Annotated in this window: 44 protein-coding genes (2 of these 44 cut by a window edge); 32 read left to right on the top strand and 12 right to left on the bottom strand. The window is 74.5% G+C overall.

Going from position 1 to position 57,671, the window contains the following annotated elements; all coding sequences use genetic code 11:
• Positions 1–2,130: the 3' portion of an ATP-grasp domain-containing protein gene (locus PUR56_RS40435; RefSeq protein ID WP_329952634.1), read on the top strand. 405 nt of this gene lie to the left of the window's left edge; the window shows 2,130 of its 2,535 coding nt (coding positions 406–2,535); its start codon lies beyond the left edge, outside the window; the stop codon is at positions 2,128–2,130.
• A gap of 8 nt (positions 2,131–2,138) precedes the next feature.
• Positions 2,139–3,380, top strand: a complete 1,242-nt coding sequence (locus PUR56_RS40430; RefSeq protein WP_329952633.1) for an ATP-grasp domain-containing protein — start codon at positions 2,139–2,141, stop codon at positions 3,378–3,380.
• A gap of 157 nt (positions 3,381–3,537) precedes the next feature.
• Here PUR56_RS40430 and PUR56_RS40425 read toward each other — a convergent pair whose 3' ends face one another.
• From PUR56_RS40425 to PUR56_RS40400, 6 genes are all read right to left on the bottom strand, one after another.
• Positions 3,538–8,226 (bottom strand): condensation domain-containing protein, encoded by a 4,689-nt coding sequence (locus PUR56_RS40425; protein WP_329952632.1) that lies wholly within the window; start codon positions 8,224–8,226, stop codon positions 3,538–3,540.
• On the bottom strand, positions 8,226–11,711 hold the full coding sequence (locus PUR56_RS40420; RefSeq protein ID WP_329952631.1) for an amino acid adenylation domain-containing protein: 3,486 nt from the start codon (positions 11,709–11,711) through the stop codon (positions 8,226–8,228). The genes PUR56_RS40425 and PUR56_RS40420 overlap by 1 nt, the downstream gene beginning before the upstream one ends.
• Positions 11,712–11,714: 3 nt before the next feature.
• Positions 11,715–11,936 carry an MbtH family protein gene (locus PUR56_RS40415; RefSeq protein ID WP_329884344.1) on the bottom strand — a complete coding sequence of 74 codons (222 nt, stop codon included), beginning with the start codon at positions 11,934–11,936 and terminating at the stop codon, positions 11,715–11,717.
• Positions 11,937–12,016: 80 nt separating this feature from the next.
• On the bottom strand, positions 12,017–14,254 hold the full coding sequence (locus tag PUR56_RS40410; RefSeq protein ID WP_329952630.1) for an amino acid adenylation domain-containing protein: 2,238 nt from the start codon (positions 14,252–14,254) through the stop codon (positions 12,017–12,019).
• Complete coding sequence (locus PUR56_RS40405; RefSeq protein WP_329952629.1) at positions 14,251–15,027, bottom strand: thioesterase II family protein; 777 nt, start codon at positions 15,025–15,027, stop codon at positions 14,251–14,253. Before PUR56_RS40405 ends, PUR56_RS40410 begins: the two co-directional genes overlap by 4 nt.
• The gene (locus tag PUR56_RS40400) at positions 15,024–16,181 is read right to left on the bottom strand and encodes a thioesterase domain-containing protein (RefSeq protein WP_329952628.1); all 1,158 of its coding nucleotides are present in this window, start codon (positions 16,179–16,181) and stop codon (positions 15,024–15,026) included. Before PUR56_RS40400 ends, PUR56_RS40405 begins: the two co-directional genes overlap by 4 nt.
• Positions 16,182–16,425: 244 nt before the next feature.
• On the opposite strand from PUR56_RS40400, the gene PUR56_RS40395 reads away from it, so the two are divergent.
• The 4 genes from PUR56_RS40395 (at position 16,426) to PUR56_RS40380 (ending at position 22,895) form a co-directional block, all read left to right on the top strand.
• Entirely contained in the window at positions 16,426–17,421 is a 996-nt protein-coding gene (locus tag PUR56_RS40395; RefSeq protein ID WP_329952627.1) for a TauD/TfdA family dioxygenase, read from the top strand.
• Positions 17,422–17,828: 407 nt separating this feature from the next.
• Complete coding sequence (locus tag PUR56_RS40390) at positions 17,829–19,748, top strand: ABC transporter ATP-binding protein (protein WP_329952626.1); 1,920 nt, start codon at positions 17,829–17,831, stop codon at positions 19,746–19,748.
• On the top strand, positions 19,741–21,531 hold the full coding sequence (locus PUR56_RS40385) for an ABC transporter ATP-binding protein (protein WP_329884330.1): 1,791 nt from the start codon (positions 19,741–19,743) through the stop codon (positions 21,529–21,531). Before PUR56_RS40390 ends, PUR56_RS40385 begins: the two co-directional genes overlap by 8 nt.
• Positions 21,528–22,895: a helix-turn-helix domain-containing protein gene (locus tag PUR56_RS40380; protein ID WP_329952625.1), complete on the top strand. Its 1,368-nt coding sequence runs from the start codon at positions 21,528–21,530 to the stop codon at positions 22,893–22,895. The genes PUR56_RS40385 and PUR56_RS40380 overlap by 4 nt, the downstream gene beginning before the upstream one ends.
• Positions 22,896–23,013: 118 nt before the next feature.
• Here the strand turns inward: PUR56_RS40380 and PUR56_RS40375 are convergent, their stop codons facing one another.
• Positions 23,014–23,937 (bottom strand): aminoacyl--tRNA ligase-related protein, encoded by a 924-nt coding sequence (locus tag PUR56_RS40375; RefSeq protein ID WP_329952624.1) that lies wholly within the window; start codon positions 23,935–23,937, stop codon positions 23,014–23,016.
• Between the two features lie 155 nt (positions 23,938–24,092).
• Entirely contained in the window at positions 24,093–25,781 is a 1,689-nt protein-coding gene (locus PUR56_RS40370; protein ID WP_329952623.1) for a condensation domain-containing protein, read from the bottom strand.
• Positions 25,782–26,028: 247 nt separating this feature from the next.
• On the opposite strand from PUR56_RS40370, the gene sbnA reads away from it, so the two are divergent.
• From sbnA to PUR56_RS40310, 12 genes are all read left to right on the top strand, one after another.
• Positions 26,029–27,000 (top strand): 2,3-diaminopropionate biosynthesis protein SbnA, encoded by a 972-nt coding sequence (sbnA, locus tag PUR56_RS40365; RefSeq protein WP_329884325.1) that lies wholly within the window; start codon positions 26,029–26,031, stop codon positions 26,998–27,000.
• Between the two features lie 3 nt (positions 27,001–27,003).
• Positions 27,004–28,053 (top strand): 2,3-diaminopropionate biosynthesis protein SbnB, encoded by a 1,050-nt coding sequence (gene sbnB, locus PUR56_RS40360; protein WP_329952622.1) that lies wholly within the window; start codon positions 27,004–27,006, stop codon positions 28,051–28,053.
• Between the two features lie 41 nt (positions 28,054–28,094).
• Positions 28,095–29,042 (top strand): ornithine carbamoyltransferase, encoded by a 948-nt coding sequence (locus PUR56_RS40355; RefSeq protein ID WP_329952621.1) that lies wholly within the window; start codon positions 28,095–28,097, stop codon positions 29,040–29,042.
• A gap of 68 nt (positions 29,043–29,110) precedes the next feature.
• Complete coding sequence (locus tag PUR56_RS40350) at positions 29,111–30,052, top strand: 3-oxoacyl-[acyl-carrier-protein] synthase III C-terminal domain-containing protein (RefSeq protein WP_329884319.1); 942 nt, start codon at positions 29,111–29,113, stop codon at positions 30,050–30,052.
• Position 30,053: 1 nt separating this feature from the next.
• The gene (locus tag PUR56_RS40345) at positions 30,054–31,445 is read left to right on the top strand and encodes an ATP-grasp domain-containing protein (RefSeq protein ID WP_329952620.1); all 1,392 of its coding nucleotides are present in this window, start codon (positions 30,054–30,056) and stop codon (positions 31,443–31,445) included.
• Entirely contained in the window at positions 31,442–32,722 is a 1,281-nt protein-coding gene (locus PUR56_RS40340) for a diaminopimelate decarboxylase (protein ID WP_329952619.1), read from the top strand. The genes PUR56_RS40345 and PUR56_RS40340 overlap by 4 nt, the downstream gene beginning before the upstream one ends.
• Before the next feature lie 148 nt (positions 32,723–32,870).
• The gene (locus PUR56_RS40335) at positions 32,871–33,146 is read left to right on the top strand and encodes an acyl carrier protein (protein WP_329884313.1); all 276 of its coding nucleotides are present in this window, start codon (positions 32,871–32,873) and stop codon (positions 33,144–33,146) included.
• A gap of 3 nt (positions 33,147–33,149) precedes the next feature.
• A complete protein-coding gene (locus tag PUR56_RS40330) occupies positions 33,150–34,058 on the top strand; it encodes a hypothetical protein (protein WP_329952618.1) in 909 nt (302 codons plus the stop codon).
• Entirely contained in the window at positions 34,055–34,711 is a 657-nt protein-coding gene (locus PUR56_RS40325) for an acyl-CoA dehydrogenase family protein (RefSeq protein ID WP_329952617.1), read from the top strand. Before PUR56_RS40330 ends, PUR56_RS40325 begins: the two co-directional genes overlap by 4 nt.
• Complete coding sequence (locus PUR56_RS40320; RefSeq protein ID WP_329952616.1) at positions 34,708–35,865, top strand: acyl-CoA dehydrogenase family protein; 1,158 nt, start codon at positions 34,708–34,710, stop codon at positions 35,863–35,865. Before PUR56_RS40325 ends, PUR56_RS40320 begins: the two co-directional genes overlap by 4 nt.
• Positions 35,862–36,260, top strand: coding sequence for a holo-ACP synthase (acpS, locus tag PUR56_RS40315; RefSeq protein ID WP_329884305.1), 399 nt, complete (start codon positions 35,862–35,864; stop codon positions 36,258–36,260). Before PUR56_RS40320 ends, acpS begins: the two co-directional genes overlap by 4 nt.
• 63 nt (positions 36,261–36,323) lie before the next feature.
• Entirely contained in the window at positions 36,324–37,388 is a 1,065-nt protein-coding gene (locus tag PUR56_RS40310; protein ID WP_329952615.1) for a MupA/Atu3671 family FMN-dependent luciferase-like monooxygenase, read from the top strand.
• Positions 37,389–37,435: 47 nt separating this feature from the next.
• On the opposite strand, the gene PUR56_RS40305 is transcribed toward PUR56_RS40310, so the two are convergent.
• On the bottom strand, positions 37,436–38,437 hold the full coding sequence (locus PUR56_RS40305) for an adenosine deaminase (RefSeq protein WP_329952614.1): 1,002 nt from the start codon (positions 38,435–38,437) through the stop codon (positions 37,436–37,438).
• Between the two features lie 239 nt (positions 38,438–38,676).
• On the opposite strand from PUR56_RS40305, the gene PUR56_RS40300 reads away from it, so the two are divergent.
• From PUR56_RS40300 to PUR56_RS40280, 5 genes are all read left to right on the top strand, one after another.
• A complete protein-coding gene (locus tag PUR56_RS40300) occupies positions 38,677–38,958 on the top strand; it encodes a DUF6158 family protein (protein WP_329884301.1) in 282 nt (93 codons plus the stop codon).
• Positions 38,959–39,103: 145 nt separating this feature from the next.
• Entirely contained in the window at positions 39,104–40,492 is a 1,389-nt protein-coding gene (locus PUR56_RS40295; RefSeq protein ID WP_329884299.1) for an NADP-dependent succinic semialdehyde dehydrogenase, read from the top strand.
• A 352-nt stretch (positions 40,493–40,844) separates the two neighbouring features.
• Positions 40,845–41,303, top strand: a complete 459-nt coding sequence (locus tag PUR56_RS40290) for an RICIN domain-containing protein (protein WP_329884297.1) — start codon at positions 40,845–40,847, stop codon at positions 41,301–41,303.
• Between the two features lie 320 nt (positions 41,304–41,623).
• Entirely contained in the window at positions 41,624–43,012 is a 1,389-nt protein-coding gene (locus tag PUR56_RS40285) for a DUF2079 domain-containing protein (RefSeq protein WP_329952613.1), read from the top strand.
• A gap of 132 nt (positions 43,013–43,144) precedes the next feature.
• Positions 43,145–44,881 (top strand): DUF2079 domain-containing protein, encoded by a 1,737-nt coding sequence (locus PUR56_RS40280; protein WP_329952612.1) that lies wholly within the window; start codon positions 43,145–43,147, stop codon positions 44,879–44,881.
• 130 nt (positions 44,882–45,011) lie between these two features.
• On the opposite strand, the gene PUR56_RS40275 is transcribed toward PUR56_RS40280, so the two are convergent.
• Positions 45,012–45,293 carry a hypothetical protein gene (locus tag PUR56_RS40275; protein WP_329884291.1) on the bottom strand — a complete coding sequence of 94 codons (282 nt, stop codon included), beginning with the start codon at positions 45,291–45,293 and terminating at the stop codon, positions 45,012–45,014.
• A 28-nt stretch (positions 45,294–45,321) separates the two neighbouring features.
• Positions 45,322–46,341 carry a non-homologous end joining protein Ku gene (gene ku / locus PUR56_RS40270; protein ID WP_329952611.1) on the bottom strand — a complete coding sequence of 340 codons (1,020 nt, stop codon included), beginning with the start codon at positions 46,339–46,341 and terminating at the stop codon, positions 45,322–45,324.
• A gap of 231 nt (positions 46,342–46,572) precedes the next feature.
• On the opposite strand from ku, the gene PUR56_RS40265 reads away from it, so the two are divergent.
• On the top strand, positions 46,573–46,785 hold the full coding sequence (locus PUR56_RS40265; RefSeq protein ID WP_329952610.1) for a hypothetical protein: 213 nt from the start codon (positions 46,573–46,575) through the stop codon (positions 46,783–46,785).
• Positions 46,786–46,980: 195 nt separating this feature from the next.
• Positions 46,981–49,215 carry an MMPL family transporter gene (locus PUR56_RS40260; RefSeq protein ID WP_329952609.1) on the top strand — a complete coding sequence of 745 codons (2,235 nt, stop codon included), beginning with the start codon at positions 46,981–46,983 and terminating at the stop codon, positions 49,213–49,215.
• A 51-nt stretch (positions 49,216–49,266) separates the two neighbouring features.
• Here the strand turns inward: PUR56_RS40260 and PUR56_RS40255 are convergent, their stop codons facing one another.
• Positions 49,267–50,580, bottom strand: a complete 1,314-nt coding sequence (locus PUR56_RS40255) for a metallophosphoesterase (RefSeq protein ID WP_329952664.1) — start codon at positions 50,578–50,580, stop codon at positions 49,267–49,269.
• A 287-nt stretch (positions 50,581–50,867) separates the two neighbouring features.
• Here PUR56_RS40255 and PUR56_RS40250 point away from each other — a divergent pair, with 287 nt between their 5' ends.
• From PUR56_RS40250 to PUR56_RS40220, 7 genes are all read left to right on the top strand, one after another.
• Positions 50,868–52,328 carry an amino acid permease gene (locus PUR56_RS40250; protein ID WP_329952608.1) on the top strand — a complete coding sequence of 487 codons (1,461 nt, stop codon included), beginning with the start codon at positions 50,868–50,870 and terminating at the stop codon, positions 52,326–52,328.
• Between the two features lie 247 nt (positions 52,329–52,575).
• Entirely contained in the window at positions 52,576–53,469 is an 894-nt protein-coding gene (locus tag PUR56_RS40245; protein ID WP_329884281.1) for an EI24 domain-containing protein, read from the top strand.
• Positions 53,470–54,151: 682 nt separating this feature from the next.
• Entirely contained in the window at positions 54,152–54,835 is a 684-nt protein-coding gene (locus tag PUR56_RS40240; RefSeq protein WP_329952607.1) for a lytic transglycosylase domain-containing protein, read from the top strand.
• 74 nt (positions 54,836–54,909) lie between these two features.
• Positions 54,910–55,152: a hypothetical protein gene (locus tag PUR56_RS40235; RefSeq protein WP_329952606.1), complete on the top strand. Its 243-nt coding sequence runs from the start codon at positions 54,910–54,912 to the stop codon at positions 55,150–55,152.
• 68 nt (positions 55,153–55,220) lie between these two features.
• Positions 55,221–55,862, top strand: coding sequence for a GNAT family N-acetyltransferase (locus PUR56_RS40230; protein ID WP_329952605.1), 642 nt, complete (start codon positions 55,221–55,223; stop codon positions 55,860–55,862).
• Between the two features lie 61 nt (positions 55,863–55,923).
• A complete protein-coding gene (locus PUR56_RS40225; protein ID WP_329952604.1) occupies positions 55,924–56,967 on the top strand; it encodes a glycosyltransferase family 2 protein in 1,044 nt (347 codons plus the stop codon).
• A gap of 288 nt (positions 56,968–57,255) precedes the next feature.
• Positions 57,256–57,671, top strand: partial view of an FAD-binding and (Fe-S)-binding domain-containing protein gene (locus tag PUR56_RS40220; RefSeq protein ID WP_329952603.1) — the 5' end (the start) only. 2,509 nt of this gene lie beyond the right edge of the window; the window shows 416 of its 2,925 coding nt (coding positions 1–416); the start codon lies at positions 57,256–57,258; the stop codon falls past the right edge of the window.

Here is a 57,671-nt window from a genome sequence, read left to right as displayed (position 1 = left end):
GGCGTCCCGGTCCCGGCCACCGGGCCCGCCCCGGACCGGGCGGCGGTCGCCGGCTTCGCCGACCGGCACGGCTGGCCGGTGATCCTCAAACCGGTCCGCGGGACGGCGAGTTCGCACGTCACGCGGCTCGACGGCCCGGAGGACCTGGCGGCGTACGCCTTCCCGCCGGACGTCGCCGTCCTGGTGCAGTCGTACGTGCCGAACGAGATCCTGCACGTCGACGGGGTCGCCGCCGACGGCGACCTGCGGGTTTGGCGCGCCTCGCGCTACCTCAACACCTGCCTGGACTTCACCCGGGGGGACGCGCTCGGCTCGGCCGAGATCGACGACTCGGCGCTGCTCAAGGCCGTCGGCGAGTTCACCCGGCGCGCCGTGCTGGCGATGTCGGCCGAGCCGTGGGTGTTCCACCTCGAACTGTTCGCCTCCGCGGACGGCTCCGAACCGGAGTTCCACGTCCTGGAGGTGGGCGCGCGGCCCGGCGGGGCGGAGGTCCCGTTCGTCTGGCGCGAGGTGCACGGCGTCGACCTGATGGCCGCCGCCGTCGACATCCAGCTCGGCCGGCCGCTGCCCGCGTTCCCGTTCCCGGCGGACCGGGCCGAGGACGGGCACGAGGGTGACCACGAGGGTGACGACGAGGGCGAGTACGGCGGCTGGCTGCTCGTCCCGACCCCCGCCGCGCGCCCGTGCCGGGTCCTCGCGGCGACGCCGCAGACCGGCCTGGAGGACGGGCCGTACGCCGAGCGGCTCCCGGCCCCGGGCCGCCACCTGGCCGACCTCCCCGGGTACGAGCACTCCGGCGCGCGGTTCCGCTTCCGCGGCCGCACCACCGCCGACGTGGAGCGCGCGATCAGGCGCACGGTCGACCGGCTCGACTACCGCTGCGAGCCGGTCGACCCGGCCCGCCCGCCCCACGTGGTCCTGGTCGGCACCGGTGGCCGCGTCTACCGGGAGTACGCGCTCCGGGACGCGGCGGCGCACGGCCGGGTGTCCACGGTGAACGACGCGCCCGCCGACTGGGAACTGCCGTACCTGGCCGGCCACCTGGTGGCGGACACCGGGGACGCCGACGCGCTCACCCGGGCCGTCGCCGAGGCCCTGGCCGGGGACACCGGACCGGTCGGCCTGCTCACCTGGAGCGAGGTGCAGCTGGAGCGGACCGCCGAGGCGGCCGAGCGGCTCGGGCTGCCCCACATGTCCCCGGAGGCGGTCCGCAACTGCCGCGACAAGCTCCGGACCCGGCGCCTGCTGGAGCAGGCCGGGCTGCCGTCCGCGCGCTACGCGGTCGCGCACGGCCTGGACGAGGCACTCGCGGCGGCGGAGTCGATCGGGTACCCGGTGGTGGTCAAGCCCCGGGCCCTGGCGGGCAGCAGCGGCGTGGTCCTGGCGGCCTCGCCCACCGCGCTCACCGAGCTGCACCGGCACGCCGACCGGGCCGCGTTCACCGGCCTCGACCCGCTCGACGGCCTGCTGATCGAGGAGTACCTGGACGGTCCGGAGATCAGCCTGGACTGCGTGGTGGTCGCGGGCGAGGTGCACGCCGTCAACCTGGCGCGGAAGCGGATCGGCTACCCCCCGTTCTTCGAGGAGGTCGGGCACCTGGTCGCGCCGTGGCACCACGAGCCGTGGGCCGGGGAGACGACCGACCTGGTCGCCCGGATCCACGCGGCGCTCGGGGTGACCACCGGTGTGACCCACGCCGAGCTGCGGCTCACCGCCCGCGGCCCGCGCCTGGTGGAGCTCAACGGGCGGCTCGGCGGCGACTTCATCCCGCTGCTCGGCCGGCTCGCCACCGGCGTGGACCTGACCGCCGCCGCCCTGGACACGGCCCTCGGCCTGGTCCCCGACCTGCGGCCGGTCCGCGACGACTGCGCCGAGGTGCGGTTCCTCTACCCCGCGCAGGACGGCACGGTCGCCCGCCTGGACGTCTCCGGCGCCCGCGAGGTGCCGGGCGTGGAAAGGGTGGTGGCCCTGGCCGAGCCGGGTCAGCGGCTGCTGCTCCCGCCCCGCGGCGTGGTGCCGCGGCTGGCCGCGGTCGTCGCCACCGGGCCCGACGCCGCCACCTGCGACCGTGTCCTGAACGAGGCGTTCAGCCGGATCGAAGCAACCATCACCCCCGCCGAGGAGGCGTGAACACGCACATGGACTCTCCCGAAGTCACCCACGTCGTGGTCGGATTCAGCGTCGGCCTGCTGAACCAGCTGGAGCGGGTCCTGCCCCCCGGCTCGGTCCTGGTCGTCGAGGAGCCGACGATCTGCGAGGCCCGCGACGTCGCCGGGCAGCTCCCGAGGTTCCGCTGCGCGGCCGGGTTCGTCGCGGCCCCCGTCCAGAACGGGACCGTCCGGCTCGCGGACCACGTCGACCGGCCGGACGCCGTCCGCGCCGTGCTGCCCGCCCTGGAGTACACGGTCGTCCCGGCCGCCGAGCTCGCGGAGGCGTGGGGGCTGCCGAACGGCGGGCCCGACGCCGTCCGGCTCTTCCGCGACAAGTCGCTGCTGCGGGAGGCCACGCAGCCGGCCGGCGTCGCCCAGCCGGACTGGCAGCGGATCGACGGCCCGGAGGAGGTCGCCCGCTTCCGCGACGCGCACCGCGGGGAGTGCGTCCTGAAGCCGACCCACCTCCAGGGCAGCCTCGGCGTCCAGCTCCTCGGCCCCGGGGACGACCTCGACGAGGCCTGGAAGCGGACGGCGTCCGCCGACCAGCCGCACCTGCGCACCGCGCACGCGGGCGCGTCCGGCTACGTGGTCGAGGAGTGGCTGCACGGCGGCGAGTTCAGCGTCGAGGCGCTGGTGCTGGACGGCCGCGTGGTCTTCCTCAACACCACCGAGACGGAGCTCTACCCCGGCCCGCACCCGGTCGAGCGCGGTCACGTCGTGCCGGCCCCGGCCGGTGCGGCGGCGGAGCCGGCCATGCGCACGCTGGTCACCGCGACCGGGTTCCGCACCGGCATCCTGCACGCCGAGTGGATCCTCCGGGACGGAGTGCCCCACCTCCTCGAATGCGCCGCCCGCCTCCCGGGGGACTACATCCCGTTCCTGATCGGCCTCGCCTACGGCAGCGACCTGTTCCGCGGCTACCTCGACGTGCTGGAGGGGAAGGAGCCGGAGATGGCCGCGGCCCCGGTCCGCGGGGCGGCGGTCCGGTTCGTGGACGCGGCCCCGGGCGTGGTGCGCGAGGTGCGCGGTCTCGACGCCGCCCAGTCCTCCCCCGGCGTCGAGTACGTCTGGGTGTCCGTCGAGCCGGGCGGGACGGTGCCGCCGCTCACCGCCTCGGGCGCGCGGGTCGGCGAGATCGTCGCCCACGGCGCCGACCGGGAGGAGGCCGTGGCCAACGCCCTGGCCGCCGCGACGGCGATCGAGATCGTCGTCGACCCGCTCCTGTAGGGCCCGCCCCCGACGCGGCCCGGCTCCGGCCGGGCCGCGTCGGCGTTTCCGGAACCGCCCGGCGCGGTGGCCCGGGGACGGCGGGCGGGGACGGGCCGGGGCCGGCACCGACGTGATGCCGGTGCCGGCCCCGCGGCCGTGCCGTCCCCCCGCGGCGTCAGAGATCCGCCGCGCGGAACTCGGTGACCGCCTCCCACAGCATCCGGGGCGTCCGGAACATGTCGACGACCTGGAAGTCGTCGGGGAAGACGATGTCGTAGAGCTGCTCGATGGCGACCATCAGGCCGACGGTGGCCATCGAGTTCAGACCGATGTCGGCGAGCGGCACGTCCGGTTCGAGCGCGCCCTCGTACGACGCGCCGGCCAGTACCTCGCGCAGGAGGTCGGCGAAGCCGTCGTCCCAGGGCAGTTCGTCCGGCCCGTCGGCGGGCGGCGCGGCGGACGGCTCGGGCAGACGGTCCGGGTCGACCGTGCCGGACGCGGTGAGCGGCCACTCGTCGACCACGACCAGCGCGTCCGGGATGAGGTGGCGCGGCAGCCTGCGTTCGGCGAGCGCCCGGCGCACCTCGTCCGGCGCGAACTCCTCGGTCACGGTGCGCACGTACCCGATCAGCCGCGGTCCGGCAGGCCCGGACGCGCCCGCCGGCGCCGGGTCCTGGCGGGCCGGGTCCTGACGGACCACCACCCGGCAGTCCCGCACCGAGGGGTGCAGTCCGAGCAGTTCCGCGGTCCGGTGCGGGCCGCCGACCGGGCCGAGCGGCTCCAGCCGCCCGCTGCGGCCGAGCCGGGCCAGCCGGCCCGTGCGGTGCGGTCGCCCGCCCTCGGTGTCCGCGTCCGGGTCGTCGACGCAGAGCTCCCCCACCACGCCGACCGGCACCCGGCGCTGCCGGTCGTCGGCGACCCGCAGGGCCAGTCCCGGCACCGGCCTGCCGTCGAAGGCCACCGGGCCGAGCAGCCCGTCGGCGTCCAGGACCTCGATCACCCTGGCCCGGGAGCGCAGACCGGCCGCCGGGGCGGGGCCGGCGTGGACGTCGCCGCCGAGGAGGACGGTGACCGGCCGCGGGGCCGGGTCGAGCACGCGTTCCGCGACCAGCGGGGTCGTCCACAGGTGCGTCACCCGCCCGCCCGCGATCAGTTCCCGCATCTCGGGGACGGCGTCGGGCAGCGGGGCGGAGGTGAGGACGGCGCAGGCCCCGGAGGTGAGCGCGGCGAGCACCTCGACCAGCCCGGCGGCGGTCACCGGCGGCGCGGCGCAGAGCCAGGACGAACCCCGGCCGCTGCCCGCCCCGCGCGCGTCGAGTTCGGCGTGGACCCGCTGCAGGGCGCGGGCCAGGGCGCGGTGCGTCACGGCCGTTCCGGGGGCGCCGGGCAGGACGCAGGCGGTGTCCCCGGGGATCACCGAGGGCTGCGCGAGGACGGGCAGGGCGGGCAGGGCGGGGCCGCCGGAGTCGTCCGGGGCGAGGCCGAAGGAGGCGCCCAGACGCCAGACGGCGAGCACCGCGGCGACCGTGTCGGGCCCCCGCTCGGGCGCGACCGCGACCAGCGAGCCCGGACCGACGCCGCGCTCGCGCAGGCCCCGGGCGATCTCCTCGGCCCTGGCGTCGAGCTGCCGGTAGCCGGTCACCCGGTCGCCGTACCGGAGCGCGGGGTCGTCCGGGTGCGCGGCCAGCACCCGGGCGAAGGCCCCGGTGACGCTCGCCGCACGCTCGTCCGTCCGCTCGTCCGTCCGCTTCGCCGTGCGCCCGGTGTGCTCCGTACGGTCCAGGACCCGCAGGCTCTCCCGCTCGCGCGCCGGCAGGCAGTCGGCGCGGGCGTCCCCCTCCGGTCCGAGGGACATCCGCTCCAGCACCGTCCGGTAGAGGGCGGTGAGCCGGACGGCGGGGGCCCGGCTCAACCGGTGGCTGGTCGTGTTGAGCTTGAGGATCCCCGAGATGGTGAAGACGTGCAGCGCGAACTCGTTGTCGTTGTCGTTGTACGTCGCGTCCTCATCGAGCAGGCTCTTGTCGACCTGGCGGAAGTCCAGGTAGTTGAAGAACACGTCCAGCAGCCGGCCGCCGGGGCCGAACTCCTGTTGGATGACCTGCATCGGGAAGACCCGGTGCGGCCAGAGCCCGGTCAGTCCGTCGTAGACCGCCTTGACCAGCCCGCCCCAGGTGAGCGCCCCGGTGGGCATGGCGAACGGCAGCGTGTTGAGGTACATGCCGAGGACCCGGTCGGCGCCCAGGACCTCGGGCCGCGCGTCGCAGACCAGTCCGGTGTAGAAGTCCTCGGTAGCCACGACCGCGCTCATGACCTTCATGTGCGCGGCCAGCAGCACGGCCTTCATCGACGTGCCGGTCTCGCTCGCCAGCCGGCGCAGGTCGTCCTCCAGGTCGCGGAAGTCCAGCATGTGCTGGTACCGCTCGCGGGCGAGCGCCCGGTCGCCCTGCCAGGCGGTCGGCAGGGCGGTGCCGGTCCGGCCCTCGACCACGCCGCGCCAGAAGGCGCGGTGCTCCTCGGACTCGCGCGCCGCCGCCTCGGCGGCGACGTAGTCCGCGTACCGGAAGGCCACCGGCTCGGGCTCGGCGGGGGTGCGGCCCGCGCGCAGCTCGTAGTAGCCGGTGAGGATCTCCATCAGCATCGTGTGGAAGCTGAAGCCCTCCAGGATGGGGTGGCACTCCGTGATGGTGATCCACCACTCCTTGGCGTCCTCGGCGCGGTGGCCGTGGACGCGGATCAGCGGCGCGGCGGCGATGTCCATCGGGTTGCGGCGCTCGCCGGCCGCGTACTCCTCCAGCGCCGGCCGCCAGCCGCCCGGCCCGAGGACGCCGTGGTCGGTGACGCCGACGTCGATCAGGGCGGCGCGGTGCACCAGTTGGAGCGGCACCGAGTACCGGTTCAGGTCGAAGCCGGTCCGCAGGACCTCGTGCCGGTCGACGACCAGCTGGGTGGCCCGCCGGAGCGCGGCGTGGTCCAGCGGCTCCTCGTCGCGGACCAGGTAGGAGGTGGTGTCCTGGTAGGTGTTGACGTCGGGCCGGGCCCGCAGCTCGATGAGCATGCCGAGCTGGGTCGCCGTCAGCGGGTAGGCGTCCACGGCGTCGGGCGGCAGGGCCGCGCGGTCCTCCGGGGACAGCTGGGCGAAGGGGGCGACCCGGACGGGCAGGTCGGGCCCGGTGCCGGAGGTCTGCTCCGCGCACCACTCGGCCAGTTCCTCGATGCTCTGGTAGGCGAAGATGTCGGTGGCCGACACCTCCAGGCCCTCCGCGCGCAGCCGGCCGGACAGGGCCACGGCGCGCAGCGAGTCGCCGCCGACGTCGAAGAAGTTGTCCTGCGGGCCGACGGCGTCCAGTTCCAGGACCTCGGCCCAGATCCGGTGCAGCGTCGCGGCCAGGGCGGCCGTGGCCCTGGTCCCGCCCGGGGCCGGCCCCGGACCGTCCGGTTCCGTGCCCGGCTCGGTGGCGGCGGCGGTGCCCGGTCCGGCGGCCCGGTCCGGGGCGGCCTGCCCGCCGGCGGGGAGCGGCGCGAGGGGCTCGCGCACCAGCGCGTCGAGCAGCGGTTCCCAGGCGGTGGCCCAGCCCTGCACGGTGGCCTCGTCGAGCACCGCCGCGGCGTACTCCAGCCGGACGACGAACTGTCCGTCCTCGGTGGCGGCGACGTGCATGTTGAGGTCGAACTTGGCGTCGGGCGCGACGCCGGAGCCGGTCCGCTCGACCGTCAGGCCGGGCAGCCGGAATCCGCCGTCCTCCCCGGCCGCCTCCATGTCGAAGGCGGCCTGGAACAGCGGGTTCTCGTCGAGGCCGCGGGCCGGGTTCACCTCGTCGACGACCCGCTTGAACGGGACGAACCGGTGGTCGAAGGCGTCCAGGACGCCCGCCCTGATCCGGGCGACCAGGTCGGTGAAGGTCTGCCCGGCGGTGTGCCGCGACCGGACCACGACGGTGTTGACGGTGTAGCCGAGGAGCCCGTCCAGATCGGGCGTCCGGGTCGAGACCGGGAGCCCCACCACCACGTCGTCGCTGCCGGTCAGCCGGGCGAGCATCACGTGGTAGGCCGCCAGCAGCACCATGAAGGGGGTGGCCCGGTTGGCCGCGGCGAGCGCGCGGACGCGGTCGGCGGTCTCCGGGGCGACCGTCAGGTCGACGAGGCCGCCGCGGCGGTCGGCGCGGGCCGGCCGCGGCCGGTCCAGGGGCAGCGGCACGTCCCGGACGTCCCCGAGCGCGTCCCGCCAGTAGTCCAGGTGCCTGCGGAGCGCCGCGTCCGTCGTGCGGCCCTGTTCCCACACCGCGAAGTCGGCGTACTGGACGGGCGGATCGTCGAGGCCCGACGGCGTGCCGGCGCTCTCCTCCCCGTAGAGCGCCGCCAGCTCCGCCACGATCACCTGGTAGGAGTCCTCGTCGGCGGCGATGTGATGGATGCTGACGACCATCAGGTGGAGTTCCGGGCCTGCCTCGATCACGGTGACCCGGACCGGCTGGTGCCTGGCCAGGTCGAAGGGCCGGCGCCGTTCCCACTCGGCGATCTGCCCGGCGCGCTCCTCACGGGTCGCGGCCGGCTCGTCCGCCAGGTCGACCACGCGCAGGGCGAACGGCCCGGGTGGGTCGACGAGTTGGCAGGGCTCGTCGTCGATCTGCTGGTAGCGGGTCCGGAGGATCTCGTGGCGGGTCACCAGCCGCTCCCAGGAGCGGCGCAGCGCCTCGGTGTCCAGCGGCCCGGAGAGCCGGAGCGTCCAGGTCATCAGGTAGGCCCGGCCGGTGGGGGCGAACTGGTGCAGCAGCCACATCTGCTGCTGGCCGGAGGAGAGCGGCAGCGGACGGCTCCGGTCCGCCGGTTCGATGGTCCGCCTTCCCCGGGACGGTGCGGCCGCCATCAGGTGTCCTTCCCTGTCGAGTCGCCCTGCCGGTCGGGGGTGCCGTCGGACTCCCGGAGGAGTTCCTCGACCTCCCGGGCGAGGTCGGTGGCCGTGGGCCGGTCGAAGAAGGCGCGCATCGACACCTCCACGCCGAAGGCGGTCTGGATGTTCCACAGCAGGCGGGCCGCGAGCAGCGAGTTGCCGCCGTGCGTCATGAAGTCGTCGTCGGGGCCGGCGTCGGGCAGTTCCAGCAGCTCGCGGACGAAGCCCAGGATCGTATCCAGCCCGGCGGCGGCCGTCCCGTCCGCGGCCGTCCCGTCGGCCTCCGCCACGTCCGGCACCTCCGCCGTCTCCGTCAACTCCGGCACCTCCGTCACCTCCGGTTCGTCCAGGCCGGCCGCGCCGACCGTCAGGGCCGGGTCGGCGGCGAACCGCTCGGCCAGGTCGCGCAGGCGCCCGGCGAGGCCGGTCGCCACCGCCTCGTCGTAGAGCGCGGAGGAGTACTCCAGGGCTCCCCCGTAACTGCCGTCGGGGTACGGCCAGAGCGTGAGCGCCAGGTCGGTGCGGGACACCGTCCAGGCCCGGCCGAGCAGTTCGAGGTCGCGCTCGCGCGGGACCTGACCGATCCCGTCGTCGCCGGTCAGGGCGAACAGGTTCTGGAACAGCGGGGTCCGGGAGAGGTCGCGGGCCGGGGCGACCGCCTCGGCGACGGCCTCGAAGGGCGCCGCGTGCCGGGCGAAGGCCTCCCGGCAGGTCTGCTCGACCACGGCCACCGCCTCCTCGAAGGGCAGGTCCGGGGTGAGCCGGGGCCGCAGGACCACGGTGTTGAGGAACAGGCCGACCAGGTCGTGCAGCTCCGGGCGGATCCGCCCGGCGTGCGGGGAGCCGGTCCCGAAGTCCCACTGGCCCGCGGCCCGCGCGAGCGCGACCGTCCAGAGCGTCAGGAAGACCACGTACGGGGTCGCGCCGGTCCGGCGGCCGAGCGCGAGAAGCGCCTCGACGGACGGCGCGGGCAGGTCGACGACGACCCCGGTGCCGTCGATGCCTCGCCGCTCGGCGCGTTCGCGGGCGGTGGGCAGCTCCAGCGCGGGCAGGTCGGCCAGCGTCTCGCGCCAGTAGGCGAGTTGCTCCTCCAACAGGTCGTCGGTCAGCTGGGCCCGGAGCCAGGCGGCGGCGTCGACGTAGCGCAGCGCGGGCTCCGGCAGGACCGGCTCACGGCCCTCCCCGAGCGCGGAGACCGTCGCACGCAGCTCCTGTTCGAGCAGCCGGGAGGACCAGCCGTCGCCGACGATGTGGTGGCAGACCAGCAGCAGCAGTTGCTCCGGCCCGCCGTCCCGCAGCAGCGCGGCCCGCAGCAGCGGCGCGGACGCCAGGTCGAAGCCCTCGCCGAGCTGTTCGGCGACGAGACCGTCGACCCGGTCGGGGGTGGTCTCGACGGTGCGCAGCTTGACCGGGGCCGCGTCCGCCGGCTCGACGACGGCGGCCAGGCCCCGGCCGTCCATCACGTAGCGGGTGCGCAGCACCTCGTGCCGCTCCACCAGCCGGGCCAGCGCGTCCTCGACCAGGTCGGCGGGCACCTCGGCGGGCAGCCAGAGCAGGATCGGGAGGAGGTACTCGCGGCTCCGGGGGGACATCCGGTCGAGGACCCAGAACCGTTCCTGCGCGTGGGTGAGCGGCAGCCGGGCGCCGGGCGGCAGCGCCTCGATCGGCTGCGCCGCGGAGGCCCGGGACAGCAGTTCGGCCTGCTGCCGCACGGTCGACGCGTAGTGCAGGTCACGCAGCGGGACGTCCAGGCCGGAGGCCCGGGTGAGCCCGGCGGCGAGCCGGGTCAGCATCAGCGAGTGGCCGCCCAGGCGGAAGAAGTCGTCGTCGGGCCCGATCCCGTCGGTGTCGAGCAGTTGCCGCCAGGCCGCCAGCACGATCCGCTCCTCGGCGGTCTGCGGGGCCGGGGCGGCGGGGCCCGGCGCCGACGACCAGTCGGGCTCGGGCAGCCGGGCCCGGTCGGTCTTGCCGCTGGTGGTCCGGGGGAAGGCGTCGGTCTCGGTGACCAGGGCGGGGACGAGGGCCGGGGGCAGCCGGTCGCGCAGGTGGGCGACGAGGTCCTCGGCGGCGCCGGTCCGCGAGGTGACCACCCAGGCCACCAGGCGCCGGGTGCCGTCGGGCCCGTCGACCGCCCGGACGGCGGCCTCGACCACCTCGGGGTGGGTCTCCAGGGCCGCCTCGACCTCGCCGGGTTCGATCCGGACGCCGTTGACCTTCAGCTGGTCGTCGATGCGGCCGGCGAACTCCAGGGCGCCGTCCGGGCGGCGGCGGACGAGGTCGCCGGTGCGGAACATCCGGGCGCCGGGCGGCCCGGCGGGGTCCGGCAGGAAGCGCGTCGCGGTGCGGGCCGGGTCCCCGTGGTAGCCGCGGGCGACGCCGGGGCCGCACAGGTAGAGCTCGTACAGCGGATCACCGTCCCCGGCGGCGGTGTCCCCGGCGGGGGCGTCCCCGCCGTTCTCGCCGTCCCCGGGCGGGAGGAGGAGCACGCGGGCGTTGTCGATGGGCTCGCCGATCGGAACGGCCCCGGTGAGCTGCGCGCGGTCGAAGCGCTGCGCCAGGGCGTCGATGGAGCACTCGGTGGGCCCGTAGGTGTTCCAGATCTCCACGTCGACCCGGTCGAGCACGCGCCGGCAGAGTTCGGCGTGCAGCGGCTCGCCCGCCGAGCAGACGGTCCGCAGGGTCGTGCAGGAGCCCAGGCCGGGCTCGGCGGCCAGCAGGCGCAGCATGGTGGGGACGACCTGCACCACGGTGGCCCGCTGCTCGCGGATCGAGGCGACGAGTTCGGCGGGGTCGCGGCCCGCGTCGGGGCGGCCGAAGGTCACCGGGGCGCCGCAGACCAGCGGGCCGAAGATCTCCCAGCCGGCCGCGTCGAAGGTGAGCGGGGTCTTCTGCAGGACCCGGTCGTCGGCGCCGAGGCCCAGGGCGCGGACGCCCCAGCACACCCGGTTGGCGATGCCCGCGTGGTCCACGACGACGCCCTTGGGGGCGCCGGTGGAGCCGGAGGTGAAGATCACGTAGGCGGCCCGGTGCCCGGTGGCGGGCAGGGGCGGGGTGTCCGGGTCCCCGGCGTCGAGCAGGTCGTCGACCAGGTGGGCGGCGGTCGACGGGGCGAGTTCCGCGCCCCGTCCGGACCAGGTCCGGTCCACGACGGTGAGGTGCGCACCCGCCGCCTCGACGACCCGGCGCAGCCGCCCGGGCGGGGCGAAGGGGTCGAGCGGCAGGTAGCAGGCACCGGCCAGCCAGACGCCGAGCAGTGCCTCGACCAGCTGCGGCCCGGGGGCCATCAGGACGGCGACGACGGACTCGGGGCCGGCGCCGAGCCCGGCGAGGGCGCCGGCGACCCGCCGGGCCGAGCGCTCCAGCGCGCCGTAGGAGAGCTCGTCGGTCCCGGCGACGACCGCGGGGGCGTCGGGGTGTTCCCTGGCGCGGGCCAGGAAGAGCTCCGGCAGCAGGCGGTTCATCGGCTACCTCGCCTCGCTCTGCGCGGTGGGCCGGCCGCCGCGGGCACCGAGCGGACGCAGGTCCGTCCAGACCGCGGTGATGTGCGCCAGGCACTGCCGCCGGTCCCCGGTGAAGCCGGCGGCCCGCCAGCCCTCCGGCGGTCGGCGGTCCGCGTCCCAGATCGAGTACTGCTCCTCCTGGTTGACCACTACTTGGTACGTCCTGTCCGCAGCCGTGTCGCTCACCGGATCCTGCTTTCCTGAGTGCTTCGGGTACGTGGGGTGGCGGGTCGCGGGCCGGCGGGGGCGGCGCGACGCCGCGCGGGTCAGAGGCCTGCCTGGAGCGCGCGGGTGTCGACCTTGCCGTTCGCGGTCAGCGGGATCTCCGGGACGATCCGGACCTCGGCGGGGACCATGTACGCGGGCAGGTCCCCGGCCAGGTCGGCCCGCACCCGGGCGACGTCGACGGCGGCGCCCGCCTCGGGCACCAGGAACGCCGCGAGCCGCTGGGCCCCCGACGGCCCGGGGACGGCGATCACCACGGCCTCGACGATCTCCGGGCGCCGTTGCAGCACGGCCCGGATCTCGCCGGGCTCCACCCGGTAGCCGCGGATCTTCACCTGGTGGTCGGTGCGGCCGAGGAACTCCAGCTCGCCCCGGCGCCAGCGGCCGCGGTCGCCGGTGCGGTACAGGCGCGATCCCGGTGGCCCGTAGGGGTCGGGCAGGAAGCGCTCGGCGGTGAGTGCGGGCGCTCCGAGGTACCCGCGGGCCACCCCCGCCCCGCCGACGTACACCTCGCCGGGAACGCCCTCGGGGACGGGTTCGAGCCGGTCGTCGAGGACGTACATCGTGGTGTTGGGGATGGGCCGGCCGAGCGGGACGAGCCCGTCGTCCGGGAGTTCCGTGGTCACCTGCCCGGAGTTGCCGACGGTGATCTCGGTCGGGCCGTACTCGGTGGCCACCGGGGTGCCGCCGGGGCCGGCCAGGTCGTGCCAGCGGCGGGCCAGGTCGGTCGGGAAGGCGTCTCCGGCGGCGATCACCAGCCCGGCCAGACCGTGCGCCTCCTCGGGTTCGAGGTCCGTGCTGAGCAGGTTCAGGTGGCCCGGCGTCATCTTGATGAAGCTGTAGGGCGCACCGTCGACCAGGAGCGCGCCGAGGTCGGCGGGGTCGAGCGGGTCGGGCAGCAGGTCGACCCGCTGTCCGACGACCAGCGGCGTGTACAGGCTCGGCACGCCCAGGTCGAAGCCGATCGAGCTGAAGTGCGGGGACCCGCCGGTGCCCCGGGCGGCGTACTCCAGGGCCGTCCAGAGCACGTAGTTGGCGAGTCCGGCGTGGTGCACCATGACGCCCTTGGGCGCTCCGGTCGACCCGGAGGTGTAGATGACGTACGCCAGGTGGGCCGGTCCGGAGGGGACGTCGACGAGGTCCGGGGACAGCGCGTCGATCTCCGTGCGCTCCCGGTCGAGCAGGACGAACGCCTCGTCCCCCAGGCCCTCGGAACCCAGACCCTCGGGACCGGAGCCTTCCGAACCGGAACCCTCGGCCGCCGGGCCCTCGGCGGCGGGGCGGTCGAACAGCGGGCGGTGCTCGGAGCGGGTCACCACCAGCGGGCACCCGGCGGCGGCGACCATGCCGCGCAGCCGCTGGGCGGGCAGGTCGGGGTCGAGCGGGAGGTACGGCGCGCCGCTCTTCCAGACGCCGAGGAGCGTCGGCAGCAGGTCCTCCCCGTGCCGCAGGCAGACGCCGACGAGCGCCTCGGGCCGCGCGCCGCGGGCGAGCAGGTGCCGGGCGATCCGGGTGGACCGCAGGTCGAGTTCGCGGTAGCTGAGCGTCCGTCCGTCGGCGCGGACGGCCGGCGCGTCGGGCGTCCGGGCCGCCTGGCGCCGGAAGAGTTCGAGGACGCCGACGGGTTCGCGCGGAACGCTCCGGCCGAGCGCCCAGCGGCGCAGCACGGCGTGCCGTTCGCCGTCCGGCAGGACGGCGGCCACCGCGTCACCCTCCGGCGCCCCCGCCATCGCCTCCAGGACGCGGCGGTACATGACGGCCAGCCGGTCCAGTTCGGCGGCGGCCAGGTAGCCGTCGGCGTGCAGCACCAGGGTCCGGCCGTCGACGCCGACCCGCAGGCCGTGGCGGCGGGCCGGGTCGGCCGGCTCGTCCGGCTTGCCGAGGTCGGCGGCGTCGGCCGCGAACAGCACGTGGTCGGCGGGCCCGGCCGCCCCGCCCTCCGGTCCGGCGGCGGGCCGCACCGCGCGCAGGGCCGTCCCGACCAGCCCGACCAGCTCCCGCCAGGTCCGCGCGGCACCGGGCCGCACGGTGAGGCTGTGCGGCCCGGGACCGTCCCCGGCCGGGAGCACGTCGGTGCTGAACTCGGCCTCCTCGACCAGGGTGTTCAGGACCTTGACGTGGGCCGCGGCGGGTGCCGCGACCGGGTCGGCCCCGGCCGCGGCGGCGAGCGCGTCCAGGGCGGCGGCCAGGTCGTCGTAGCGGACCTCGGCCCGGTGGGCCGTCGCCGCGGCCCGGTCGGTGCGCCACGCACTGGGCAGTCTGACGTCTCCGGCGCTCACGCCTCGCCCTCCAGGTCCAGCAGCCGTCGTGCGATCCGCCCGATCAGGGGGCCCGCGTCGTTGAGGATGTAGTGACCCGCGTCCAGCAGGTGCAGCGTGAACTCGCGGCTCGTCTCGGTGCTCCAGGCGGCCATCGACGAGGCGCTCACGAACTCGTCGCGGCGACCGCCGACGACGGTGACGGGCAGGTCGAGCGGCGGGCCCTGGGTGTACTCCAGGGTCTCGACGATCTGGTAGTCGGCCCGGAGGATCCGCTCGAACATGGCCATCAGGTCCTGGTCGCCCAGGACCTGTTCGGCCATGCCGCCGTACGTGACGACCCGCGCCAGCAGTTCGGCGCGGGGCAGCCGGTGCAGCGGCGGGTCCTCGACCGTCCGCACCCGCGGTCCCTCCGCGGAGGAGACCACCAGCTCGACCGGGGCCGGTGCGCCGACGGCGGCGAGCCGGCGCACCAGCTCGGTGGCCGGCACGCTGCCGGAGCAGTGGCCGACCACCGCGTACGGCAGGTCGAGCAGCGGGGTCAGGTGCGGCAGGAGGTCGTCGATCAGGGCGTGCCCGTCGGTGAGCAGGGCCTCCCGCACCCGGTTCTCGCGCCCGGGCGGCCGGACCGCGCAGAGGTCGACCTCCGGCGGCAGGTGGTCGAGCCAGGGCTTGAACGCGGCGGCGCCGGCGCCGACGTGCGGGAAGCAGAAGATCCGCAGCGCGGGGCGCTCCGGGGGCCTGAGCCGGGCGATCACCCGGTTCGCCGCTGCACTCGTGGTACCGCCGTTCATACGTCGAGCGCCTTCCTCATCGTCTCGGCCACCTGCGGGTCGTGGATGACGGCCAGGGGGGATTCGAGCCCGTGGTCGAGCCGGTGGACGTCCGGCGGCCGGGCCGCGCCCGCCCACGCCCGCTCCGCCGGATGCGGGTCCGGGCCGTCCAGGAACAGCAGCGCCCGCCCGTCGTACGGCTCGTACGCGTGGGCCCGGACGGCCGACGCGAGCCGGGCCCAGGCCAGTTGGAGCCGGGGGAGGTCGCCGGGCCCCACCGTCCCGTCGTACCACTCCTCCTCGGCGATCCGGTCGTGGATCTCGGCGAGGCTCTCGCCCCCGGTGAGCCCGAACCGTCCGGCGAGCAGGGCCAGCCGCCGGCCGAGCAGGTCGTCGGGTCCGGCGTCCGGTTCGCCCGGCGCCGGCCCGGCGGGCGGCGCGACCAGGGCCAGCAGCGCCACCTCGGCGCCCGAACCGCGCAGCCGGCGGGCCAGTTCGAGGGCGACCACCGCGCCGAGGCCGAAGCCGGCCAGCCGGTAGGGCCCGTCGGGCCGGCGCCCGCGCAGGTCCGCGAGCAGCCGCTCGGCGACCTCCCCGACGCTCCCGAACGGCGGGATCGGGCCGCGGGCGCCCGGGAGGGCGTACCCGTGGGCGGCCCGGCCACCGGTCCACCGGGCGACCGCCGCGCGCTCGGCCCGGACGTGACGGTCGGAATGCACCACGAACAGCGGCGCGGCCGGGTCGCCCTCGGTTATCGGCTCCGGCCGGACGTCCGCCGCGGTCCAGTCCGGCGCGGACACCGCGGCGGCGGCCCCGGGGTCGAGGGCGAGGGCGCGCGGCGGGCCGGTCGGCGTGCCGCCCGCGCCGGGGCCGCCGAGGGTCAGGTGCTCGGCCAGCCGGGCCGGCGTCGGGTGGCGCAGCGCCGCCGAACTCCGGACCCGGAGGCCGCGTTCCCGGGCGGCGGCCACGATCGTGGTGATCGCGAGCGAGTCGCCGCCCAGGTCGAAGAAGTCGTCGTACGGCGAGACCCGGTGCCCGAAGTGCGCGCTCCAGAGCTCGCACAGCAGGCGCTCGACGGCACGGCAGCCGAGCGGGTCCGCGGTGTCCGCGCGGCCGGCACGGCGGCCGTCCGCCGGTGGGGGCGGAGGTATTCGGGTCCGAAAGTTCGGCTGCACGGCAAGGCTCCGTCTCCTGGATCGGGCTTGTCGGAAAGCTTGGTTTCCGCGCCCGCCCCAGGACAGGCATCCGGCAGGCAAGTTACCCGCCCCCAATTGCCGGTTGGCTGCCTGGAGACCGTGCGACGTGGCGGGAAAGAATCGCCGTCGGGTCGCCGCACGGCGATTGTGTATTCCGCGGCGACTCTCATCCGAGAGGACAGGCCCCGGTCGCCTCAAGGGTATTCCGACGAGGAGAACCAGCGTGACCTCAACCATGGCGAGCACCAATACCGACCATCGCGGAGACACCTCCGTACTCGAACTCACCGGCGGCGAGCGGGCCGAGCTGGAGTCGCTGGCCCGGCAGCTGGCGCGCACCGGCCCGGGGCTGGTGGACGATCCCGGCTGGCAGGCCACGGCCCGCGAGGAGAGCTGCCGGCTGCCCGGCCGGCTGAGCCGGGCGGTCCGGGCGTTCCGGCACGACGCCGGGAACGCCGGCACCCTGACGATCAGCAACCTCCCGATGCCGGCGGAGCCGCTGCCGCCCACCCCGACCGTGCCCGACTCCGTGGAGCGCCGGACCACCGTCCCGGCCGCCCTGGCCGTCCTGCTCGGCAGCGAGCTCGGGACGGTGATCGCCTACCGGGACGAGAAGTTCGGCGCGCTGGTCCAGAACGTCGTCCCGGTGCCGGCGCTCGCGGGCTCCCAGAGCAACGGCGGATCGGTGCAGCTGGAGTTCCACACGGAGAACGCCTTCCACCCCCACCGTCCCGACTACGTCGGGCTGTTGTGCCTGCGCCCGGCGCACGAGGACCAGGTCGGCACCCAGGTGGCCTCGATCCGGCGCGCCCTCCCGCTGCTGGACGAGGAGGCGCTGACCGTCCTGCGGGAGGCGCGCTTCATGACCGAGGCGCCACCGTCCTTCCACGCGGTGGGGCTCTCCAGCCCGCACCCGGTGCTCGGCGGCGCGCCCGAGGACCCGGACATCTGCGTCGACTTCCACGCCACCCGGGCCCTGGACGAGCGCGCCGAGAAGTCCCTGGCGCAGCTGCGCGAGGCCCTGGTCGAGGTGCGGTCCGACGTGGTGCTCCGCCCCGGTGACATGATCTTCGTCGACAACCGGCTGGTCGTCCACGGGCGGGTCGCGTTCTCACCCCGCTACGACGGCAACGACCGGTGGCTGCACCGCGTCTTCGTCCACCTGGACCACCGTCGCAGCCGCCGGCACCGCCCCGACAACGGGGCCGTGCTGACCTGACGGTTCCGCCGGGGCGGGGTCCCGGCCCGCCCCGGTCCCGGCGGGCCCGCCCCGACCACGGCGAATAGCCGTTCCATACCGGCCCCATACCGCCTCCGAATCAGGCGTCCCTAGGTTCGGTACCGCCGACGGACCACCGGTACCGCCCACCCGGGCGCACCCCGGCCGGACCCCCGGCCGGACCGCGGGCGGCACCGGGCGGTGCGGCGCCCCACCGGTCGCCCCGACGGCCTCCGGGGCGCCGCGCCGCCGCGTCCTCGCGACCCGTCGCAGCGGGGACCGCGGACCAGGCACCGCGTCCGGACCCCGTCCCCCGGCTCCGCCAGGCTCCCCACCTGTTCGACCCTCCTCAACCGGCTCCTCCGCCAGCCACGCGACCGTCGACAGACAGGAAGAGTGCTCACCCCATGGCCGTCCTGCGCATCCCCCTGAAACGAAGGCCCAGGCTCTCGCCGACCATCCACGGGATCTTCAACCTCCTGCGCCTGCTGCCCCGGGTCAACCGGGCCAAGGCCGTCCTGGGGGCGTTCGGCGTGCTGGTGTCCGCGGTGCTTCCGGTGGCGGTCGCCGTGGTGACCGGTCTGCTCATCGGCTCGATCGGCGCGACCCTCGACGCGGGGCTCTCCTCCCCCGCCGGGCACCACACGATCGTCCTGCTGGCCGTCTCCGGGGGGCTGGTGCTGGTCCAGCAGACCCTCGCGCCGCTGCTGACCGCGCTCGGCGAGACCCTCGGCCGCGAGGTCGACCGGGAACTCCAGCAGCGGGTCATGGCGGCCGTCGGCCGGCCGGAGGGGACGGCCCACCTGACCGACCCGCACGTCCTGGACACCCTGCGGGTCGTCCGGGGCCTCGGGATGGCCGAGACCGACCGGCCGAGCCAGGCGGTGGCCGCCCTCGCGGTGGTGCTGCCGGCGTGGCTGCGCGCCGTGACCGCGGCGATCACCCTGCTGGCCTTCCAGTGGTGGGTGGGTCTGATGTGGCTGGCGGCCTGGCCGCTGGTCGTGCACTTCATGCAGCGCGAGTACTTCCGGGTCGGCCGCGTCGGCTTCGGCCGCAGCGCCCTGCTGCGCCAGGCCGAGTACCTGCGGGACCTGGTGCTCACCCGGCCCGCCGCCAAGGAGGTCCGGCTGTGGGGCCTGCTGGACTGGCTCCTCGAACGCTTCGCCCGGTCCTGGCAGGAGGCGACCGAGCCGGTCTGGCGGGAACGCAAGCCGCGGCCGCGCGTGGTGCTCGGCGCCACCGGGACGATCGCGCTCGTCAACCTGGTCTCGTACGGCGTGCTGGCCTGGGCGGCCGTGCACCACGACATCGGCCTCGGCAGCGTCGCCGTCTTCACCCAGGCGCTGGCGCTGGCCAACAACTACACGGCGTTCGACGACAACAACGCCTACCTCTCGTTCGCCGGCGCCGCCGTCCCCCAGGTCCTGGGTCTGGACGAGCGGCTCTCCGCTTCCTCCGGCGCGGCGCAGCCGCGGCACGCCGAGCTCCCCGCCGCCTTCCCCGCCGACCGGATCAGCTTCGCCGGGGTCCGGTTCCGCTACCCCGGGACGGACCGCGAGGCGCTGCGCGGCGTCGACCTCGACATCGCCGCCGGCCGTTCGCTGGCCATCGTGGGCGACAACGGCGCCGGGAAGAGCTCGCTGGTCAAGCTGCTCTGCGGCCTGCACACGCCGACCGGGGGCACCATCCGGGTCGACGGCCACGATCTGGCGGAACTCGACACGGCGCTCTGGCGCAGCCGGATCGGCGTGCTGTTCCAGGACTACGCCCGCTACCACCTGACGGCGGCGGAGAACATCGGCATGGGCGCGCCGCGGTTCGCCGGCGACCGGGACCGGCTGCGCGAGGCGGCGGACCGCGCGGGCGCGCTCGCCCTGATCGAGGGGCTCCCGAACGGCTGGGACACCGTGCTGTCGCCCGAGTACACCGGCGGCACCGACCTCTCCGGCGGGCAGTGGCAGCGGATCGCCCTGGCCCGGGCCATGTTCGCGGTGGACGCCGGTGCCCGCGTGCTGATCCTGGACGAGCCGACCGCGGCGCTGGACGTCCGGGCCGAGGCGGAGATCTACGAGCGGTTCCTCGAACTCACCGCCGGACTGACCACGATCCTGATCTCGCACCGCTTCTCCACCGTCCGGTGCGCGGAGCGGATCATCGTCCTCGACGACGGCGTCGTCGCCGAGGACGGCACCCACGACGAACTCCTGGCCCGGCGCGGGCGCTACGCGGCGATGTTCGACATCCAGGCGGCCCGCTTCGCCGACCCGGAACAGGGCGGGGAAGCCGGCATCGAGCTCCGGACCGCAGCGGAGGCGGGACATGCGTAAGTCATTCCAGGCGTTCCGGGAGCTGATGCGGATCGGCTTCGGCGCGGCCCCGTGGCACGCGGCGATGCAGTTCCTCACCGGCATCGTCTTCGAGATCTCCGTCCCGATCGGCGGCCTCGGCGCCAAGATGATCGTGGACGCGGCGGTCTCCGAGGACCTGCGGCTGGGACTCGGCGCGGCCGTGATGCTCGGCATCACCGTCGCCGCGGCGCTGACCTCGGTCTTCTACTACGTGCACTGCCTCTTCACCGTCCAGGAGCGGGCGACGGCCGTCGCCAGCCGGCGGCTGATGCGGCTGATCGGCGGGGCCGAGGGCCTGGCCCACTACGAGTACCCCGAGTACCTGGACCAGGTGCAGCGGATCCGGGAGCAGCAGTTCCAGCTGTCCGGCATGGTGAACGCCACCGCCGGCGTGCTGCGGGTCGGGGCCACCCTGACGGTCACCGCGATCCTGCTGGCCGGGGTGGACCCGCTGCTGCTCTGCCTCCCGGTGCTCACCGTGGTGTCGTTCTGGCTCGGCAAGCGGAGCCGCGACCTGACCGTCCGGGCGCAGGAGGCGACCAGCGAGCGGGAGCGGCTGCGCGCCCACCTGTTCGAGCTGGGCACCTCCACGAACGCGGCGGGCGAACTGCGGGTCTACGGCCTGACGGACCTGCTGGGCACGCGCCACCACCGGACCTCGGGGGCCGTCGTCGGCGAGCGCAACCGGGCCAGCTGGAAGGGCGCCGGCCTGCAGTCGCTGGACGCGCTGATCTCCGCCGCCGGGTACGTCGGCGCCATCTCGCTCGCCCTGGTGCTGGCCGTCCGCGGCCACGCCACGGCCGGTGACGTGGTGCTGGTGCTCGGCCTGGCCGCGCAACTGAGCGCCACCGTCGGCACGGCGGTGCGGTACGGCACCTACTTCCTCGTGGTGATCCGGGTCGGCCAGCGCCTGGTCTGGCTGCAGGACTACGTGGCGGGCGAGCGGCGCGCGCCCGCCGAGCCCGCCCGGCTGCCGGCCACCCTGAGCCGCGGCATCGAGCTGCAGGACGTCGGCTTCGCGTACCCGGGTTCCGAGGAGGGCCGCGGTGTCCTCGACGGGGTCAGCCTTCGGCTGCCGCCGGGCGCGGTGGTCGCCGTGGTCGGGGACAACGGCGCGGGCAAGACCACGCTGATCAAGCTGCTCTGCGGCTTCTACCGGCCCGGCTCCGGGCGGATCCTGGTCGACGGCGTGGACCTCGCCGACTGTGACACCGCCGAGTGGCGGGCCAGGTGCTCGGCCGCCTTCCAGGACTACGCCAAGCTGGAGTTCCCCGTCCTGGAGACGGTGGGCATCGGCGACCTGCCCCGGATCGAGGACCGGCGGGCCGTCGGCGCGGCCCTGGAACGGGCGGACGCCACCGGCGTCGTCGAGGGGCTGCCGGAGGGCCTGGACACCCGGCTCGGCACCCGCTGGGACGGCGGCACGGAGCTGTCCGGCGGCCAGTGGCAGCGGCTCGCGCTGGCCCGCGGACTGATGCGGACCGAACCGCTGATCGCCGTCTTCGACGAGCCGACCGCCGCGCTGGACGCACACACCGAGAACGCGCTGTTCGAACGCTTCGCCGCCGCCGCACGGGCCGGCCGGGAGCGAAGCACCGTCACCCTCCTGGTCTCCCACCGGTTCTCGACCGTGGGCATGGCCGACCTGATCATCGTGCTCGACGGCGGAAAGGTCAGGGAACAGGGCAGCCACCGGGAGCTGATGGACCGGGGCGGGCTCTACGCCGAGCTCTTCGAACTTCAATCCCGGGGGTACCGATGACACTCGAATACACCCACGAACGCACGCTGCTGGGCGGCCCGCTCCCGGGGTGGGACTCCCGGCTGATCGCGGCGCTGAGGATCCAGCGCGGCTGGACCCAGGAGGAGCTCGCGGAGTACTCCGGCCTGAGCGTGCGCACCATCAGGAACCTGGAGCTCGGCCGGGTGCAGAACCCTCGCCGCTCCTCGGTCGACCTGCTGGTGAACGCGCTCGGCGTGGCCGACGAGCAGCGGCCGAGCCCCGAGAGCCACGACCACGCGCGGTGGCAGGGCCTGCCGGGGCCGGACCCGGCCCCGGTCGTCGGCAGCCCCGCCGTCCAGCAGCAGCTCGCGAACACCGTCCGGGCCAACCGGCTGACCACGTTCCTGGGACCGGGCGGGGTCGGCAAGACCCGGATGGCGCTGAGCGTGGCCGCCCAGGTCAGCCACTTCTTCCGGGACGGCGTGGAGGTCGTGGAGCTCGGCGACATCAGGGCCGAGCGCCCCGGGGAGGAACAGACCGCCGAGGTCCTGCACCGGGTGCGGAGGCAGCTGAGCCGGGGGCGTCCGGCGGGCCGGGCCGGCGCCCCCGGCGGCCACGGCAGCGGCGGCGGCACGGGAAGCGGCGGCGGGCCCGGATCCGGGCCCGCCGCCGCGGCCGGGATCGAGGCCGAGACCAACGTGCTCCTCGTCCTGGACAACGCCGAGCACATCCCGGCCGGCGTCATGGCGGCCACCCGGGAGCTCCAGGCCACCCGCCCCGGCGTGCACATCCTCATCACGACGCGCCGGCGGCTCACCGAACGGCTGGGCGCCAACCGGGACATCCAGCCGCTGCCGCTGGAGCAGGCGCCCGGCGAGCCGCTCTCCGCGGCGCCGGCCGTCGAGCTGTTCCTGCGGCACGTCGGCACGGAGTCCCGGGCCGCCGCCGAGCTGGAGAAGGACCTGCCGCTCATCGCCGAGCTCTGCCGGCGGCTCGGCGGCCTGCCGCGCTACATCGAGTTCGCCGCCGAGTGCCTGCGCGCCGTCCCGGTCCGCCTGATGCTCTCGTACGGGCCCACGCCGGAGATGCTCTGGTCCAACGACCACGCGCTGCTGCGCCACCAGCGGTCGGTGACCGACTCCATCCGGTGGAGCATCGACCTGCTCAGCGACGACCACCGGGTCCTGCTGGAGCGGATCGCCGCCCTGCCCGCACGGCGGTTCGTCCTCGACGAGGTCACCGCCGAGTACGACCGGCTGGGCCGGGGCACGTCACCGAACCCGCTCACCCTGGTCTCGGACCTGCTGGACACCTCGCTGCTGCTGCCCGAGCCGGCCCACCACTACCACTACCGGCTGGCCCCGTTCGTCGCCGAGGTCCTGCAGCGCGGCGGCCGGGCCTGAGCTCCCCCCGGGCCCGCCGGTTCCTCCGGGGCCCGGCTCCACGAGGCCCGCGACCTGCACCGGGGCCCGGTGGTCCGGCGGTACGCCGCCCGACCACCGGGCCCCTTCCGGTGCCGGCTCAGCCGAAGTCGGGCCAGTCGTCGAGGTTGTCGCCGTGCGCGTGGATCAGCGCGGAGAGGGTCCGTTCGAGGCCGAAGGCCATGCAGGAGCTGTGCGCCGGCCCCTCCCCCGCGAAGTCGATCGCGAACCGCTCGCCCAGGTGCTCCTTGTGGCAGTTGGCGGAGGCGATCGCGGTGCCCGGGTCACCGTCGCGGACCGGCGCGTGGAACTCGTACTTGAGGTTCTGCTGGAGCTGGCTGGAGCGCATGAACCGGTCTCCGGGGCCGAAGAACGGGTCGCTGGCGACCTCGACGGCGACCTTCAGGCCGAGCCGGGCGAACAGCGCCTCGCAGCGGGCGATCCAGGCGTCCCGCCACTCCCACGCCTCGTCCTGGCCGGCGACCACGACGAACTCGCGCATCCGGAAGGCCCGGAAGCGGCCGTACTCGCTGGTCGCCTCGTGGCGGTAGCAGTGGCCGACCGCGTCGAAGAAGCGGGCCTCCTCGATGGTGCCGTCCGCGATCTGCGGATAGACGCTGTAGCAGACGGCCGGCGCCAGCACGACGTCCGTCTCCGCCCGCGATCCGGACGCCCGGTCGGCGGCCCGACCCTCCTCGGACGCCCCGCCGACCCGCAGGGCGTGCACGGTGCCGAGCAGTTGCGGGAAGGACTCGGCGTACTCGGCGCGGTCGATGTTCGCGCGGGGGACGACCGGCGGGTACCAGGCCGGGCCCGACGAGGCCGAGGGGTCGACCGCGGTCAGCTCCGTCTGGAGCCGGGTCAGTACCGACTCGAACTTCGCGGTGAAGCCCAGCAGTCCGGGTACCCCGGTGGGCAGCACCCAGCCGGCCGCGGTCAGCTGCTCCAGCCGGTCCGGCGCGCCGCCGTCGGGGCCCTCGGTGCCGGGTGCGCCGAGCCCGTGCCCGGCGGTCGTGGTTGCCATCGTGAGAGTCACGCTCCTTTGGGAATGCGCGGGGTGCGCGGAATGCGCGGGGTGCACCGGGTGCGCGCGGTGCGCGGGGTGCGCCGTGCGGCGGGGTCGTGCCCGGTGGTGCGGTGACGTGCGGTGACGTGCAGGGTCGTGGGGCGCCGAGGCGCCTACCAGCCGGCCTTTCCGGCGATCACCTCGTAGGCGCGGTCCAGGCCGGCCATCAGCTCGGGGATCTCGTTCACGTGGAGGGCGACGTCGAAGGCCTTCTCCAGCTCGACGGTGTACTCGACGGCGAGCAGGGAGTCGACTCCCAGGTCGGCCTCGAAGGAGTCGGCCGCCTCGACCGCCTCGGGCGCCACGGAGAACACCGCGACCGCGACGTCACGGATCCGCGCGATGCGCTCGGCACGTGCGGTGCCGCTGCTCGTGCTCTTCATCGTTCCACTCTCGCTTCCGGGGATCGGTGGCCGCCGCCGGTCCTCCGGCAGCCCGCGCAGATCGCGCAGGGCGGCGGGAAGGGTGCCGGCGACGGCCGAGCGCAGCAGGGCCAGGTAGTCCGCGGCCAGCTGCCTGGCGGTGTGCTCGGTGAACAGGGAGGTGTTGTACTTGAGCTTCGCCTGCACGGTCGCGGCCCGCCGGGTCACCTGGAGGGTCAGCTCGAACTGGCCGTGCTGCTGCGGCAGGTAGTACTCCGCGACGCGGAGCCCGGCGTGCTCCACGTACCGGCCCGGTTCGAGCGCGGCCGCGATGGGGTCCGCCTCGGCGGGCTCGTTGAGGACGAACAGCACCGGGACCAGCCCGGGCCGGCCGGGGTCGCGCGGCAGGTCCACGATCCGGGGCAGCAGCGCGAACGGGTAGTCGCGGTGCATCAGGCCCCGCCACAGTCCGGCGGCGGTACCGCGCAGGACGGCGTCGAAGGAGTCGTCGGGGTCGAGCCGCGCCCGGAGCGGCAGGGTGTTGACGAAGTAGCCGATCGCCTCGCGCCCGTCCTCGCCCCTGCGCTGGGTCACCGGGTAGCCGAGGAGGAAGTCGGTCTGCCCGCCGAACCGGTAGAGCAGGACCTCGAAGACCGAGACCAGGAAGGCGAAGGTGGTCACGTTGCGCGCGGCCACCGCCTCGCCCAGGCCGGCCACCAGGTCGGGCGGCAGGGCGAGATCGGTCTCCGCGCCCTCGGACCGGTAGACGGCGGGCCTCGGCAGGTCGGCGGGCAGCGCGGTGTGCCGCGCCACGCCGTCGAGTTCGCGCTGCCAGTACTGCCGGGCCCGGTCCGCCCGCGGGGACTCCAGGTACGCGCGCTGCTGCCGCGCGAACTCCTCGAACACGGCTCCGTCGTCCGGGGCGGTGTGTTCGGCACCCGCCGCGAGCGCCGCGTACCGCGAGAGGACCTCGCGGCAGATCAGCAACTGGGAGACGTTGTCCGCGACGATGTGGTGGGCCACGGCGATCAGCACGTCCGGGCCGCCGCGGGGGCGCAGCAGGGCGACGCGGACCGGCGGCTCCCGGTCGAGGCGGAACGGTCGGCGCGTCAACTCCATTGCGTGGTGACGCAGTTCCTCCGGGCCGAGGTCGAGTTCGTGCACCTCCAGGAGGGTGTCCGCCCGCGCGGCCGCTCCCCCGTGGCGGCGGATCCGGCCGACCGCGTCGGAGCGGAACACCGAGTCGAGCAGCCGGTGGCCGGAGACCGTCGCGCGGACGGCCGACTCCAGCACCGCGACGTCCACCGGGAAGTCCAGGCTCAGGGCCGCGGTGACGTTGTAGGCGGCGCAGTCCGGTTCGAGATTCTGTATCAGCCAGAGTGCCTCCTGACCGAGGGTCAGCTCACCGCCGGACGCGAGCGTGGAATTCCTCCGAATCATGGCTCAAGTACGGCACGGGCCCGTGGCATGCGACAAGGAATCGGAACGGCAACTTTCCTGCCTGTCGGAAGCTGCCGGGCAGTTGCCTGTCCCCCCGTGGGGGCGACTCCTACGCTTTGGTCGTGCTGCCCGTGGTGATCGGGCTGCCCGCAGATTCGGGAAAACGGGCGACAGGCGAATTCACGGACCGGCCTTGAATTATCCGATTGGGGGTTGACGAGCATTGATCTATGAAAACGCGTACGAGATGATCCAGGACAATGTCTTCCTGCATCTCGGCGGCGCGGCCAAGAATATCGATCTCTATCTGAAGATAGAGGGTCTCAATCCCGCCGGGTCGATCAAGCTGAAGACCGCGCTGAGCATGGTCGAGGACGCCGAGCGGCGCGGGGTCGTCCGCGCCGGGTGCAGTCTCATCGAGTCCTCCTCCGGCAGCCTCGGCATCGCGCTCGCGATGGTGTCCGCCGCCAAGGGGTACCGCTTCCTCTGCGTCACCGACCCCAACACCCCGGCGCTGAGCACCGAGATCATCCGGGCCCTCGGATCCGAGGTGGTCGAGGTGAACCGGCCGGACGCCGGCGGCGGCTACCTGGGCGGCCGGATCGCCTACATCCACGAACGGCTGGCGGTGGACCCGGGGCTCGTCTGGCTCAACCAGTACGCGAACCCGGCGAACTGGGCCGTCCACGACCGGTGCACGGCCGCGGCGATCACCGCCGAGATCCCGGACATCGACTACCTGTTCGTCGGCACCGGCACCTCCGGCACGCTGATGGGCTGCATCCAGCACTTCCGCCGGCACTCGCCGGGCACCCGGATCATCGCGGTGGACGCGGTCGGCTCGGTCAACTTCGACAGCGTGCCGGCGCCGCGCCACATCCCCGGGATCGGGGCGAGCCGGCGGCCGGAGATCTTCCGCCCGGAGCTCGTCGACGACGTGGTCCTGGTCTCCGAGGCCGAGACCGTCCGGACCTGCCGCTGGCTGGCCCGGCGGTACGGGCTGTTCGGCGGCGGTTCGACCGGGTCGGTGGTGCGGGCCGTGCTGCGGCGGGCGCCCGGGCTTCCGGAGGGCTCCCGCGTGGTGGCCATCTCGCCGGACCTCGGCGAGCGCTACGCGCGCACCATCTACGACGACTCCTGGGTGGCCGACAAGTTCGGCCCGGACTGCCTCCATGATCCGGCGGACGACCTGTCCGAGCTGACGACGGTGAGGAACTGACCGATGTTCACCTTCCAGGTGATGGGCGGGAAGAGCATCCGCGCCATCATCGAGACGTCCCGACCCGAGATCTTCGCCCGGGTCCGGGAGACCTATCTGGCGCACCACCGCGGCGCGACGATCAACCCGAACAGCTACTTCCTGCGGTTCCCCGAGAAGCCCGACGCGCGGATCATCGCCCTGCCGGCGGCGCTGCGCGGGAGCGGCGGTCCGCAGGACGGACCGGGCGACGGCGCGGCAGGCCCGACCGACGGCGTGGCCGGCATCAAGTGGATCGGCAGCTTCCCCGGCAACGTCGCCCGCAACATCCCGCGGGCCTCGGCCGTCCTGCTGCTCAACGACCTGGAGACCGGCTACCCCTTCGCGTGCCTGGAGGCGGCGCAGATCAGCGCGGCGCGCACCGCGGCCTCGGCCGTGCTCGGCGCCGAGCAGCTGCACGGCTCGCGCACCGCGGGCCGGCTCGCGGTCGTCGGCGCGGGCGTCATCTCCCGCAACATCCTGGAGTTCTTCCACGCGCTCGGCTGGTCCTTCGACCGGGTCGCGGTCCACGACCGGGTCGAGGAGTACGCGCGGAAGTCCGCCGGCCACGCCGAGGCGCTCGGCTACCGGGCCTCCGCGCACACCACCCTGGCCGAGGCCGTGGACGGCGCCGACGTGGTGGTCCTGGCGACGACCGCCGCCGCCCCGTACATCGTGGAGCCGGGCGCCCTGGCCCCCGGCCAGACCGTGCTCAACATCTCGCTGCGCGACATCGGCCCCGAGCTGGTCGCCGCCTCGCACAACGTCCTCGACGACGTCGAGCACTGCCTCAACGCCGGGACCTCGCCGCACCTGGCGGTGGAGAAGTTCGGGCACCGCGACTTCATCGACGGCACGATCGCCCAGCTCGTCCTCGGCGAGCTGCCGCTCGGCCGGGACAGGCCGCGGATCTTCTCGCCGTTCGGACTCGGCGCGCTCGACCTCGCGGTCGGCCACGAGGTGCTGCGGATCGGCCGGGAGGACGGACGGGTCCAGGACGTGCCGGACTTCTTCGCCGAGGTCGAACGATGGTGAGCGACGGCCGCCCTGCGGCCCGGACGGAGGACGGCCCGACCATGACGAAGCGCACCGGCAGGCACCTGATCTCACTCGACGACCTGTCCGACGCGGACCTGCGGGCGGTCGTCGACCGCGGCGCGCAGTTGTCCCGCCGGGCGGCGGCCGGGGAGGGCGTGGGGAACACCGCGCTCGCCGGCGACGTCGTCGGCGTCTACTTCCGCAAGACCTCGACCCGCACCCGCACCGCGTTCTCGGCCGGCGCGCTGCGGCTCGGCGCGGGGCTGGTCACCTACGGCCCGGACGACCTCCAGCTCAACACCGGGGAGACCACCGAGGACACCGGCCGGGTGATGTCCCGGATGCTGGACGTCCTGGTGGCCCGCACCGCCGGCGACCCCGCCGAGATGCGCGCCTGGGCGTCCCAGCGCCGGATGTCGGTCGTCAACGCGATGAGCGCCGAGGAGCACCCGACCCAGGGGCTGACCGACCTGACCACGCTCGCCGTGCGGTTCGGCGCGGTGGACGGGCTGAGCGTGCTGTACGTCGGCGAGGGGAACAACTCGGCCGCGGCGCTCGCCCTGGGGCTGAGCCGCTACCGGGGCGTGCGGCTGGAGCTGCGCACCCCGCCCGGCTACGGCCTGTCCGGCGCCGTGCTCGAACGCGCCCGGGAGCTGGCCGCCGGGCACGGGTCCACGGTGACCGAGCGGCACGACCTCGACGACGGCCCCGCCGACTTCGACGCGGTGTACACCACGCGCTGGCAGACCACCGGGACCAGCAAACCCGACCCGGACTGGCGGCAGGTGTTCGCGCCCTTCCGGGTGACGGCGGAGCTGATGGCCCGTTCGCCGAAGGCCGTGTTCCTGCACGACCTGCCCGCCCACCGCGGCGAGGAGGTCACCGCCGAGGTGCTGGACGGCCCGGTGAGCATCGCCTTCGACCAGGCCGAGAACAAGCTCCACAGCGCCATGGCCGTCCTGGAGTGGTGCCGTGACGCCGGCTGAGACCCGTCGGGCGGCGGCCGGCCGGGGCACCCGGACGCCGGGGACCGGAGCGTGGGGAGGGGGACGCCGTGCTGTACCTGCGTAAGGTCGTCCCCTTCATCCCCGAGCACAGCACCGCCGTCGCGGACCTGCGCGCGTCGCTGGAGGTCTCCGAGGCGGAGATCCGGCTGCTCACCAGGTTCCTGGGGCTGGAGCGGATCGTCACCGCCGAGGGCCTGTCGACCCTCGACATGCTGCTCACGATCGGCCAGGAGGTCCTGGCCGGCGAGGACCGCTCGCTGGTCCGGCACCTGGTCCACGCGCACACCGTCCAGCACGTCGCCCCGCCCGGCCTCCGCTGGATGGACGTGCTGCGGGAGAAGCTCGACCTCGGCGGGGCGGGCGCGTTCTCGATGTCCCACCAGGGCTGTGCGATCTCCCTCGCCGCGCTGCCGGTCGTCGAGGCCCTGCTCGCGGCCGAGCCGGCCGGGAGCACCGCGCTGGTCCTGCTCGGCGAGAAGGGCCTCTCCCCCGTGATGCAGCACATCCCGGGGACGTCCGTCCTCGGGGACGCCACCGCCGGGGTGCTGGCCGCGCTGGACGGGCCGGGGGACGCGGTCCTGAGCGTGGCGCACCGCACCCTCGGCGAGTTCCACCAGGCCGGGAACATGGACGAGGAACTCCAGCGCCGCTACCGCCTGGCGTACACGCCCACCCTGGCCGAGATCATGCAGGAGGCGGTGCACGCCGCCGGTCTCGGACTCGACGACATCGACCTCGTCCTGCCGCACAACGTCAACCGGTACTCGTGGAGCACGACGGCGCGGATCCTGGACCTCCCGCTGGAGCGGATCTACCTGGAGAACGTCCCGCGGACCGGCCACTGCTTCTGTGCGGACCCCTTCATGAACCTCTCGACGGCGCGCGCCGAGAACGCGGTGCGGCCGGGCGAGACCGTGCTCATGGTCTCCGCCGGCCAGGGCGGGACCTTCGCCGCCGCGGTCGTCGGGACCGCAGCCAGAGAGGAGTGACATGACTGCCGCACACGACCCGGCACCCGCCGGCGGTTTCACCGCCCGGTTGAAGAGCGCGCTGGTCGGGGATCCGACCGCCCGTTTCGTGTACCTGAACAACTTCGAGGTCGAACGCGTCTGGGGCGTGGGCGAGCCGAGGCTGCCCGGCACCGGCCTGTCGTTCTCCTCGGCGACGGTCAACCGGATCGAGGAGGTCGGCGTCCTGCTGGCCGACGAGCACGACGTGGTGGTGCTGAAGGAGGCCGTCGACCCCGGCTACGCCACCTACCTGCGCGCCCTGGGCGCGGCCGAGGGGGTCCATCTGACGGTGGACCTCAACCGGCCGGAGCGGTCGGTCACCGAGGACGCCCTGGACTCGCCCCGGCTGCTGGAGTCCCTGCGCGCGCTCGCCGACGGCCGCACCTACCTGATGCCGCTGGGCATCTCGGAGGAGGAGGAGCGCCTCGCGCTGGCCGCGGGCCTGCCGCTGGCCGGTCCGACCGCCGCCGTCTGCAAGCACGTCAACGGCAAGATCTTCAGTCGCGAGCTGGTGGACGCCTCCGGGCTGACCGCCGTCCCGGGCTCGGTCTGCCGGACCCTGGGCGAGCTGGAGGAGGCGCTCGACACCCACCTGGTCGAGGGCGGCTCCCGCGTGGTGGTCAAGGAGTCGCTCGGCGTCTCCGGGCGCGGCATGGTCGTGCTCGACGAACCGAAGCGGGCCGAACAGCTGCTGCGGATGATCGCCCGCCGGGCCGGGACCGACCGACGCGTCTCGGTGGTCGTGGAACGCTGGATCGAGAAGCAGGCCGACCTGAACTACCAGTTCGTCGTCGGCCGGGGCGGCGAGGTCCGGTTCGAGACCGTGAAGACCGCGCTGACCGAGAACGGCGTCCACCGCGGACACGTCTTCCCGCCGGCGCTGCGGACCGACCAGGTCGACGAGCTGCGGACGGCCGCCGAGGTGATCGGCAAGGAGCTCGCGGCGGCCGGGTACTTCGGGCTGGCCGGCGTGGACGCGCTGCTCGCCGCGGACGGCACGCTCTACCCCTGCCTGGAGATCAACGCCCGGTTCAACATGGCGACCTACCAGAACCGGATCGCCGAACGCCTCATCCGGGACGGGCAGTTCGCGCTCGCCACCACCTTCGACCTGCAGCCGGCCCGGGTGCACAGCTTCGACGAGGTGCGGGCCGCCCTCGGCGAGCTGCTCCTCGACGGCGCGGACCACGCCGCCGACGGCGCGCGCGGCGTACTGATCAACAACTTCGCGACCCTGAACGCGACCCTCCTGGCCGGCGGCAAGCCCTACGGCCGCCTCTACGCGGTCTGCGTCGGCGACGACGAGCAGGACGTGCGGCGCACCCGGGAGCGGACGGAGACCCTGCTGAAGGAAATGGTGGCCAAGCCGTGAGCGACGAGATCGACTGGAGCGGCATCGCCGCGGAGTACGGAACCCCGACGTACGTGTACGACGGCGACTGGCTGGTCGCCAACCTCGCCGCCCTGCGGGCGGCCCTGCACCCCTCGCTGGAGGTCTTCTTCTCGCTCAAGTCCAACCCCAACCGGGGCGTCTACGACGTCCTGCACTCGGCGGGCGCCCGCGCCGAGGTCTCCTCCCTCGCCGAGCTGCGGCTGGTGCTGGAGTCCGGGACCGACCCGTTCGACGTGGTCTTCCTGGGGCCCGGCAAGAGCGAGCAGGAGGTCGACGCCTGCGTCGGGGCCGGGATCTACGCGATCGTCTGCGAGTCCCTCGCCGAGCTCGACCTGATCGACCGGACGGCGCAGGCGCACGGCGTGCGCCAGCGGGTGCTGCTCCGCGTCAACCCGGCCTTCGCCATCGCCGGTTCACGGCTGACCATGGGCGGCAAGCCCCGCCAGTTCGGCATCGACGAGGCCGCCGTCCTCGCCGCAGGACCGGCCCTGTCGGAGTACCGGCACGCCGACGTGGCCGGCGTCCAGGTCTACCTGGGCACGCGCATCCTCGACGCCGAGGTGGTCGTCAAGAACACCACCTACATCCTGGACCTCGCGGAGCGGATCGCGCAGGCCACCGGGATCCGGCTGGACGCGGTGGACATCGGCGGCGGGCTGGGCGCGGCCTACTTCGAGGGCGAGCACGAACTCGACGCGGCCGCACTGGCGAAGGACCTCAACCCGCTGCTGGACCGGTTCGCCTCGGCGCACCCGGACACCCGGCTGATCATGGAGTCCGGCCGGTACCTGACGGCGCTCGGCGGCACCTACCTGATGCGGGTGCGCTACACCAAGCAGTCCATGGGCGAGAACTTCGCGGTCGCGGACGGCGGCACCCACCACCACATGGCCGCCGTGGGCATCGGGTCGTTCGTCAAGCGCAACTTCCCGATCGGGCTGCTCTCCCGGACGGCCGACCCGGCCGAGGAGACCGGTCCGTGGAACATCGCGGGTCCCCTCTGCACGCCGAACGACACCATCGCCAAGGCCGTGACCCTGCCCGAGCTGCGGCCCGGCGACCTCGTCGGGGTGCTGAAGTCGGGCGCGTACGGGCCCTCGGCCTCGCCCGTGTACTTCCTCAGCCACGGCTACCCCGCCGAGGTCGTGGTGCTGCGCGGCCGCTCGTACCTGGTGCGTCACCGGGACTCGGTCGAGGACATCCTCGCCAAGCAGGCGACCGCTCCCGAGCTGGGCCGGGCCGGCCGGCTGGACTGACCCGGCGTCACGGCCACCGGCACCGGCGGGGCGCGGCACCGCACCGCGGACACCCCGGACGCCTCACGCCACCGCACAACGCCTCACGACACCGCACGACACCGCACGACGCGACACCGAAGCACATCACGAAGGAGCTGAGACGATCTTGACCACCGACGACATCACCACGACCGACGCACTCCGGGACGCGCTCGCCGCCGTCCTGAAGAAGGACCTGCCCGAACTCACCCCGGACACCCGGCTCTTCAGCGACCTGGCCCTCGACTCCACCAGCGTGATCGAGCTGCTGATGGCCCTGGAGGACACGCTGGGCCTGCAGATCGACCCGGACGAGCTGACCCCGGAGGTCTTCGAGACGGTCGGCGCACTGACCGAGTACATCGACGCGAACCTGTCCGCCGGGCAAGAGCCGGCGCACTGACCGATGCCGGAGACGACGTGGGGCGGGCCGCGCACGGCCGCCCGCCCGGCCGGCCCCGCGGCCCTGCGGCTGAGCCGGCCGACCGCCCGGGCCTTCCCCGGGCGGCGGCCGGCCCGGCTGGCCGGGACCGAGCTGAGGTTCATGACGGACTTCCTCGCCTCCTTCGGCGAGGAACCCGACCACGAGCGCCACGCGCGGGGCGGTGGCAACAGCTTCACCGACATGGCGCGGGAGCTGCTCGACGGCCTGGAGCACCCGCTGCCCCCGTTGGACAGGCTCGTGCTCGCCTACCACCTGCCCGACCTGAGCGTCGTCGAGGTGGCGGGCTGCTACCTGGCCGAGCGGTGCCCGGGCGGCCCCGAGGTCTTCTCGGTGGCCGGCCAGGGTGTGGGGGCCCCCTTCACGGCGCTGCGGATCCTCGCCGGCCTGCGTCGGACCGGCGGCCTGGCCGAGGGCGCCGTACTCGTCCTGGACCAGTCCACGCTGCCCTACGCCGACCCCGACACCCGGCCCGGCGACGACTGCGCGGTGCTGGTGCACACGGCCGGCCCGGACGCGGAGGCCGCCGGACCTGCGGGGGAAGGAACGACGGGGGAAGGAACGGCGCCCGGCGACGCGGAGCTCGACTTCGTGACCGAGCGGTCCGTCGACCCGAACACGGCGCTGGGCGAACTGGCCCGGCAGGTGCCCGGGGTCAGGATCGTGGCCGGCCGGATGCTCGCCGACCGGCTCGACCCGGCCCTGCGGGCCTCGTGCGACCTGGTGGAGGGGGCGGCCGACCGCCTCTGCACCAGCGCCTGGGCGGCCCTCGCCGAGCACTGGACGCCGGACCGGTACACCGTGATCGCCGACTACGACCCGCACTCCGGCCGGCTGTTCCAGGCCGGGCTGCGCCCGGGAGCCGCCGCGTGAACCGGACCTCCACCGACCTGGCCCGCTACCGGGACCTCGGCCGCGAGGACGGCCTGGCCGCCGGACTGGCCGCCGTACTCGAAGGCGTCGACGCGGCGGCGACGGCCCCCGGCGGCGTCGCCGTCCTGCCAGCCGTCCTGCCGGCCGGGACGGACGGCCCCGGCGGCACCGAGGTGCTGCCCCACCCGTTCGCGGCCCTCGACGGGCTCGCCCTGGTCCGCTTCGCGGCGGACACCCCGGGCACCGGGCCCGGCCCCGGGCTGACCGGCCGTACCGCCGCCGCCCTGACCGCCGTCCGGATCGGGGTGCTCTCCGGGCTGCTCGACGCGGCCGTGGAGCGGCTCTCGGCCCGGCGCTTCGGCGGCGTCCCGCTGATCGACCACCAGTTCGTCGGCGGATCGCTGGCCGACGTGGCCACCGAGGCCGAGCTGGCCTGGTCCGGGGCCGTCCGGGAGGCCGCCGCCGACCAGGACGCCCCGGCCGGAGCGGTCTGGGCCCGCCACGAGCGGCTGACCGAGGCCGGCTGGGCGGCCACCCGCCTGTTCGGCGCCGAGGGCTACCTCACCGATCATCCGGCGCGCAGCCTCCACCTGTCCGCGCTCACCGCGGACCTCTGGCTGGCCCGGCCGAGCACCGCGGAAGGAGACCGGTGACCGTGGTCGAACTCGACGAACGGCTCAGGGCGCTGCGCGGCGCCGCCGCCGAGACGGCGGGCGAGCTGCGCGCGCACGCGATGGACCTCGACGCGGACCCGCACGGAACGGGACCGCACCTCAAGACCGCCGCCTTCGACCTGATCCGCCGGTGCACCACCCCGGAACGGTTCGGCGGCGAACCCCTACGCGTCGGCCCCTTCGGCTACTCCACCGGGTCGTCCCTGGACACCCTCGTCTGGATGGTCGAACTCGCCCACGGCGACGCGGGGATGGTGCTGGCCGCCCCCGGGCCCAGCCTCACCGGGATCCTGGTCGACCAGCTCGGCGACGACGGGCAGCAGGAGTGGTTCCACCGCGCGGTGGCCGACGGCGCCACCTGGGCGTTCTTCGCGGTGACCGAGCCGGGCCGGGGCAGCGACGCCGCCGGGATGGAGACCGCGCTGAGGCGCGAGGACTCAGGCCTGTACCGGCTGCACGGCACGAAGAGGTACATCGGCAACGGCGCCCGCGGCGCGGTCGGCGTGGTCTTCGCCCGGACCGGGAGCGGGCCGCTGTCGATCCGGGCCGCGCTGGTCGAGGCCGCCGACCCCGGCTTCGACGGGCGGGCGCTGCCCATGGTGGGCCTGCGCGGCGCGGCACTCGCCGAGATCCGGCTCGACGGCGTCGCCGTGCCGGAGGAACGCCTGCTGGCCCGGCACCTGCCGCCCACCCGGCGCGGTCTGTGGGGGGCCGTGCGGGTGTTCAACACGGTCCGCCCCCAGGTGGCCGCGCTCGCCGTCGGGACCGGGCTGGCCTGCGTGGACCTCGTCCGCGCCGAGCGTCCGGGCGCACCGGGCCTCGACGAGGTCGCGGCCCGGCTGGAGGCCTGCCGCGACCTCGTCTACCGGGCCGGGGCCGCCCTGGACCGGGACCGGGACGACGGCCGGCTCCCCAGTCAGGCCAAGATCGCCGCGGTGGCCGCCGCCCGGGAGGCCGCCCGCTGGGCGGTCCGCTCGCTCGGCCCGGCCGCCCAGGCCGACCACCCCCTGCTGGAGAAGTGGACCCGCGACGTGAACGCCTTCGAGTTCATGGAGGGCACCAGCGACATCCAGCGCCTGCACGTCGCGCGCGCCCTCGTCCGCGGGGGCGGCCGGACGGGCGGGCAGCCGTGAGGATCGGCATCGACCTGCTGGAGATCGCCCGGTTCGCCCGGATCGCCGCCCACCCCGGCGGACGGCGGATGGTCTTCTCCGCGACCGAGCTCGCCCGCGCGGACGGGCTCACCGGCCCGCGCCGCGAGGAGTACCTGGCCGGCCGGTTCTGCGCCAAGGAGGCCACCGCCAAGGCCCTCGGCCGCGGGCTCGGCCAGGGGCTGGGCTGGCGGGAGATCGAGGTCCTCGCCGACGCCCACGGGGCGCCGGAGGTCCGGCTCAGCGGCGGCGCCAGGACGGTCGCCGAACAGGCCGGGATCGACCGGATCGACCTGTCGCTCAGTCACCAGGGCGGCCTGGTGGTGTGCGTGGCGATCGCCCATGCTGCGGGCGGGACCGGCGCCGCAGCGCACTGACGCGCACGGCGGGCCGGCCGCCCGGGCGGCCGGCCCGCCGTCCTGACCCCGAGGAATGGACCGATGGACCTCAGCCTCTTCTTCTTCGCCGACACCGCCACCGACGGGGACCGGTACCAGCTGCTGCTGGAGAGCGCCCGCTTCGCCGACACCCACGGCTTCCGTGCGGTGTGGACCCCCGAGCGGCACTTCCACCGCCTGGGCGGGCAGTTCCCCAACCCCTCACTGACGAGCGCCGCGCTGGCCGCGGTGACCGAGCGGGTGGGGATCAGGGCCGGCAGCGTGGTCGCCCCCCTGCACCACCCGATCCGGATCGCCGAGGAGTGGTCCGCCGTCGACAACCTCTCCGGCGGCCGGGTGGGCGTCTCGTTCGCCTCCGGCTGGCACGTCCGGGACTTCGTGCTCCAGCCGGAGAACTTCCAGGACCGCAAGAACATCATGGTCGAGACGGCCCGCACGGTGCAGCGGCTGTGGCGCGGCGAGGAGGTCGAGTTCGACGGCGCCGAGGGCGAGCGGCGCGCCGTCCGGCTCTTCCCGCGCCCGGTGCAGCCCGAGCTGCCGATCTGGATCACGGCCGCCGGCTCCCCGCAGACCTTCCGGATCGCGGGGCGGCTGGGCGCGGGCGTGCTGACCCACCAGCTCGGCCAGGAGCACGACGCGCTGGAGCGCAACATCGCCACCTACCGGGAGGCCCTGGCCGAGGAGGGCCACGACCCGGCGAGCGGCCACGTCGTACTGATGCTGCACACCATGCTCGGCGAGGACCGCGAGCGCATCCGCGAGCTGGTCCGCGAGCCGCTCACCGACTTCCTCCGCAGCTCGATGGACCTCCAGTCCTCGGGCCCGGCCGCCCCGGGGGCGGACGGCTTCTCGGTGGACCGGATACCGACCCGGGACCGGGACTTCCTGCTCACCCGGTCCTTCGACCGCCTCTTCTCCGACGTCGGCCTGTTCGGCACCGTCGACGACGGCGCGGAGGTGGTGCGCCGGCTCTCGGCGATGGGCGTCGACGAGATCGCCTGCCTCATCGACTTCGGCGTGGACCAGCAGGAGGTCCTGAAGTCCCTCCACCACCTGGACGCGCTGCGCGCCCGGGTCGCCGGACCGGGCGGCGCGGCCGGGCACTGAGCCCGTCTCCCGGGCGGCGCCGCCCCGGACCTCCCCGGGAGGTCGGGTCAGGCGTCGCCGTCCGGGAACTCGTACGCCGCCACCTCGGCCAGCAGCTCCGCCCGCCGCTCCTCCGTCAGGAAGGCCGCCCGGAAGGAGTTGGCGGCGAGCAGCCGCAGGGTCTCCCGGTCGAGGCGCAGGGCCTCGGCCAGGGCCTCGTAGGTGTCGCCGACGTAGCCGCCGAAGTAGGCGGGGTCGTCGGAGTTGACCGTGGCCAGCAATCCGGCGTCGAGGATCGCCGGGAGCGGGTGGTCGGCGAGGGTGTCGACGCAGCGGAGGCGGACGTTGGAGAGCGGGCAGAGGGTGAGCGGGATCCGCTCGCGCACCAGGCGGTCGACCAGCTCCGGGTCCTCCAGGCAGCGCAGGCCGTGGTCGATCCGCTCGACGCCGAGCACGTCCAGGGCCTCGGTGATGTAGGCGGCGGGGCCCTCCTCCCCGGCGTGCGCGACCCGGTGCAGTCCGGCCTCGGCCGCGAGCCGGTAGACCTCGCGGAACTTGGCGGGCGGGTGGCCGACCTCGGCGGAGTCCAGCCCGATGCCGGTGATCCGCCCGCCGAACCAGGGGCGGGCGGCTTCGAAGGTCTCCAGCGCGGACTCGGCGGACTCGTCCCGCAGGAAGCACATGATCAGCCTGGTGCTGATGCCGTGGCGCTCGGCACTCCGGTCCAGCGCCCGTCCGAGGCCGTCCACCACCACGGCGAGCGGGACGCCCCGGGCGGTGTGCGCCTGCGGGTCGAAGAAGATCTCCGCGTGCCGGACGCCCTGGGCCGCGGCCCGGGCCAGGTAGGCCTCGGCGAGGTCGGCGAAGTCCTCCTCGGTCCGCAGCACGGCCATCAGCGCGTAGTAGAGGTCGAGGAAGGACTGCAGGTCGCTGAACGCGTAGGCACGGCGCAGCTCCTCGGTGTCCGCGTACGGCAGGGTGACGCCGTTGCGGGCCGCGAGCGCGAAGGCGAGCTCGGGCTCCAGGGTGCCTTCGATGTGCAGGTGGAGTTCGGCCTTGGGGAGTGACATCAGTGCCTGTTCAGGGTGAGTGGTAAGCATGCGAAGGTTTCATCCTACGATCCGACCACCCCTCTTCGGGCAGCCGGTCACCCCTGGCCGGCCGCCCCGGCCGCCCGGATCGGCGCGATCGGCGGGACGCTCCGCGGAGCACCGGAGGAGCCGTCGCGCAACCCCTCGCCAACGGGTGTACCGGGCCCCGCGGCGGGGCACCGGCTAGGCGGGGGGCTTCCGCCGAGGAGGTTGACCACATGCAGCACCCCGACACCCCGCACCCCAGGCCGGAGGGCATCTCCCCGCACGCCCTGGGCAACGACACGCTGCTGCACGAGCTGGAACAGCTGCACCGGACCCGCCACGAGACGTTCCTGTACGGCTCGGAGGATGCGCTGAAGCGGCACACCCTGCGGACCGGGCAGCTGGAGGCGGAGTACCTGCACCGCTTCCCGAACCGCCTGATCACGGCCGGCCGGACCAGGGCCGGCGCCCGCGCGCGGGAGGCGGCGGCCCGGGTGGAGTCGCTGCCGGACTGAGCCCGCCGACGCCGCGGCGACCACCGCGGGCCGACCGCCCGGCAGGACACGCCGGGCGGTCATGGCGCGTCCGCACGGGGGGTGTCGGCGAGGGTGAGGGGCAGACCCCGGAACCACCCGCCCACGCACCCCTGGGAGTGCCCCCGTGCCCATCGCAAGCGTGAACCCCGCGACCGGCGAGACCCTGGAGACCTTCGAGCCGCTGGACGCCGCCGGCGTGGAGCGCCGGCTGGCCCGCGCCGAGGAGGCGTTCCGCAGCTACCGCACCAGCTCCTTCCCGTACCGGGCCGACCTGCTCCGGCGGGCCGCCGACCTGCTCGACCAGGACCTCGAAGCGGTGGCCCGGACCATGACGGAGGAGATGGGCAAGCCGCTCACCGCCGCCCGCGCCGAGGCCTCGAAGTGCGCGAAGGCGATGCGCTGGTACGCCGAGCACGCGGAGGCGCTGCTCGCCGACGAGCATCCGGACCCGGCCGACGTGGCCGACTCCGGCGCCGCCCGCGCCTACGTCCGGTACCGGCCGCTGGGCGCGGTGCTGGCGGTGATGCCGTGGAACTTCCCGCTCTGGCAGGTGGTCCGGTTCGCCGCACCGGCCCTGATGGCGGGCAACGTCGGCCTGCTCAAGCACGCGTCCAACGTGCCTCGCACGGCCGTCGCCCTGGAGGAGCTGTTCCGCCGGGCCGGGTTCCCGGAGGGCTGCTTCCAGACCCTGCTGATCGGCTCCGGTGCGGTGGAGGGCGTGATCCGCGACCCCCGGGTGGCGGCGGTGACCCTCACCGGCAGCGAGCCGGCCGGGCGGGCGGTCGCGGCCACCGCGGCCGACGAGGTGAAGAAGGCGGTGCTGGAGCTGGGCGGCAGCGACCCGTTCGTGGTGCTCCCGAGCGCCGACCTGGACGCGGCGATCGCCACCGCCGTCCGGGCCCGGGCGCAGAACAACGGCCAGTCCTGCATCGCCGCCAAGCGCTTCATCGCGCACGCCGACGTCTACGAGCGGTTCACCGCCGGCTTCACCGCGGCGATGCGGGCCCTGCGGGTGGGCGACCCGATGGACGAGGCCACCGAGGTCGGCCCGCTGGCCAGCCGGCAGGGCCGGGACGAGCTGGCCGACCTGGTCGAGGACGCGCGGGCGCACGGTGCGCGGGTGGAGTGCGGCGGGCGCCGCCCGGAGGGCCTGGACGCGGGCTGGTTCTACGAGCCGACGGTGCTGACCGGCATCACCCCGGCGATGCGGATCCACCAGGAGGAGACCTTCGGCCCGGTCGCCACCGTCTACCGGGCCGCCGACCTGGACGAGGCGCTGGCCCTGGCCAACGACACCCCGTTCGGGCTGAGCTCCAACGTCTGGACCGAGGACCCGGCCGAGCAGGAGCGGTTCGTCCGGGACATCCAGGCCGGCGGGGTGTTCTTCAACGGCATGACGGCCTCGCACCCCGCGCTGCCGTTCGGCGGGGTCAAGCGCTCGGGCTTCGGCCGGGAGCTGTCCGGCCACGGCATCCGGGAGTTCTGCAACGTCACGACCGTCTGGGTGGCCTGAGGTACCGGCACGGCCGGCCGGGGCCCCGCCCCGGCCGGATCCGGCCAAGTTCCCGCGCGGCGGCCCGGGGCGCCGCAGCGCCGGGTTTGCGGCTTTCACGTCCTTTGTCTGACATTGCCATGACATCCTCCCCCCGGACCCCCTGTTCAGCACGGACCCGCCGAATATCGATTTCCACCCGCCCGCGAACCGGCGGGAATTATTCCGTTCATACTCCGGAAATCCGGACCACCCAATTCCGAGTGGCCGAACCCGGGTATTACCGGAGATCCGGAAAACCTGCGAAGGGGAATCCTTGGATAAGTTCGATGTCGACCGGCCGGAGGGTCGGTCGACATCGAAAGGAAATGCGATGAAGCTCGCCAAGCGCACCGCTGCCCTTGTCGCCTCGACGGCGATCCTGGCCGGAGGGATGACGGTCCTGGTCTCCGGCCAGGCCAGCGCCGCCTCCGGCTACGTCACGCTCACGAACCTCGCCACCAGCCGCGTCCTCGACAGCAACGGCGCCGGCAACGTCTACACCCTGGCCGCCAACGGCGGTTCCTACCAGGTCTGGTACGCCAACGACCTGGGCGGATCGACCTACACCCTGCGGAACCTCGCCACGGGGCTCTGCCTCGACAGCAACGGCGCCGGAAACGCCTACACCCTCGGCTGCAACGGCGGCAACTACCAGAAGTGGGTGAAGAGCTGGGCCGGCAACGGTTACGCCTACCAGAACGTCGCCACCGGGCTCTACCTGGACAGCAACGTCAACGGGAACGTCTACACCCTGGGCGGCAACGGCGGCTCGTACCAGAAGTGGAACTGATCCACGATCAGCCGGTCACCGGCTGACCGGCAGCACGGCCTGACGACGGGTCATCGATGAAACGCCCTCCCCGACGCCTCAATCGCCGGGGAGGGCGCCTCCATGTTACGGTGCCCGCCCGGGGGCCGACACGCCCGGCGGCGTTCGCTCGTGGCTGAACCCGCCCGCCGCCTCGAACAGCTGGCGAGAATCGGCCGCACAGACCACTCGACCCGGAACGACGGGGATGTTCAGTGACCATTAGTACACTCACCGCAGCACTCCATCGAAGGACGGAGGGTGACGAACCATCGGTCGCATCACCCCCCGCCGATCGGCGGGTGCGATTCATCCCCTGGGCGGTCGCCCTCGCCCTATTCCTGGTCTATTCCTTCTTTACCGTCCGCCGCCACGACCTTCTCCTCACCAGCGGGTACGACCTCGGTATCTTCGAGCAGGGCGTCCGCGGCTACGCCGAGGGACGCGGACCGATCGTCGAGCTGAAGGGCCCCGGGTTCAACCTCCTCGGCGACCACTTCTCGCCGATCCTGGCCGTCCTCGCCCCGTTCTACTGGATCTGGCCCTCCGCCAAGGTCCTGCTGCTGGGTCAGTCCGCGTTGCTCGCCGTCGCCGCCGTGCCGATCAGTCGCTGGGCGCTGCGCAGCATCGGGCCCGCCGCCGCCCTGATCACCGGCTTCGGCTACGGGGCCTCCTGGGGGCTGGCCTCGGCGCTCGGCTTCGACTTCCACGAGATCAGCTTCGCCGTCCCGCTGGTCGCCTTCTCGGTGGCGGCGCTCGGCGAGCAGCGGTGGGCGGCGGCGTTCGCCTGGGCCGCGCCGCTGGTCCTGGTCAAGGAGGACCTCGGCATCACCGTCGCCGCCGTCGGCGGGTACATCCTCTGGCGCGGCAACCGCCGGATCGGTGCGGCCGCCGTCGCCTTCGGCGTGGCCGCCTCGCTGCTCGAACTGCTGGTGCTGCTGCCCGCGATGAGCCCCGGCGGCAGCTTCGCCTACTGGGACAACCTGAGCGGCGGCTCGGGCGGCCGCAACCTGCTCACCCTCCCGCTCGACCTCATCACCCCGGGCGAGAAGGTCCGGACCGTGCTGCTGCTGCTCGCCCCGACCATGCTGCTGGCTGTCCGGTCCCCGCTGTTGCTGGTCGCGCTCCCCACCCTCGGCTGGCGGCTGCTCTCCAACAACCCCGCCTACTGGGGCACCGGCTACCACTACAGCGCCGTCCTGATGCCGATCGTGTTCCTCGCCTTCGTGGACGTCCTGGTGAAGGCCCGCGCCAACCCCGGGGTGCTGCACCGGCGGGCCGCCCGGGCCGCGCTGCCGGTCAGCCTCGCGGTCACGCTCGTCCTGCTGCCCGGTTTCGCGTTCAGCCAGCTTTTCGGCCTCGAACTCTGGCGCACCCCGGCGCGGGTCGAGGCCGCCCGGTCGGTCCTGGCCGCCGTCCCGGACGGCGCCCGGGTCTCCGCGTCCAACCGGCTGGTGCCCCAGCTGACCAACCGCTGCGAGGTCATCGTGTTCGGCTGGCCGCAGAGCTGGTCGACCGCCGAGTGGATCGTGGTGGACGAGGGCCGGCCGATGGGCTGGCCGCTGTCGCCCGACCGCGAACGCGAGGAGGTCGCCCTCGCCAAGCAGGGCGGCTACCACGTCGTCCGCAGCGAGCACGGCATCACCCTGCTCCGGCGGACCGCCACCGAGCAGGCCGGGACCACCGGCTGACCGGCCGTCGGACGGGACCGGCCCGCGGTCCCGCCCGACGCACAGTCCGGCCCGGCCCCGGGCCGGCCCCACCGGGCAGGCCCGGCCGGACCCGGCCCACCTGCCTCCGACTCCGACCACTTCAGGGATCACGTGCCAGTCGAAACCGGACTCACCCCGTCCACCCGTACGATCCGGCCGCTGCTGCCGCGCGCCTCCCGACCGCCCGCGCCACGGACCGCCGCGCTCTCCGGACGCCGGACGGCCGTCCTGACGTTCCTCTGCTTAGCGGTCACCGCGGCCTGCGGGCTGCAGCAGTGGTCGGCGGTCCAACTGGGCGGCTTCGACCTGGGGATCTTCCACCAGGGTGTCGCGGCCTACGCGCACTTCGGTCTCCCGGTCGCGCCGGTCAAGAGCTACCACCACGAGTTCCCGCCCGAGTTCTCGCTCCTGGGCGACCACTTCTCACCGGTGCTGGCGGCGCTCGCCCCGCTCTACTGGATCTGGGAGGACCCGCGCACCCTGATCCTCGGTCAGGCGCTCCTCCTCGCCGCCGGCGTCCCGCTGGTCCGCCGCATCGCCGTGCACTGCTTCCGGCGCCCCTCCCCCGTACCGGCCGACGCGTCGGCACCGGCCGCCGGACCCGGCGGGGACGCCTCCGCGACCGCCCGCGACGAGGACCCCGGCGCGACCCGCGCCGCCCGCCTGGCAGCCGACCTCGCCGGTCTGGTGTACGGGCTGGGCTGGCCGCTGCTCGCCGCCGGCCGGGGCGGCTTCCACGAAGTCGCCTTCGCCGTCCCGCTCACCCTGCTGATGCTCGAACGCGGCCTCGCCCGCCGGTACGGGACCGCGGCCCTCGCCGCCGCGCTGCTCTGCGCCACCAAGGAGGACCTCGGCCTGCTGGTCGGCGTCTACGGCCTGGTCCTGCTCTGGCGCAACCGCCCGCGCGGCGACCGGCAGAGCGAGCGGGCCGGCGACCGGCGGGGCCTGCTGTACGGCGCCGGGCTCCTGGTCGGCGGCCCGCTCGCCTCGGCGCTCGCCATCGTGTGGCTCATCCCCGCGATGGGCGGGCAGCCGGACTACTACTGGGTCTACGGCCCGATCGGCCCGGACGCCGGGACGGCGCTGACCAACGTGCTCGGCGACCCGCTGCTGCTGCTCCGGGTCGCCACCAACGCGACCCTCAAGCCGCTGCTGGTGCTCTGGCTGTTCGGCACCCTGTTCCTGCTCCCGCTGCGCTCGGCGACCACGCTCTGCCTGCTGCCGCTGCTCGCCGAGCGGGTCCTCTCCGACAACGCCAACCACTGGTCGATCGCGCACCACTACGACGCCTTCCTCTGGCCGGTGCTGCTCACCGCCACCCTGGAGGCGCTCGGCCGCCTGCACGCCCGGGGCGGTCTGCGGCGGCGGGCCGGTACCGGTCTCGGCCTCGCCGTGGTGGCCGTCTCGCTGGCGAGCAGCGTGATGCTGGGCGGGATCAGCCTGCTGACGCCGGCCGGCTGGCGGCCCTCGGCGAGCAACGCGGCGCTGGTCCGCGGCGCCGGGCAGATCCCCGACGGCGCCCGGGTCGAGGCCGACAACCAGGTGGTGCCCCGGCTGGTCGGCCGGACCGACACCGTCCTCGTCGACGGCGTGCCGCGCGGCCGGGAGTACGTCCTGATCCGGTCCGACACCCGGACCTTCCCGTTCCAGTCGGACGTGGAGCAGGCCGAGCGGATCGCGCTGCTGCTCGCCCACGGCTACCGGCAGGTCTGGGCCGAACAGGGCGTGGTGCTGCTGCACCGCGAGAGCGACGAGCCGGTCCCCGGCGCCCGGGTGCCCGACGGGGACAGCACGCCGGTGAAGGAGCTCGTGCCGTCGGACGTCGGCCACAACCTGTTCAAGGGCTGACCCGCACCCGCGGCGGCCCCGCCCCGGCCTCCCCCGTCCGGGACTCCCCCGCCCCGGCCTCCCCCGCCCGGGACTCCCCCGCACGAGGCGGTTCCCCGCGATCACGGGCGGGGGACCGCCCCGGCGGACGTCAGGTGGCCATCCGGTGCCGGCCCCGGCCGGGCGTCCGCCAGCGGGCCACCACGCCGACCAGGGCGATCACGGTCACCCCCCAGATGACGCTGAAGACGATCAGCCAGGGCAGCGACGTGACCTGGGCGCCGACGGCGCCGAGGCCGAGCGAGAGGCCGACCAGGAGGACCACGGCCGTCGGGCTGAGGCCGAGCAGGCCGTGCCAGGCGCGGTGGGCCAGGCTCGGGTGGGCCGGAGCTTCCGGGCCGGTGTCGAGAGCCTTGTAGGTGAGCAGGTCCATCGGGGATCACCTCCGGGGTGGCGGGAGGTCACGAGGCCTTCCGTGGGGTGGTGGACTTTCGGGTCGTGGTCTTCTTGGCGGCGGTCTTCTTCGTGGCCGAGGCGGCGCCCTTCCGCGCCGCCGCGGCGGTGGGCTTGGCGGGAGTCGCCTTCTTCGTACCCGCGGCGCGCTTGCGCGGGGCAGGCTTCTCCTCGAAGGTCTCATCGGTGCTGACGGCCCCCTCGGTGCTGACGTCGGCCTCCGTCGGCCGTCCGCCCGCCCGGCCGGGGTGCGCCCCCTTGGCCTGCCGGAGGCTGCTGCGCAGCGCCTCCATCAGGTCGATCACGTTGTCCGGCGCCTCCCCCGGCTCCTCCTCGTGCGGCACCTCGACCCCCTGCAGCCGGGCCTCGATGACCTGCTGGAGCGCCTTCTGGTAGTCGTCGTGGAGCTGGCCGAGGTCGAAGTCCTCGGAGAGGGTCTCCATCAGCGAACGCGCCATCTTCAGTTCCTGCGGCCGGACGGTGACCTCCTCCTCCGGCGCGATGCCGGCGGCCGGGCGGACCTCGTCGGGCCAGATGCAGGTCTGGAGGACCAGCGTGCCGTCGTGCACGCGCAGCACGGCCGGGGACTCCCTGGTCCGCAGCGCGATCTTGGTGACGGCGATCTGTCCGGACTCGACCAGCGCGTCCCGGAGCAGCGCGTACGGCTTGGCGGCGGCCTTGTCGGCGACACCGACGTAGTACGCCTTGGAGAACATCAGCGGGTCGATCTCGGCCGCGTCCACGAAGGCCAGCACGTCGATGATCTTCTTGCTGGGCAGCGGCAGGTCCGCGAGGTCCTCGTCCGTGAGGGTGACGGTCCGGCCGTCCGGGGACTCGTAGCCCTTGGCGATCTCCGCGTACGGGACCTCCTTCGCCTCCTGCTCGCAGTACCGCTTCATCCGGACCCGGCCGCCGTCCTTCGCGTGCACCTGGTGCAGGGGGACGTCGTGCTCCTGGGTGGCGGAGTACAGGTGGACGGGGATGGAGACCAGGCCGAAGCTGATCGTCCCCTTCCAGGTGGTCTGCATGGGGTCGCTCCTTCCCGGAGCCGTCCCGGTGGTTCCCGCTGCCGGGGCGTCGCGCCCGGAATCTCCACTCTGCCCGGGTTCCTCCCGATCGGCCACAGGATCGCGTCGCGGGCCGGGCACGCGGGCCGGGCACGCGGGCCGGCGGGCCGTGCGCCTGGGGCGGCTCCGCGCCCGGCATCCCCTCCACCCGCGTCCGGGCGGACAATGACGGCGGGACGGAGGTGGTGCCCGATGCGGAGGACCGGAGCGGTCCCGCCGCCCGACGCGACCAGGTACCGGGTGACCTACGCGGTCGCCGGCACGGACGGCGTACGGCAGGCGGAGGTCACCGTCGTGCCCGGGTACTCGCAGGAGAGCGACATCCCGGCGGTGCTGGCCGCGCACCTCACCGGGAACCCCGCCGACGCCCGGCTCGTCACCGTGCTGGCCCTGCGGGCCGACTGACCCCGACCGGCCCGGACCGACACCCGGACCGGCCCCGGCCGACACCCCGACAGGCACCCGGACCACCCGAAGGGAGCAGCGGGCCGCCCTTCCCCGGGCCCGGCGCACCTGCGCGACCTAGGGTTTGTCGCATCCGGCCCCCCGCTGCCGCTCTTCGGCGGCCACCTCGCGGCGGACCCACCCCCGGGAGAGCCCATGACGCCGCCCAACCGGGCCGCCACCCCCAGCGCACCCTCCCAGTCCCGCCGCGGCCTGCTCCGCCGGACCGGCGAGTGGTGCGCCCGGCACTCCGTACTCGTGATCGTCCTCTGGCTGGCGGTCCTCGCGTGTGTCCAGATCGCCAACCGGACCGTGGGCGGCACCTACTCCGACGACTTCTCGCTGCCGGGCACCCAGGCCGCGCAGGGGAAGAACGTGCTCCAGGCGCACGAGCCCGCGGCCGCCGGCACCGCCGCCCAGGTCGTCCTGCACGACGCCCAGCCGCTGGCCGGCTTCGAGTCGCCGCTCTCCCAGTCGCTCACCGCGCTCCAGCAGCTGCCGCACGTGCTGTCCGTGCAGAGCCCGCTGCCCCCGGCCGGACAGGCCGCGCCGCCGGGCGGACCGCTGTCGACGGACGGCCTCACGGGGTACATCACCGTCCGGTTCGACGCCAACCCGACGACGCTCGGCGAGAGTTACCTCGACGAGGTGGACACCGCCGTCGCGCCGCTGCGGGCCGCCGGGGTGCAGGTGGAGTACGGCGGCCCGCTCGGCGAGCTGGCCCGCCCCGCCCCGGACGACCGGACCAGCGAGGCGATCGGCTTCGCGGTCGCGATCGTGGTGCTGCTGATCGGCTTCGGCAGCGTCATCGCGGCCGGTCTCCCGCTGGTCACGGCGCTGATCGGCGCGGTGGTCGGCCTGGGTGTGCTCGGGCTGCTCGCGGCCCTCTCCACGTTCGCGACGGTCGCACCGACACTGGCCACGATGATCGGGCTGGGCGTCGGCATCGACTACGCGTTGTTCCTGCTCACCCGGCACCGGCAGAACCTGATGGACGGCCACGATCCGGTGGCCTCGGCCGGGCAGGCGGTCGCCACCAGCGGGCGGGCCGTCCTGGTCTCCGGCTGCACGGTCGTCATCGCCCTGACCGGGCTCTCGGTCTCCGGGGTCTCCTTCATCGCCAAGCTGGGTGTCGCGGCTGCGGTGACCGTGGTCTCGGCGGTGCTCGGCGCGCTGACCCTGCTGCCCGCCCTGATGGGGCTGATCGGGCGGCGGATGGACCGCTACCACGTGCGGCGGCCGGTCGCCGAGACCGGGGCCGCGCCGGGCGAGGAGATCACCGGGAGCTGGCACCGCTACGCCCGGCGGGTCGAGCGGCGGCCGTGGTGGTTCCTGACCGGGGGCGTGATCGTGATCGCGATCCTGGCGATCCCGTTGTTCTCCATCCAGTTGGGGCACATCGACGACGGCGCCGACCCGACCTCGTTCACCGACCGGCGGGCCTTCGACCTGATGTCGGAGGCCTTCGGCCCGGGCTCCAACGGGCCGCTCACGCTGGTGGTGGACCAGAGCGCGGTGCCGGCCGGGAACCGGTCCGGGGTGCAGAGCGCCGTGCAGCAGGCGCTGGCCGGACTGCCGGGCGCGGCCAGCGTCGGCCCGCTCCAACCCAGCCCGGACGGTGTGATCCTGGTGTCCACCGTGATCCCGGCGGAGGCGCCCCAGGAGCAGAGCACCACCGAGCTGGTCAACCGGCTCGCCGACACGGTGCTCCCGCAGTCCGTGGCCGGCACCGGCGCCGAGACGTACGTGACCGGGACGACCGCCGCGCAGGTGGACTTCCTGGACATCGTGTCGAGCCGGCTGCCGTGGATCATCGCGGTGGTGGTGGGGCTCGCGTTCCTGATCATCCTGATCGTGTTCCGCGGGCTGCTGGTCGCGGTGAAGGCCGCCGTGCTCAACCTGATCTCGATCGCGGCGTCGTACGGGGTCCTGGTGGCCGTCTTCCAGTGGGGGTGGGGCGGTCCGGCGCTCGGCGTCTCGGGCACCGTGCCGATCGAGAGCTACGTGCCGATGATGATGTTCGCGATCGTCTTCGGCCTGAGCATGGACTACGAGATCTTCCTGCTCTCCCGGGTGCACGAGGCCTGGCTGCGGACCGGCGACAGCCGGGCGGGCGTGGCGCACGCGCTGGAGATCACGGCGCGGGTGATCAGCTGTGCGGCGCTGATCATGGTCAGCGTGTTCGCCGCGTTCATCGTCAGCGACAACATCGTGATCAAGATGATGGGCCTGGGCCTGGCGGTGAGCGTCCTGATCGACGCCACGATCGTCCGGCTGCTGCTGGTACCGGCGGTCATGACGCTGCTCGGCCCGGCCGCGTGGTGGACGCCTCGCTTCCTCGACCGGATCCTCCCCCACATCGACACCGAGGGCGAGAGCGAGCGGGTCTGACCGGCGCGACCCGGACAGTTTGGATCGGACCGTGCCGCGCCGGGCCCGCGCTCAGGCCCGGAGCGAGGCGAGGGTGACGACGGTGATGTCGGACGGCGCGCCCACCCGGACCGGCGGGCCCCAGGCACCGGCGCCACGGGTGACGTAGAGCTGGGTGTCGCCGTACCGCTCCAGCCCGGCGACCGTGGGGTTGGCGAGCTCGGCCAGGAAGTTGCCCGGCCAGAGCTGCCCGCCGTGGGTGTGCCCGGAGAGCTGGAGGTCGACGCCGTGCCGGACCGCGTCGTGGATGGTGACCGGCTGGTGCGACAGCAGGACGGAGGTACGGGCCCGGTCGCGGTCGCCGAGCGCCTTGCCGAAGTCCGGACCGTCGCCCTCCTTCTCGCCGGCGATGTCGTTGACCCCCGCCAGGTCGAAGCCGCCCAGCTCCACCCGGGCGTTCTGCAGCGGGTGGACACCCAGCTCGCGGACGAAGTCCACCCAGGGGGCCGCGCCGGAGAAGTACTCGTGGTTGCCGGTGACGAAGTACGCGCCGTCGCGGGCCCGCAGCTGCGCCAAGGGCTCGGCGTCCCGGCCGAGTTCGGCGACGCTGCCGTCCACCAGGTCGCCCACGATCGCGATCAGGTCGGGCTGCGCCCCGTTGATGGTGTCCACGATCCGCTGGGTGTGGGCGCGGCCGAGGATGGGCCCGAGGTGGATGTCGCTGACCACCGCGATCCGGTAGCCGTCCGCCCGGGCGGGCAGCTTGGCCAGCGGCACGGTCACGTGCTTGAGCCCGGGTCCGCGCAGGACCCCGTAGGCGCCGGTGCCGACCACGGCCGCCGCCGCGCCGGAGGCGCCGAGCGCGACCGCCCGGGCCACGAAGAGTCGCCGCTCGGGCGAGGGGGCGAAGGACGTCGACGGCGCGCCGGCCCCGCTCCCCGGAACCTCCGGGACCTCCCGGGCCTCCTGAACCTCCCGGGGCGCTTCCGGAACCGTCCGGTCCGCCGGGTCCGCCGGATCAGCCGGGTCGGCAACCGGTGCCGGTTCGGCCACCCGCCCGGCCTCCGCCCGGCGCGCCGGCAGGCGCAGCAGCAGCGGACGCACGGCCTCGCCGACACCGAGCGCCAGCAGCAGGTACAGCAGCACCGCCAGCCAGAGGTACCCGGGCCAGGCCAGCCACCGCTCCACGGCCATCGGGAGCGCCCGCCCGCCGATCACCGCCCCCAGGGCGAGCAGCGGCAGGACGACGGCGAGCACCGTGCCGGCCCGGCGCCACCGCCCGCCCGGCACGGAGACGTCGCGCACCAGGCGGCGCCAGAGGTACCAGTGCGCGAGGGCCAGGACGGCCAGCAGGAGGAGGATGCCGAACACCACGAGGACGATCATCACGCGGCCAGTATGAACGGCCGCCCGACGGACCCCGCAGGCGGGCCGCCGGCAGTCCCGCCCCACCCCCGGCGACCTGGCACTGTGTCAGATTTGAGCTTTCACCGCCCCCTCTTCACCCCCTCTGACCTGCTGTTTCACGTCCGCTGAGCGAACATTTTCCGGGGCCTTGTTCCGATACTCGGAGGTAGAAGTTAGGTTGCACCGCAATGCGCGGATCCGTCCCCCACCCTCCGGCGTACGAGTCGAGGGTCAGGCCGCGCTGGAAAGGCACAGGGCACCCTCAGATGAGTGCGGAAACCACCACCTCGACCGGATCGCCCCCGGTCGACGCCTCCGCGAACGGCACCACCCCGCAGCAGCAGCCCGGTCACGGTGGCGACGGCCACCTGAAGGCCGGACTCAAGAACCGCCACCTGTCGATGATCGCCATCGGCGGCGTCATCGGCGCCGGCCTCTTCGTCGGCTCGGGCGCGGGCATCGCCGCCACCGGCCCCGGCATCCTGCTCTCCTACGCGCTGGCCGGAGTCCTGGTCGTGCTGGTCATGCGGATGCTCGGCGAGATGGCCGCGGCCGACCCGCAGAGCGGCTCCTTCTCGGCGTACGCGGACCGGGCGCTCGGCCGCTGGGCCGGGTTCTCGATCGGCTGGCTGTACTGGTTCTTCTGGGTCGTGGTGCTGGCCGTCGAGGCCACCGCCGGCGCGAAGATCCTCAACAGCTGGATGCCCGGCGTCCCCCAGTGGGCGTTCGCGCTGATCGTCATGGCCGTCCTCACCGCGACCAACCTCGCCTCGGTCGCCTCCTACGGCGAGTTCGAGTTCTGGTTCGCCGGGATCAAGGTGGTGGCGATCGCCGCCTTCCTGGTCGTCGGCACGCTGGCGGTGTTCGGCCTGCTGCCCGGCACCCGGGCCGTCGGCACCGAGAACCTGGTCGGCCACGGAGGCTTCCTGCCACACGGTGTGGGTGCGGTCTTCACCGGCATGCTCACCGTCGTCTTCGCCTTCATGGGCAGCGAGATCGTCACCCTGGCCGCCGGCGAGTCCGAGGACCCGGAGAAGGCGGTCAGCAAGGCCACCAACAGCGTGATCTGGCGCATCGGCGTGTTCTACCTGGGCTCGATCCTGCTCGTGGTGACCCTGCTGCCGTGGGACTCCGCCTCGGTCAAGGGCAGCCCGTACGTGGCGGTGCTGGAGCACATCGGCATCCCGGGCGCCGGTCGGGTGATGGACGTGATCGTGCTGACCGCCGTGCTCTCCTGCCTGAACTCGGGCATGTACACCGCCTCCCGGATGGCCTTCTCGCTCGGGCAGCGCGGCGACGCGCCGAAGGCCTTCGCCTCGGTGACCAAGCGCGGCGTGCCGCAGGTGGCGATCCTGTCCTCGGTGGTGTTCGGCTTCGTCGCCGTCTTCTTCAACTACACCTCCCCCGACACCGTCTTCTCCTTCCTGCTCAACTCCTCGGGTGCGGTGGCGCTCTTCGTCTGGCTGGTGATCTGCTTCTCCCAGCTGCGGATGCGCCGGATCATCGAGCGCGATATGCCCGAGCGGCTGACCGTCCGGATGTGGCTGTACCCGTACCTCACCTGGACCGCGATCGGCATGATCGGCTTCGTGATGGCGTACATGTTCACCGATTCCGACGGCCGGAAGCAGATGTACCTGTCGCTGGTCGCCGCGGCCATCGTGCTGACGGCGTCGGCCGTGGTGGGCCGCCGGCGGCGGGCCGCGGCGGTGACCTCGGCCTCCTGAGCCGAGCACGCCGCCCGCGAACCACCGGGCCCGGGAGCCGTTGCGGAGGCTCCCGGGTCCGGTGTCGCGTTCCCGCCCGCCGGTCCGCCCGGCCGGACCGCGCCCTCGCCGTCCTCGCTGCCCTCGCCGTCCGCCCCGTCCGGCGGGCCGGCCCCGGGCGGGCTCCCCGGCCGGGCCCCGCGCTCCGTTCCGTTCCGTGACGGGACGGATATGACCCGCTGACGTACCAGCACCTACCCTTCCCCTCATGCGAGATCTTGCAGCGGGGATGGGGTACCTGGCCAAGGGCCAGAAGTGGGTGGGCCGACACGGCCGCTGGTGGGCGTTCGGGATGATCCCGGCGCTGATCACCCTGGTCGGTTACGTCGTGGCGCTGTTCTTCCTCGGCGGCTGGGCCGGCGACATCGCCGACTGGGCCACCCCGTTCGCCGACGACTGGGGCTCGCCCTGGCAGGGCATGCTGCGCACCGCGCTCGCCGCGATCGTCTTCGTCGGCGGCCTGATGCTCTCCGTCCTCACCTTCACCGCAGTCACACTGCTGGTCGGCCAGCCCTTCTACGAGGCGCTCTGCGAGAAGGTCGACGAGACCGAGGGCGGCGCTCCGGCCGCGCCCGACACGCCGCTCTGGCGCGAGCTGGTGATCTCGGCCCGGGACAGCCTCTACGTGCTGGTCCGGGCGGCCGGCTTCGGCGTGGTGCTGTTCGCCTGCGGGTTCATCCCGGTGATCGGGCAGACGGTGGTCCCCGTCCTGGGCTTCCTGGTCTCCGGGTTCTTCCTCGCGGTCGAGCTGACCTCGGTCGGCCTCCAGCGGCGCGGGGTGCCGCAGCGCGAGCGGATCCGGCTGCTGCGCGCCCGGCTCGGACTCGCCTTCGGCTTCGGCGTGCCGCTGGTCCTGGCGTTCCTGGTGCCGCTGGTGACGGTGATCGCCATGCCGGGGGCGGTGGCCGGTGCCACCCTCCTGGCCCGTGACCTGGTGCCGGTCGAGGAGCAGGAGGAGCCGGCGGACGAGGACGGCGAGGAGGACGCCTCCGCCGACGTCCCCGACCTGCCGGGGTACGACGCGCAGGGTCCCGTGCCCGGCAACCCGTACGCGAGCGCTCCGCCGCTGCCGGCCGAGCCGAACCCCTACCGGAGCACCTGACCGGACGGGAAGGCCCGGCGGGCGGTGCCGTCCGGCCCGGCGGGGCGCACCCGCCCGCCCGGGAGACCCTGCGGCGGCCCGGACCGGTGAACGCGGCGTCACCCTGCGTCGACCGCCGCCCGGTCCGGCTGTGAGGCCGCCCACACGGGTTCGCCGGTCTACTGCCGCCGATAGTGGACACCGCCCGGGCGACCGCGTCCGACGGGCCCCGGACCCGCTGTTTCCGGCGGACCGGCGGGGCGGGGCCGCCCACCACCGGGGGGAAGAACGCAGGCGGTGACCGGATCGGAGCCGTTCGTTCGTCGGCGACCCAGTAGGCCCGCCCAGGAATTCACGAAAACGGACAAATCACCACGAAGCGCCCGCCCCCGGTCGGGCGCTTCGGCGTTTCCACCCCGCACATCCACGACCGGGCGTAGTAGCCCGCGGCATTGCCGCCCGTCCCGGGCTCTGCCAAGAATGGTCCGTCGCCAGGCAGCGCGGACCGGTCCCACCGCCGCGCACCCCGCCCGCCCCGCACTCCGCCGGGGCATCAGGCCGTCCGGTACGCCACCGCGGACCCCGCTCACCCGAGCCGGCCCGTACGGCGCCCGGCGCCCGTGCCACCGCCCGAACGGCGCCCGGCACACCCGACGGCCACCGACGGCCCTGACGGCCCCCCGACGGAAAAGGATTGTTCGCTTTGCAGCTCAGCCATGCCCGCCGCAACTCGCTGATCACCGGTGTCGCCACCCTCGTGGTGGCGGGTGCGGCCACCGCCGCCCTCGCCATCCCGCAGACCGGCACCGCCGTCGCGGAGGCCGCCGCCCCGGTGGCCGCCGTATCGGTGGACGGACAGCCGGTCGCCGACCAGGCGCAGGCCGACACCGAGGCCCGGGCCGCAGCGGACGCACAGGCACAGGCACAGGCACAGGCCGAGTCCGACGCCGCTGCTGCCGCCGCACACGCGCAGGCCGAGGCCCAGGCCCAGGCGGACGCCCAGGCGCAGGCCCAGGCGGACGCCAAGGCCAAGGCCGACGCCGAGGCCGCCGCCTCCCGCTCGCAGGAACGCGCCGCGCTGAACAGCAAGCCGGTCCCCTCCGGAAGCCCGCGCGAGATCGCCGCCCGGATCGTCCCGGCCGGCCAGCTCCAGTGCTTCAGCAACATCGTGGCCCGCGAGAGCAGCTGGAACGTCACCGCCACCAACGCGTCCTCCGGCGCCTACGGCCTGGTCCAGGCGCTGCCCGCCTCCAAGATGGCCTCGGCCGGCTCCGACTGGCGCACCAACGCGGCCACCCAGATCAAGTGGGGCCTGGACTACATGAACTCCCGCTACGGCAGCCCGTGCGGCGCCTGGTCCTTCTGGCAGTCGCACCACTGGTACTGAGCCGGCCCGGCAACACCGGCACACCCCGAGCCCGCAGGCGTCCCGCCTGCGGGCTCGGCTGCGTCCTCGGCAGCGTGCTCGGCGCCGTCCACCGGAGCCGGGTGGACGTCACCGCCCTGCCCCCGCAGCTCGCGGACGCGGCCCGCTCCTCGCCGGCCGCCGCCTCCCGGCTCGGTGGTCCGGTCGCCGACCAGGCGCGGACGGCGTTCGTCGAGGCCATGCGGGTCACCCTGCCGACCGGGGCGGGCGTGGTCGCGCCGGCCGCGGTCGCGGTGGCGCTGCTGCCGCGCCGGCAGCGGGCCGGCACGGCATCCTGACCGGTTCCGGCCCCCTTTCGCCCGAAATTCGCTGGCCGCACCCGGTCGGCGCCCGGAAGAGTGACGGTGTGGACCGTGTGACGCTCTCGGACGGTGTCGTCACCCTCACGCCCTTCCGCGTGGAGGACATCGACGCGCATCTGGCCGGGGAGGACGAGCAGCTGGTGCGCTGGCTCAACGGCGCACCGAGCACCAGGGCCGCCACCGAGGCGTACGTACGGCGCTGCACCGCGCAGTGGGCGTCCGGAGGGCCCGCGCGCGCCTTCGGGATCCGCACCGGGCCCGGGCCGACCCTCGCCGGCACGATCGACCTGCGGTTCGCCCTGCCCGACCTCGGTCCGGACCAGGTCAACATCGCCTACGGCCTCTACCCGCAGTGGCGCGGTCGCGGGCTGGCGACCCGCGCCGTCCACCTGGTCTGCGGCTACGCGGCGGGCGAGGGGGCCGCGCAGGGCGTGATCCGGGTCGACCCGGAGAACGGCGCCTCGGCCGCCGTCGCCCGGCGGGCGGGTTTCCGCCGCGCCGGGGAGGCACCGGTGACCGGGAGGGACGGTCACCGGCTGGACTGGTACCTCCGCGACCTGGCGACCGGGCCGGTGCCCGGCCCTGGGGTCGGCCCGGGAGTCGGCCCGGGGCGCGTCCTGACGTGGACGCGCCCGGAGGAGCCGGTGAAGATATGGCGCACGCCCGTACGATTTGACGGGTATTGATCAGAATGATGCGCCGTCAGGGCTTTGCCACCGTTCGCGGACGCTCCTACGCTCCGGCCCCATGCCCTCACCCCTGATCAGCGTCGTGCTCCCCGCCCACGACCAGCAGAAACAGTTGGCGGACTGCCTGGACTCGCTGCTCGCCCAGTCGTTCCGCGACTTCGAGGTCCTCGTCGTCGCGGACCGCTCCCCCGAGTCCGCGACCGTCCTCGCCGACACCTACGCGGCCCGGCACCCGCAGGTCTCCGTGCTCCGCCTCGACGCGGCGGTCGGGGTCGGGACCGCCCGCAACGCCGGCGCGGCCCGCGCCCGGGGCGCGTACCTGCTCTTCCTGGACGCCGACCACCACGTCCCCCCGGACGCCCTCCGGGCCCTCGCCGACCGCCTCGACCGGACCGGCCCGGTCGACCTGCTGCTGTTCGGGCACACCCGGCGGCACGCGGGCCGGGACTGGCCCGGCGGCGCCGAGGCGCAGCTGGCCGCGGCCGGCCCCGACGTCCTCGGCCCGCTGGACCGCCCGGAACTGCTGGGCGCGCCCGCCCTGGCCTGGGACCGGCTGCTGCGCCGCGCGCACTGGCAGGAGCAGGGCCTGGCCTTCCCCGACGGCATGTACGAGGAGATCCCGCTGGTCCACCGGGCGATGCTGACGGCCGCGCGGATCGCCGTGCTCCCGCAGGACTGCGTGCAGCTGCGCCGCCGGGAGACCGTCCACCCGACCGGCTCGCCGGGCAGCAGCCGGTTCGACCTCTTCGACCAGTACGAGCGCTCCTTCGCCCTGCTGGACGAGCTGCTGGAGGAAGGTTCTGACGCGCCCGCGGGGAGCGGCGGTCCCGGGCCGGACGCCGTCCGGGACGCCCTGTTCACCCGGATGATCCGGCACTACCTGTTCGTCTTCGACCTCGCCGGCTGCGTCTCCCGGGCCGAGCGGCCGCAGTTCTTCCACCGGGCGGCCGAGCACCACCGCCGGTTCCAGCCGCCCGGCCACCGGCGGCCCGCCGGCCGGGAGGGCGTCAAGTTCTCGCTGCTGGCCGGCGGGGCCTACCCGGCCTTCGAGGTCGCCAAGCTGTCGCACATCGCCCGCGGCACCCTCACCGGCCGGCGCTAGAGCTCTCCTGGCAACCCGCGTCGAGCGCCCGGCGGGAACTGTCAGACGAGCTCCAGGCCCTCCGGGTCCCGTCCCCGGACGTGCGCGGGCCAGGCGTGCGCGGATCGGACGTGCGCGGGCCAGGCGTGCGCGGATCGGACGTGCGCGGGCCAGGCGTGCGCCCCGGCCGCCGTCGGCGGCCGGGGCGGCGGTCCACCGGAGTGGGCGGTACCGCGCGGCCGGGCCCGGCTGCGATGATCGGCGGGACCGCCGCCCCGCCCCCCCGACCTCCGCCCGGGAGGACCGCCCGTGAGCCGCCCGTCCCCCACCCCCGGTGCCGACCTGGCCCGCGAACTGGCCGCCGTCCTGCGCGGCGAGGTCCGGTTCGGTGCGGCCGAACGGACCGTCTACAGCCACGACGCCTCCAACTACCGCCACCTGCCGCTCGGCGTGGTCAAGCCCGCCGACCTGGACGACGTGCGCACCGCGCTCGCGCTCTGCCGCGCCCACGGGGTGCCGGTGGTGCCGCGCGGGGCCGGGACGAGCGTCGGCGGGCAGGCGATCGGCCCGGGCGCCGTGGTCATCGACTTCCGCCGCCACCTCGGCGCCGTCCACGCCGTGGACCCGGAGCGCCGGACCGCCCGGGTCGAACCGGGCACGGTGCTGGACGACCTCCAGCGGGCCGCCCGCCCGTACGGGCTGCGGTTCGGCCCGGACCCCTCCAC

It is taken from the genome of Streptomyces sp. BE303, from assembly GCF_036290945.1.
Lineage (GTDB): Bacteria > Actinomycetota > Actinomycetes > Streptomycetales > Streptomycetaceae > Kitasatospora.
The sequence above is the reverse complement of the archived record's forward strand: the minus strand, read 5'-3'. Positions and strand labels throughout refer to the sequence as shown.

Excerpts from the sequence above, each read along its gene's own strand:
- PUR56_RS40250 (WP_329952608.1), top strand. The coding sequence starts at position 50,868 with ATGAGTGCGGAAACCACCACCTCGACCGGATCGCCCCCGGTCGACGCC.
- PUR56_RS40370 (WP_329952623.1), bottom strand. The coding sequence starts at position 25,781 with ATGATTCGGAGGAATTCCACGCTCGCGTCCGGCGGTGAGCTGACCCTC.
- PUR56_RS40405 (WP_329952629.1), bottom strand. The coding sequence starts at position 15,027 with ATGAACGGCGGTACCACGAGTGCAGCGGCGAACCGGGTGATCGCCCGG.
- PUR56_RS40430 (WP_329952633.1), top strand. The coding sequence starts at position 2,139 with ATGGACTCTCCCGAAGTCACCCACGTCGTGGTCGGATTCAGCGTCGGC.
- PUR56_RS40380 (WP_329952625.1), top strand. The coding sequence starts at position 21,528 with ATGACACTCGAATACACCCACGAACGCACGCTGCTGGGCGGCCCGCTC.
- PUR56_RS40225 (WP_329952604.1), top strand. The coding sequence starts at position 55,924 with ATGCCCTCACCCCTGATCAGCGTCGTGCTCCCCGCCCACGACCAGCAG.
- PUR56_RS40355 (WP_329952621.1), top strand. The coding sequence starts at position 28,095 with ATGACGAAGCGCACCGGCAGGCACCTGATCTCACTCGACGACCTGTCC.
- PUR56_RS40275 (WP_329884291.1), bottom strand. The coding sequence starts at position 45,293 with ATGGACCTGCTCACCTACAAGGCTCTCGACACCGGCCCGGAAGCTCCG.
- PUR56_RS40390 (WP_329952626.1), top strand. The coding sequence starts at position 17,829 with ATGGCCGTCCTGCGCATCCCCCTGAAACGAAGGCCCAGGCTCTCGCCG.
- PUR56_RS40300 (WP_329884301.1), top strand. The coding sequence starts at position 38,677 with ATGCAGCACCCCGACACCCCGCACCCCAGGCCGGAGGGCATCTCCCCG.
- PUR56_RS40260 (WP_329952609.1), top strand. The coding sequence starts at position 46,981 with ATGACGCCGCCCAACCGGGCCGCCACCCCCAGCGCACCCTCCCAGTCC.
- PUR56_RS40290 (WP_329884297.1), top strand. The coding sequence starts at position 40,845 with ATGAAGCTCGCCAAGCGCACCGCTGCCCTTGTCGCCTCGACGGCGATC.
- PUR56_RS40345 (WP_329952620.1), top strand. The coding sequence starts at position 30,054 with ATGACTGCCGCACACGACCCGGCACCCGCCGGCGGTTTCACCGCCCGG.
- sbnA (WP_329884325.1), top strand. The coding sequence starts at position 26,029 with ATGATCCAGGACAATGTCTTCCTGCATCTCGGCGGCGCGGCCAAGAAT.
- PUR56_RS40330 (WP_329952618.1), top strand. The coding sequence starts at position 33,150 with ATGCCGGAGACGACGTGGGGCGGGCCGCGCACGGCCGCCCGCCCGGCC.
- PUR56_RS40310 (WP_329952615.1), top strand. The coding sequence starts at position 36,324 with ATGGACCTCAGCCTCTTCTTCTTCGCCGACACCGCCACCGACGGGGAC.
- PUR56_RS40385 (WP_329884330.1), top strand. The coding sequence starts at position 19,741 with ATGCGTAAGTCATTCCAGGCGTTCCGGGAGCTGATGCGGATCGGCTTC.
- PUR56_RS40265 (WP_329952610.1), top strand. The coding sequence starts at position 46,573 with ATGCGGAGGACCGGAGCGGTCCCGCCGCCCGACGCGACCAGGTACCGG.
- PUR56_RS40245 (WP_329884281.1), top strand. The coding sequence starts at position 52,576 with ATGCGAGATCTTGCAGCGGGGATGGGGTACCTGGCCAAGGGCCAGAAG.
- PUR56_RS40425 (WP_329952632.1), bottom strand. The coding sequence starts at position 8,226 with ATGGCGGCCGCACCGTCCCGGGGAAGGCGGACCATCGAACCGGCGGAC.
- PUR56_RS40305 (WP_329952614.1), bottom strand. The coding sequence starts at position 38,437 with ATGTCACTCCCCAAGGCCGAACTCCACCTGCACATCGAAGGCACCCTG.
- PUR56_RS40375 (WP_329952624.1), bottom strand. The coding sequence starts at position 23,937 with ATGGCAACCACGACCGCCGGGCACGGGCTCGGCGCACCCGGCACCGAG.
- PUR56_RS40420 (WP_329952631.1), bottom strand. The coding sequence starts at position 11,711 with ATGAACCGCCTGCTGCCGGAGCTCTTCCTGGCCCGCGCCAGGGAACAC.
- ku (WP_329952611.1), bottom strand. The coding sequence starts at position 46,341 with ATGCAGACCACCTGGAAGGGGACGATCAGCTTCGGCCTGGTCTCCATC.
- sbnB (WP_329952622.1), top strand. The coding sequence starts at position 27,004 with ATGTTCACCTTCCAGGTGATGGGCGGGAAGAGCATCCGCGCCATCATC.
- PUR56_RS40255 (WP_329952664.1), bottom strand. The coding sequence starts at position 50,580 with ATGATCGTCCTCGTGGTGTTCGGCATCCTCCTCCTGCTGGCCGTCCTG.